Below are 57671 nucleotides of genomic sequence, written 5' to 3'. Positions count from 1 at the left end.
TGATTGCCGATACGAGAAAAGACCGTCCGGCGATGCTTGAAGGATTCGGAAAAATCTTCTTTGAACAAGACCATTCAGAACCGCTGACACAATGGTTCCACAACTTAAGTGTCGCAGCCTCTTCTCACGGCACGATTTTATCGGCAATCGCCTTGCGCGACGAAGACTTACGGGATGAATTGCAGCAGATTGACGTCGAGACGTTAATCATTCACGGTAAAAAAGACAAAGTCTGTCCGTTTGAATTTGCGGAAGAGATGCAAAAAGGAATCCCGAACTCACGGATCGAACCATTTGAAGAGAGCGGGCACGGGACAGTACTCGATGAACGCGAAAAATTCAACGATACATTACTTGCTTTCTTAAAATAATCAAAGACACGAAAAAGCCATCGCAAGTATGCGATGGCTGTTAAAGCTGTAGCTAAACGGTTATGAAGCCTGAAAATTCTATATCGAGATGCGCTTCCTTGTCTCACCTCGTATTCAAAGCGGCAATCGTTCGCGGTTCTAAGCGATTCAAGACAGATTACGCTCTAAACCGTCTGCATATTTGGATTTATCTCACGGTATTCCCTAAAAAGCGTCACGTTTCGTTGACTCCTACGGGAAAAAGTGCGTTTTTAACGCACTTTCAGAGGCAGGCAAGACCCTGCTCGTTGTCCGTTAGGATCAAGGAGCAACGGCTTGCGCCTCGCCCGAGGAAAGCAACGAAAAAAGACGCTTGATTTCCTGATAGCACGTTGTCTACAGTCTGAAACAGCCATCGCAAGTATGTGATGGCTGTTTTTGTGTCTAGATTGAGGAATGAATACCTCTCTGTTTTAGGAGGTTCCACATGCAGACACCTTAGTGCACGTTCCGCCTTGAACCGAACACCCAGTTCATTCGAAATTCGAGTTCTTATGTCGTATAACTTTTGATGAACCGGCGATCGATCCATTGTTTCAAACGCCAGCTCAAATGATTCGTCTGATAGTGTCGTCCGTAAAGCAAGGTCCCTTGCTGATGTCCCATCGAAAGAATCGTCAAGTAACGCGTTTGCGGCCGGAACGTCCGCAAACGTTCCTGATTGATGAAACGAAGAAGGTTCTCAAGCAAGACAGGTGCTTGCCGGACGGCGGTTACACCGTTCTTCGGTGTGTTCGGATATGCGGCGAGCGTCGCACAGTCGCCGACGGCAAACAGAGAAGGGTCCTCTAGCGACTGGAACGTCTCGTGGACGAGCAAAAATCCGCGGTCGTCACAATAGAGGCCGGATGCCTTGAACAGATCCAGTGCTGACGCGCCACCTAAAAACAGGACGGCATCCGCTTTGAATGATTGACCCGACTGGAGCTGGACGGTTTGCTCATCAAGAGAGAGGAACCGGTCGACGATGCGTGTCACGCCCAGCGTATCCAACCGGTCAAGGATGCTCGCCTCTGCCGGGTGTCCTGCGAGGAGCGGTTCATCATGGACGAGTGTGACCGGACAACCGTCCGATTGGAATGAGGCGGCCATCTCGATTGCAGCAGCACCGCTCCCGACGATGACGGGCGACGATGCCTCTTTAAACTGACGGAGCGCCTGATCGATTTGATAATTCGGCTTGATCGTGACGCGTGACGTCGCATCTGAGACATTCCAGTCATTCGAACCGATGTTACACGATACGACGTCGTAAGAAATGATTTCGCCTGACTGACAGAAAACTTGTTTCGTTTGCGGATCGATCCGCGTGACACGGTCCTCCATCAATGTCTTTCCGTGAAGAGAACAGAGTGCTTTGACATCGACCCGGGTCTCCTCGAGTCGATACGTGCCGTCCGCAAGACCGGAGAACATTCCTGAATAATACTGATAACGGGACGGGTTGATGACGATCCATTCAACATCCGGATGCGTTCCTTCCTTGATACATTCTAAATGGGCATGACCTGCCCCGACTAATACGATTCGTTTCAAACCTTCACCTACTTCTTTAAATTAACTGCTTCCGAGACTATGATTCCCTGAATCCGTCTGCGTTAATCTAATGAATGTCATAGGACAATCCGAAGCAAGCTCGTCACGAGACAAACGAGAGCAAAAAACACTTGATCGTGACGCGTCACGACCGGACGGACATAATACGTCCGCTCGGCCTGAAACCGACGCGCTTCCATCGCAATCGCGATTTGTTCCGAACGGATGATACTGTTCGTAAAAAGCGGTAAACTGATGGCGAAAAACGTCTGCCATGGCCAAATCGAGTGCTGTTGCCGGACACGCCGTGCTTGACGGATTGTTCTTATTTCCTGCTGGAAGATCGGAATAAAACGAATCCCTGCTAAAAAGCCGTATGCGAGACGGTCCGGAAGGCGGCACTGATGAATCAGGCTCATGACGAACCGGGTTTGGTCGGTCGTCGCGATGAACGTCAAACTGAGGAAGACGAAGGCGAGCATCCGCAGTGCAATCAACCAGGCATGACCGATACTTTCTTCCGTGACGCGAAACCAACCGAATGACCAAACTTCCGTACTGCCTTTTCCGAAGGCTGCCATCATCCAAAATGTCAGCAAGAACAAGACGAGGTAGGGGGAGACCCGTTTGGCGAGCGTCAACAGTGACCAACCGGAGCAGCCCAATCCGACCGCAGCGAGTAAAAGTAAGGCTATCGTTTCGCGTAACGTCGGTGCCGCAATCAAGAGCACCATCACGTACAGGAGGGCACCGAGCTTGAGTGCCGGATTAATACGTGCGAGCGGGGAGTCGTTTTCCTGCACGACGTTTCACCTCCTCGAGTTGCTGATACAAATACGATAACGGACGAGAGAGTTGGTTATGCTCGAGTAACGTCTCGTCTTTAAACAAAGTGTCCGGTGTGCCGTCGAACTGAAGTCGCCCGTCACCAAGGACGAGGACCCGGTCGGCATACTGGTGGACCAGCTCCATGTCATGCGTCACCATGATCAGCGTCGTCCCGTTTAATCGCGCCTGCTCGAACATCTCGATGAGTTGACTTGTCGTCTCGGCATCTTGACCGAACGTCGGTTCATCGAGTAACAGGACGTCTTTTGGTTCTAACAACATCGTTGCGACGCTGAGCCGTCGCTTTTGACCCATGCTCAGGGCGAGGGGCGACTGACGGGCGACATGGGTTAACCGGTAGGATTGCAACGCCGTTTCAATCCGCTCCGGCGTCGGTGCATCCATGCTGATTACGAGCTCGTCTTCGACCGTCTGCTTGAGAAATTGGAGCTCTGGCTGTTGAAAGACGAATCCGACGTGTCGGTAATAGCTCCGACTTTTCCATGTCCGCAGTTCTTTTTCGAACAAGCGGACCGTACCGCCTTGCGCCGGAATCAATTTCGCCAGTGTTTCGAGCAACGTGCTTTTCCCGGCACCGTTCGATCCGACGACCATGATCCATTCTCCGGCGTGTGTTGCAAGCGACAGGTTATCGACAATCACTTGCTTACGGCGTCCTAACGCGGTGCGCGTCAGCGCGAACGTCGTGTCGTGCCGAACCGGAGGACGGTTGTTAGTCACTTTTCGTAACCGCCCCGCCTGGGAAGAAGCGGGGGGCACGGTTTCCAGTTCATACGGGTAGAGGAGCGGCGTCGCAATGCCGCGTCGTTCAAGTTCATCGCGATACTGACCGAAGACATCAAGCGGCGGACCATCGCGTAAAATCGTTCCGCCGTGATCGAAGACGAGCACCCGGTCACTGAACGTCACACAGCGGTCAAGCTGATGTTCAATCAGAACGAGCGTCAACGTCCGGTCGTGATGGAGTTCCTCAATCAGCTGCATCAAAACCCGATGTCCTGCCGGATCGAGTTGCGCCGTCGGTTCGTCAAGCAATAGAATATCCGGCTCAAGCGCTAGGACGCAGGCGAGGGCGAGTCGTTGTTTCATCCCTCCTGACAGTTGCATAATCGGTGTCGTCAGCGGCACGTCCAGACCGACACGTGCCAGTACGGCGTCAATCCGGTCATCCATCTGACTGCGGTCGACTGAGCGATTTTCAAGACTAAAGGCAACTTCCGCTCCGACGGTCTGCATGCAGAACTGGTCGTCCGGATTTTGAAAAAGGATTCCGACCGTCCCATTCGTTTTGCAGTGGCCGCTGACATCGGCTTCGATCGCGTCAGGTAATAAGCCGGCGAGAACATGTAAAAACGTCGTTTTCCCACTGCCGCTCGGTCCGACGAGCAACGTCGTTTCCCCTTCGTGTAGCGTCACCGTCACCTTGTGCAGGACGTTGTCATGTTGCCCCGGATAGCGGACAGACAAGTCGTTACAATGAATCATGCTGCATCCGGCTTCCGCCGCTTACGCCCGATCGCATAACCGTTCAACGTCCCTGTCTTGACGAGCGCATCGACGATGACTTTCGCAAGTAATCCACCGAGCAATGCACCGCTGACGAGTTGAAGGGAAAACGTCAACAGAAGTGTCGTCGTCGTATAGTAGGCGAAACCATTGACGACAAGACTATAGACCATACTACCAATTGCGGCGAACATTCCGGATAGAACTAACGTCATCGTGTTGAACTTCCGGTATCCGAAGAGGGCAAAAGCGATTTCGGCACCGATTCCTTGAGCGAAACCAATCAATAAGGCCGATAATCCGAAGTGACTCCCCGTGAATAATTCGACAGCCGCGGCGACGACTTCTGCAATCAGTGCTGCCCCGGGCTTTTGAATGATGTAGGCGACAAGCGGACTCGCGATGACCCAAATCCCGAACATCCAGTTCGATCCGACCGGTCCGAAGATCGCGGAAATCGGTAACCACAATGTCGACCACCCTAAGTAGAGTACCCCGCAAGCAACCGACAACATCATCATGACAATGATTTCTTTCATTTTCCAACTGTTCATGTTCCTATCTCCCTTTGGCACAACCACCAGACAAACAAAAAGACCGCCCTCTATGAAAGAGAGCGGTCGCTGAATCTGCAAACATGCAGAAAAATTGAACGAATTACCGCTCCACTTTCCTACGCTAGTATGAACTAGATCAGGTTCAAAGGGTCCGAAGTGAATCGTCTCAGCCAATGGGCTCCCCTAGTGGATGTGCATATAGTGTGTACGCTATTTACTGTACCGACTCTACCGACAGTTGTCAATACAGATAAAAACCCTCCGCGAGGGGAGGGTAAGAAAAATTATTCTTTTTCTTTCGTTTGTTCTTCAGTAGAAACTTCTTCTGTCGCTTCAGCTGGTTCTTCAGCATCTGCTTCTTCGAGATCCGCTTCAAGTGTCGATTCGACGACGGCAACGACTTGAATGTCACCTTCCGTAACGATACGGTATTCTTTTTCTTCCGGTAAATCCGAAACCGATAGAGAATCACCGAGGTTAAGATTTGTCACATCGACTTCGACGCGTTCCGGTAATTTATCTGGTGTAGCTGCAACTGTTACTTTAAAGAGTGTTTGTGAAAGATATCCACCAAGTTTTGCACCAGCCGCTTCGCCGACGAGGACGATATCTGTTTCGACTTCTGTTTCTTCATCCATTTTAACAGCGATGAATTCAACGTGCTTGATTGTTGGTGTGAAGATATCCATATCGAGTTTGTTGATCAGTGTGTTGACTTTTTTACCACCGATTTGAAGTGCAACAAGTGCATTCTCACCATGTTCGCGAACGACTTTGATCAATGCTTTTTCGTCAAAGGCAATCGGTGTACTTTCCACTTTGTAACCATACACGACACCAAGAGCTTTTCCTTCATGACGTAATTGCTTTCTAAGTGAGCGTGGGCGTACTTCGCGTTCTTCTACTTTTAATGTTACTGACATGTTCATTTCCCCCTTGAATTTGGTATAGCCCTCAAAAGGTAATGAAGAAAGGAGTGGAACGAATCGTTCCGGATCAAGACGGTGCATCGAATGCTATTTCAAATTGATTTCATAAAAATGAAGATCGAAGTGAGTGGTTAGCATTTCTCTCCCAGGTCATTACGCTGATATTGAGAAACATGTGGTTGTAAAAGCAACTCGCTGATGCGGTGCTATGATAGTTATACCCCCGTAACATTAAAAGCTAAACATCAACCGGCGAAAAAACGATAGCCAGAAACCTGTTCTCCCTAGAGCAGCAACGGTTTACATCATGTAAAGAAATCATTGGACGAAGCAGCTCCCTTAAAAATATAGGCGGTGAACTTCCTCTTATTCAAGCAATTGAACCATCTCATCGACCGATAACGCAAGTGACGCCGGTTGTTCAAGTATGTCCGTCACGAGTGTCGCCTTCCGCTCCTGCAGCTCGATGATTTTTTCTTCGATCGTGCCTTTCGTGATTAATTTAATGACTTCGACCGTCTGTGTTTGTCCCATCCGGTGTGCCCGGTCAGCCGCTTGCTGTTCGACAGCCGGATTCCACCAACTGTCATATAAGATGACGGTATCCGCCGTCGCCAGGTTCAGTCCGGTGCCGCCCGCCTTCAGTGAAATCAAAAACAGATCGACTTCGCCTGCATTAAAACGGTCGCAGCGTTCGAGACGCTCCGCAATCGGTGTATCCCCGCGCAGTTCGAAATGAGGGAGGTGCAACTCATGCAGGTCGTCCCGAATCAAATCGAGCATTTTTGTAAACTGTGAAAAAATTAAGATCCGTTTGCCTGCTGCCCGTTTTTCTTGAATCAAGGCGAGCAACCGGTCCCGTTTCGCCGACCGGCCACGGTAGTTTTCGACGAACAACCGGGGGTCGCAACAGATTTGCCGGAGCCGGGTCAATCCGGCGAGTAACTTCATCCGTTCTTCCGGTTTTGACTGATCGAGATGCTGTAACGTCTCGAGCTGTAACTTTGCCAAGTGGGCGGCATAGAGTTTTTTCTGACCCGCCGTCAGTTCCGTGTACTGATGGACGACTTGTTTCGCCGGCAACTGTTGCAAAACATCTTTTTTCGTCCGGCGCAGCAAAAACGGTTCGACGAATTGTTGGACGTCCCGTGCTGACCAGTCGAGAAACCGTTGCCGGTCCGGCAAGAGTGTCGGGAAGACGACGTCAAAGATTGACCAGAGATCAAGCGTCTTGTTTTCGAGCGGCGTCCCCGTCAAGGCAAACCGCCGCGTCGCCCACAGTTGTTTTAAGCTGACCGTCGTCTGCGACCGTGGATTCTTCAGATGTTGTGCTTCATCAAAAAAGATACAATCGTAATGGATCGTTTGATGATTTTTGATGTCGAGCCGGAGCGACGGGTAGGAGATGATGAGAATGACGTCGTCCGGCAAGTCTTCGAGCTGTCGTAAGCGCGACGCACGACTTCCACTGAGCACATGGACGGTGCGTGTCGGAGCAAAGCGGCGCAGCTCTGCTGCCCAGTTGTAGAGGAGTGACGCCGGGGCGACGATCAAGACACGTGCACTCGGGAGCGTTTCGATATAACCGATGGCTTGAATCGTTTTGCCGAGTCCCATCTCGTCCGCTAAGATGCCATGACAGTCGTGTGCCGCAAGACTCTTGAAGAAGCGGACGCCGTCTTGCTGATACGGCAAAAGTTGTGTCGCGAGCGGTTCCGGTAACGCCAGTCGTTCTGTTTTTCCGGCTTTCATCTCGAGCAATCGTTCCTTCAGTTGACTGTGGACCGTCAAGAAGGCAGCCGGGGTCAACAGGGCCAAGTTCGGCACGGCAGGAACGGTCAATTCCGCTTCAAGTAACGTCTGTTCCGTCGCTTCGACTTCCTGTAACAGTCGTTTGATTTGCGTGAAGGCACGGTCTTCAAGCGACAGCAATTGTCCTGAACGTAAACGGTGGTACGTCTTTTGCGTCACGAGTGACGCAAGGACCGCCGACAGTTCTTGTTCTGAAATCCCGTCCATCGAAAACTTGAATGTCAACCAATCGAGTCGCTTCGTCACATTGACTTCAATTTTCGGATGGAATGGACCGGGGAGCAATGCCGTTTTGATACTCGCCGTCGCGTATAACTCGAGTTGACCGAGGGCAACCATCGGGTCAAGTAAACCTTTTAAGACAACGTAGTGATTACTTTCTCCTTCTACTACATAACGGGCTTGATCCGCGCGGAGTCCTGTCGCTTTCAAGTAACGCGTCACCGCCCGCTCCGTCGATAAGTCACGCCCGATCCAGCGTGTCGGAGTCAACGGGTTGACGGTTTTGCCGTCGTAATCAAACGTGACGACGACTTCCAGCCGGGTATTGATCCGGTCGAGAGCCAGTTTGACGCGAGGGGACCCGCTGACGAGTCGGCCCCGGACAGCGGCACTCATCCAGATGTCCGCCCGTTCCCGTAACCAGTCGCGGTCGTTCAGTAAACGGTCGAAGTAGGGCAGGGACAAGAGATAACTGCGTTGTGTCGTCAGGCTTTCGAGTGCAACCCCGCCGTCGCGGACGTCAAACCGGAGCTGCGCTTTATTTTCGCGCGTCAATGCCGCAAGATAGGTTGCAGCTGAGGCATCTTCAATTGTCGGTTGCGCTGAAAACGGTGTGATGGCCGGACGATTCGGTCCGGGCGTCCCGTAGGCTTGAATTTGTTGTAAGGCTAACAGCACCGCGACGATATGCCCGCAAAACGAGGCATCCATGGCGAGTGAGGGACAGTTGCATCCGGCGTCAACACCCGTTTCCCGGAGGTGGACGTGGACATGAAAACGTGTTTCACCGGCAACTTCCGCCTCGACGAATACATCACCCGGTGTGTAGTTGCGTAAGGTCACTTTTTTTGCCGTCACATACCGTTTTCCGCGGCGAAAGGCATAGGTATCTGACATTTGTTTGATTTTTCGTTCACTTAATCCAAAATTCATCTGTGGTCTCCTTTACTATAAGGTGACATAATACTATTATCGTTCACCATCAAATAATTCAATCGCCCGTTTTTTCTCCTGATCGCCGATATGGGCATAGACTTGAGTCGTCGCGACGGACTCGTGCCCAAGGAGTTGCTGAATCGTCAAGACATCGACGCCGCCTGTCGCGAGACGCGTCGCAAACGTATGCCGTAACTTGTGCGGTGTGATTTGTTTTCGTTCCAAAAACGGTAAGACCGATCGTAACCGATCGGTATGCCGCTTTAATATATGTTGGACCGCCCGCGGGCTGAGCGGTTTCCCTTGTTTTTCGAATACAGCATCTTTCCCACGCATCGACAACTGATAGTGCGCGGCATACTTTCTGAGGGCGACGCGTGCCGGTTGCGCAAGTGGGATGACCCGCTCCTTGTTGCCTTTACCAATCACCCGAATCGTCCCTTCATGAAAATCGAGATCGTTCCACGTCAATTGTGTCATCTCGCTGAGACGCATCCCGCTATAGCCGAGTAGCTGGAACAACGTCACGTCACGGACGCGGTCACGCTCATAATGGGCCGCCTCCCGCGGATTCATCTCAATGTTCGACGGCAGCAATTGAATCAATTCATCCCATTCACGTTTCGTTAAGTAGACCGGATCACGTTTTGCCTGTTTCGGACGGTTGATTTTTGCGACCGGGTTTTCCGACAGGACGCCGATGTCGATCAAATGGCGAAATAACGATTGTAACGCCGACAACTTCCGGTTGATGACACTCGGGGCATTGCCCTTCGTCAAGGCTAAGTATTCGGCGTAAGCCGCAATTCCCGCGCCGTCAATCTCAAGAAATGCCTCTTGCGTGATATCAATCGCCCGGACATCTTGACCTGACGCTGCAGCGACAAAACTAAAAAACGAATCAAAGTCATACACATACCGACGCATCGTTGCTTTTGAGAAATTTTTTGAAGCTAAGTGGTCGATGTAATCGCGAATAAATTCCGGCATTCGGTGATAGCCTGGTAGATCAACAGTATGGGCTGGAATTTGGACGGTTTTAACGGTTTTTCCTAGATTTTTAAATAAACTCATCAGTCTATTCCCCCTCTGACCTTACTATACCAAACGTTGGTAGACGGCACACTAGTTTGCGTGAAATAGTTATTTCACGCAATGTTAAATTGTCAGACAGGGAGCCCTCAGTTGCATCGACTTTCCGACTAACGGGTGACTGGTCAACTCGATGCAAATCAACGAAAGGTGTATTTTCTTATGTCAAACAGAACAATAATTGTATTATGTCACCTTGATAGAATGAATTCAGAAAAATATTCTTGATAACCAATTTCGCTCTCAGTTGCATCGAACATGACTTCGACAGGTGGTTGGTCGTCTCATTTTCGTACAGATCGTTTTTCGTTTTTTCTCGGAATTGTTGCAAACTTTTAGAAACACGGCTTAACCGAAAGTGATTCGGGTATAGACAAGAAGATTGACTCAATTACGTATAGGGGGAGAAATGAATGATTTCTGATCAACAAGCACGCCAATTACTAAAAGAAGCGAAACGGATTGCCGTCGTCGGGATTTCAAGTGATTCCGGGAAAACTGCGAACTGGATCGCCGATTATCTTGTGCAGCACGGGTACGAGGTCGTTCCCGTCAATCCGACGCTTGACGAATGGAACGGATTAAAAGTTTATCCGACGGTCGATAGCATCCCGGGTCATATCGATATCGTCGACGTGTTCCGTCGCTCCGAGTTTTTAGCGGACGCTGCAAAAGAAGCGGTTGCCCATGGCGACGTCGGGATGATTTGGAACCAGCTCGGTCTGTCGAGCGTCGAAGCGGAAAGTTTAGCGCTCGGGGCAGGAATCCCGTATATCGAAAATCGATGCATCAAAATCGAACACCAATACTTATGATTTCGAGTCAAATCAAGACACTTACTCAAACGCGAGTGAGTGTCTTTTTTACGTTCCCCCTTGTCAGATAGCAAGAAGATGCCTACAATTAGATACAGACTACTAGAAAAACGAACGAATGTTTGGAAAATCGGCGTTTTTCTATATGAGGTGAAAACTATGGCGACAGATTTAAACAATTATAATGACGATGCCATCCAGGTGCTCGAAGGACTCGAAGCTGTCCGGAAGCGCCCAGGTATGTATATCGGATCGACCGATCATCGTGGACTCCACCACTTGGTGTATGAGATCGTCGATAACGCAATCGATGAAGCCCTTGCCGGGTTCGGGGAACAGATCGATGTCACGATCCATAAAGATAACGCCATCACGGTCCGTGACCACGGGCGCGGGATGCCGACGGGAATGCACGCGTCGGGGAAACCGACGGCAGAAGTCATCTTCACCGTTCTCCACGCCGGCGGAAAATTCGGTCAAGGCGGTTATAAGACATCTGGTGGATTGCATGGTGTCGGTGCCTCCGTCGTCAATGCCTTATCCACAGACTTGAAGGTGACGATTTATCGTGACGGAAAACAGTTCGAGCAAACGTTTGAAAATGGCGGAATGCCTAAAACGACGTTACTTGAGACGGGAGCGACGCGTCAAAAAGGAACGGCTGTCTATTTTAAGCCGGATGCGAAAATTTTCAGTACCTTGACATACAACTACGAAACGCTCGCTGAACGTCTTCGTGAATCCGCTTTCCTCTTAAAAGGCTTGAAAATCACGTTGACGGACGAACGGTCCGACAAAGCAGATGTCTTCCAATACGAAGAAGGGGTCAGCGAGTTCGTCGGTTATTTGAACGACGACAAGGATGTCCTGCATCCGACGGTCGCGTTTGAAGGCGTCGAAAACGAAATCGAAGTCGATATCGCGTTCCAGTTCACGGACGCCTACTCGGAAAACGTCCTGTCGTTCGTCAATAACGTCCGGACGCGTGACGGCGGAACCCATGAAGTCGGTTCGAAAACGGCAATGACCCGCGTTATGAACGAATATGCCCGTAAAAATAGTTTATTAAAAGAAAAAGATAAAAATCTCGACGGCAATGATATCCGGGAAGGCTTGACGATGATCGTCTCGATTCGGATTCCGGAAGAATTCCTCCAGTTCGAAGGACAAACGAAGTCAAAACTCGGTTCTCCTGAAGCACGGACGAGTTGTGACGCCGTCATCAGCCGCCGTCTGTCGACGTACCTCGAAGAAAACCCGCAAACGGCGACTTTGCTCATTAAAAAAGCCATTCGTGCGGCACAAGCTCGCGAAGCAGCCCGCAAAGCCCGGGAAGAAGCGCGCAACGGCAAGAAAAAGAAACGTTCCAGCATCTTAAACGGGAAATTGACACCGGCCGCTTCAAAAAACGCCGACAAAAATGAATTGTTCCTCGTCGAGGGAGATTCTGCCGGCGGTTCGGCAAAACAAGGACGGAATCGGACGTTCCAAGCGATTTTGCCACTGCGCGGGAAAGTCCTGAATACGGAAAAAGCGAAACTTGCGGACATCATGAAGAATGAAGAAATTAACATGATCATCCATGCCATCGGAGCCGGGGTCGGGGCAGATTTCGACTTGTCCGACTGTAATTTCGATAAGGTCATCATCATGACCGATGCCGATACCGATGGGGCCCACATTCAAGTCCTCCTGCTGACGTTTTTCTTCCGTTACATGCGTCCGTTGATTGACGCCGGAAAAGTCTTCGTCGCTTTACCTCCGCTGTATCGTGTCTCGAAAGGTAAGGGGAAAACGGAGAAGTTCGAGTATGTCTGGGATGAAGACACACTTGCGAAAACAACGAAAAAGTATGGTAAAGGCTATATGATCCAACGCTACAAAGGACTTGGTGAGATGAATGCTCCTCAACTCTGGGAAACGACGATGGATCCCGAGACCCGGACTTTGATTCGCGTCACGATCGACGACGCCGCCGTTGCTGAAAAACGTGTTTCCGTCTTGATGGGCGATAACGTCGGCCACCGCCGGTCATGGATTGAAGATAACGTCGCGTTCGGACTCGCGGAAGACATCTCAATCATTGAAAATGAACACGTGACGAAAGCGAGTGTGACAAAGCATGTCTAATCTACAAAATATCTTAAATTTATCGCTCGAACAGGTCGTCGGTGACCGGTTCGGACGTTATTCGAAATACATCATTCAAGACCGGGCTTTACCGGATGCGCGCGACGGGCTCAAACCCGTCCAGCGGCGTATTCTCTATGCGATGCATACGGAAGGGAACCTGTATGACCGCGCGTACCGGAAGTCTGCCAAGACGGTCGGGGTCGTCATCGGCAATTACCACCCTCACGGCGACTCGTCTGTCTATGAGGCGATGGTCCGCTTGAGTCAGGAGTGGAAGTTACGGTACCCGCTCGTCGACATGCAAGGGAACAATGGATCGATTGACGGCGATAGCGCGGCCGCAATGCGGTATACGGAAGCACGTCTCTCGAAAGTCTCAAGCTTGATTCTAGACGGCATCAATAAACAGACGGTCGATTATACCCTCAATTTTGATGATACGACGGAAGAACCACTCGTTTTACCTTCGTTATTACCGAACTTGTTGATGAACGGCTCGACCGGGATTTCTGCCGGATACGCAACAGAGATTCCTCCGCACCACGCGGGCGAAGTCCTCGACGCGGCAATCGGTCGCATCTCAGGCACGGTCAATGACGTCAACGACCTGCTGACACACATGCAAGGACCTGATTTCCCGACTGGTGGCGTCGTGCAAGGGCTCGACGGGATCAAAAAAGCGTTCGAAACAGGACGCGGGAAAGTCATCATCCGGTCGCGGGCGACAATCGAGACACTCCGCGGGGGACGTCAGCAAATCGTCATCACGGAACTGCCATACGAAGTCAACAAAGCAAATCTCGTCAAACGGATGGAAGAATTACGCCTCGACCGTAAAGTCGAAGGAGTGGCTGAAGTCCGCGATGAAACGGACCGCGACGGACTGCGTGTCGTCATCGAACTGAAAAAAGAGGCTGATGCAGAGGGGATTTTACATTTTTACCTCAAACAAACCGACCTCCAAGTCGCCTATAACTACAATATGGTCGCCATCCATGAGCGGACACCGCGTCAAATGGGTGTGCTCGCCTTACTGGATGCTTATTTAAGCCACGTCAAGGAAGTCGTCATCCGCCGGACAACGTTTGATCTCGATCAAGCGAAACGCCGCCAGGAAGTCGTTTCTGCCTTGATGACAGCGATTTCCGTCCTCGATGAGACACTTCGTCTGATTCGGGCTGCGACGAACAAAGCGGAAGCAAAAGAGAACCTGATCGAACGCTTCGCCTTCTCGGACCGACAAGCGGAAGCTGTCGTCATGCTCCAACTGTATCGCCTGACAAATACGGACATCGTCGAATTGCAGGAAGAGGCTGAAAAACTCGAGAAGGAAGTCACGCGTCTCGAGAAAATCTTGAACGATGAGAAGACGCGGAACCGCCTCATCATTAAAGAATTGAGCATCTTAAAGGATCAAGTCGCGGATGAACGCCGTTCGACCGTCGAAGCCGAGGTCGAAGAACTGAAGCTGAAGACGGAAGTCATGATCGCCGTCGAAGAAACGATGGTCTTCATGTCGAAAAACGGCTATATCAAACGCTCGTCGCTCCGGTCATTCGGTGCCTCGAACGACCTCCCGGAGATGAAGGAACAGGATCGTCTGCTCTATCAAGGGCAAGCGATGACGACCGATCATGTCATCGTCTGGACGATACGCGGTAATTACTTATTGATTCCGGTCCATCAGCTCCCAGATACGAAATGGAAGGATGGCGGACAACACGTCGCGAATCTCGTACCACTCGAACCGGGTGACCGTGTCCTCTCGATCGATCTCGTCCGGACGTTCGACGAAACGTCACATTGTCTGTTCGTCACTCGCCAAGGAATGGTCAAACGATCGAAACTGAGCGATTACAATGCCCAGCGGAAGTCGAAACCATTGCAAGGCGTCCGCTTAAAAGCAGATGACGAGGTCCTCTATGCTGCGGTCTCGACTGGCGAGAAACAATTGTTCCTCGCAACGCAAAACGGCTTTGGTCTTTGGTTCACGGAAGACGATGTACCGGTCGTCGGCGTTCGGGCAGCAGGTGTCAAAGCCATCAACCTGAAGGATGATGATGTCGTCGCAGGGGCGATTGCCTTTATGCAAGCACCGAATATCGTCTTACTGACACAGCGGGGTGCCTTGAAGAAGATGCGCCTTTCGGATCAGTTCCAAATCACGAATCGTGCCTTACGTGGTCAGCAATTGTTGCGTGATTTAAAATCAAAACCACACCAGGTGGCAGCATTACTTGATGTAACGAATCAAAAAGAACTCCTTTTAATCGGAAAAGAACAGGAAAAATCGATTCAAATCGGTTCCTTGTCTTATCTCGATCGCTTATCGAATGGTTCGTTTGCGTATGATGAAGAAAAATTCGGTCCACTCGTTGACTGGTATACCGTTTGACGGTCAGACGTCCCTCACGATGAAGCGTGGGGGACGTCTTTTTTTCTGTCTTTTTGTAGGAAATGTCGTCTTTTTAATCATTTTTTTAGATTATTTCCACAAATTATCGGTGAATCTTTAGTTTACAAATTGAAAGAGTGACCAATAACCGCTACAATAAAAGAAAATGGTCAGGTCAAGCATGTCACATCAGACGCGAAGCGGTTCGAAGCGTAGCTTATATGTATTTCTCAAGCAGCTACGGATCCGTCCTTAGCTGCTTTTGTGCCATCTGCCTAACTGGAGAGGTGATGAAGATGAAATTCAGACGACGCGAAAAAGTAGCAATCTATATCACACGGGAACAACCAGAGGGATGGGAACTACTTGTTTTTCATCCACAATCAGCTCCAGATAGTGACTGGCAGATTCCTGCCGGGACGATTGAAGACGCAGAAATCGCCAAGGAAGCAGCCGTCCGCGAGACGTTGGAAGAAAGTGGTCTATCACTTGCGACCGTTCAATACGTTGGCGAAGAAGAGATGCGTTACCCGGAGCGGATGCGGGTCCATTACACATATTTCTATCATGCCCATATCGAATGCCAAGAAAACAGATGGACGCATTGTGTTGCGGGTGACGGTCAAGATTGCGGTGATTTTTTCCATTTCGCCTGGTTGCCGCTTGATCGCATCACACAGCTCGAACGCCGGCATCATATTTTTCTTGATCGGCTCATTCATCGGTTGGAACGTAATCAACCATATGATTGTCGCAAACACGGCTAATGTCGTGTTTTTTGTTTTGTCTCACTATATTGAGTTTACCTTACTTATGAGACATAATTATTTAACTATTGATAATATATGTTATGTTAACTAGCAAAGAAAAATAATTTTTTTGCATGTCCCCCATAAAAAATAGTCAGTTTGCCCCTTTGTTTTTTACATCCAGCCCTGTTACTCTAAATACAGTAACAAATCACTTGTTACCTTTATGTCGGTAACATTACGGTTGTAACCGGATTATCAGTAACAAAGGAGGAATTTGATGCAAGCCGTCGCCATTTCATTTGACGTCAAAAACTCACGCACTTTTCCGCACAAAGAAGAATTATTGCAGACACTCCGGACGTTAGCGGAGCAATTAAATGATCAGTTTAAAGACGCACTCGTCCCATTTCAAATCAAGTCTGGAGACAGCTTACTCGGTGTTTTCCAAAGCTACCCAATCTGTTATCCTGTTTTACTCGAACTCGTTAATAGTCCGCTCGACGGTTATGTCGGAGTCGGATTTGGTCAATATGAAACGCTTTCGACGACAGAAGCCGACGAAGCGAACGGTAGCGCCATCATTTTTGCCTTCGAAGCGCAAGAGGCGGCCAAAAAATCAGACAATCAAATCGTTTTCGCCGGCCCCCCTTATTTCCCGGCTGCTTTACTAACAGGCTATGTCGATATGCTGTATCCCGCTTATTTTGGGAAAACAGATCGTCAAGTCGAGCTCCATACACTGATGGACCGATTCCCGGACGCAACGTATGAAGAAATCGGACTAAAAATGGGTTTTCAAGAAAAAGATGCCCGAATTAACGTCGCGAAACTTGTTGCCCGCTCGCAACGTAAACAACGGAAGCAACTCGAAACGGCTTTTATACAAGCGCTCGAGCAACTCCAAGTCTGGGAGGCGATTGGATGAATTTACTGTTGAGCCTTCTGATTGCCCATCTCATTGCCGATTTCTCGCTGCAAGGTAAACGGATCGCGGAGCACAAGCACCGGAAGCTTCGCCCCCTGCTCGTCCATCTCGGGATACATAGCCTCTGTACAGCGGCTGTCTTAAGTTATTTTTACCTGACCGGACAATTCGAGCTCGTAAGTGCCCTGTATCTCTTCAGTGCGATTATTGGATCACACGCCGTCATTGACCGCTCGCAACTCAAGCGGATCATCAAACCGGCACCGGCTTTTTGGATTGATCAACTGTTACATATCGGCATCATTATTGGTCTGATTGCGGTGATGTTCCCGATCAGTTGGCCAAGTGCCATCACCCTCTCCTTCCAAGTGCTTTGGATCATCATGTGGAGCCTGGTTGCGACGGAACTGGTCGGACGGGGCATCGCCCCCTTGCTGCTACCGTTCGCTCCCCGATTGATTGAATCCCATTTCGAGCGGAAAGTGACTCGTAAGGAACAATTGAACGGGATCAGCCGTTCCGTCACCCACGAGGTTGAGGATTCGGCCCGCAGTTACACGACAGAGATTAATGGCGTTGGTCGCTATATCGGTCTCGTCGAGCGGGCAATCATCGTTATTCTCGTCGCCGTCAATGCGGTTGGTGCAATCGGCTTCATCATCGCTCTCAAAGCATTGGCGCGGTTCAAGCAGTTTGAAGACCGCCGTTTTGCGGAATATTATATCATCGGCAGTTTACTTAGTATTTTGAGCGCACTCCTCTGCGGAATCGCCATTCGCTTCGTATTATAGAACGAGAAAGAAAGTGAGGTGAGACGGCTTCCTGGCTTTACCAGAAAGACCGTCGAACAAAAATGAAAACAATTGGATTAGTCAGACACCACCGGGTCACAGAAGGATATCCGACGAAAGGTTGGATTAGCGCTTCCGATATCGAAGCTTGGATTGAACGGTACGATAGCTCGGCGATCGATGTCAAACCGGTCGAACTCGGACAGACGGACTGGACGATCTGTTATGCGAGCAGTATGCCGCGGGCGATCCAGACAGCGGAGAGTGTCTATGAGGATGAGATCATCGTGACCGACCTTTTACGGGAAGTGCCGTTCCCGACAATCAATTCCCGGATTCGCCTCCCCTTCCTCGCCTGGGCGATCATCGGTCGGCTTGTCGCTCCGTTCAGCAAACGGATTCAGGCGCAGATTAAAGATGCCAACCAACGCATTGAAGTGTTGTTGAATCAATTGGCGTTCGAGAATAATGAACGCGTTCTCCTCGTCGGTCACGGCGGAATGATGTTATTGATGCGGACGGCACTGAAAAAACGTGGTTACACCGGCCCCCGCTTCCGTCACCCGCGCAACGGGATGCTCTATCAATTTGAAAAGAGTGAGGTTAGACGATGAAATGGGCTTCGACGATTCTGCTCGCCCTCGGTCTCATCATCATTTTCTATATGACGCGGGAGGACGAAGCGCTACGCACCGACCGCGCCGAAACGACGGTCTCGGTATACGGATTTGATGTCGGACAAGGTGACAGCACCTTCATCCGGACGAAGACGGACGCGATTTTGATTGATGGCGGCAACAATGGGAAAGGAGATGACGTTGTCCGCTACTTAAAAGCGCTTGGGGTGAGACGCATAACAGCCGTCATCGCGACCCACCCTGACGCCGATCACATCGGCGGACTCGACACCGTCCTTGAAGCATTTGATGTCGACCAAGTCTACGCCCCGCGTGTCAATCACACGACCGATACCTATCGTGACTTTTTGCTTGCTGTTAAAAATGAAGGGGTGACAATCAAAACGGCGAAAGCCGGCGTCGTCATTCCGAGTGAATCAGCCGATTTTGAGATCATCGCTCCTTTGACGGACGGGACCCGTGATTTAAACAGTTGGAGTGCCGTCCTGAAGATGACGCACGAGGAGAATACGTTCCTCTTCATGGGGGACGCGCCGACTCGGACGGAGCAACAATTACTAACAGCCGGAATTGACGTCAAGGCAGATGTCTTAAAGATTGGTCATCACGGTGCCGATACATCGTCGTCGATTCCATTTCTGCAAGCGGTCCACCCTGAACGTGCCTTAATTTCAGCGGGAGAAGGAAATGCCTACAACCATCCCCGACCGATAGTCATGAATGCCTTAGCAGCAGAGAGCATCACAATCGACCGGACGGACCGGATGGGGACGATTGAATACACATCGGATGGGACGGCGATTACCGTCACAAGTCGCAAAGACTTCCGTCCGAACTAAGGAGGCATGACGATGAAGATGACGGTCACAGCTTTCGAGGAGGCATTCGCCTTGTGTGAGACGGAAGCACGGGAAACGATTCAACTCCCGCGAGAACGACTGCCGGTCGCAGCAGAAGTCGGCGATCGGCTGGAATGGCAAGGGCGCTCGATCCGGATTTTACGTACCGAGACGGTGGCGCGTCGCCAGGAAATCGACCAGTTGATGGATGAACTGTTTGAGGATTGACGCAGGAAGCAGACACAGCGTGTCTGCTTTTTTACGGATTAATGGAATTATTTAGAAGGAATATCGAGAATTACTGGCGGTTTTATCTGAATTTTCGTACACTTTAGTGAGAAGAAGAAAACAAGGGGGAATTATTTTATGTTTCAACAACTACGTACATCCTTAAAACAATCCGTCCTCGGGCAGGACCATGTCATCGATCATCTGTTGATCGGCATGCTCGCCGAAGGACATGTCTTACTGGAAGATCGACCGGGTACCGGCAAGACGACACTCGCTAAGGCATTGGCGCAGTCGCTCGATGCGAAGTTTTCACGTGTCCAGTGTACAGCTGATACGCTACCGACCGATTTACTCGGAATGGAGTTGTTCAATCCGTTGACCGGCTCATTCGAACAACGATTCGGTCCTCTGTTCGCCAACATCGTCCTCGTCGATGAAATCAACCGGACGACCCCGCGCACCCAATCAGCGCTCCTTGAAGCGATGGCGGAAGCACAAGTCACAATCGGTGACACGTCCTATACGTTACCGCAACACTTTTTTGTCATCGCGACACAAAACCCGTTCGATGGACAAGGAACGTTCCCGTTGCCTCAAGCTCAGCTCGATCGTTTTCTATTCAAACTTTCGTTCACGCCGCTCGACCGGACTGCTGAAAAAGCACTTTTGCGGGGCGCGCATCTCGAGGCGATGGATCTTCATCTCCCACTCGAGCAATTGAACGCCTGGAAACAGGAAGTCGCAGCCGTAACCATCGAAGATACGGTCGAGGACTACCTCCTTGATGTATGTGACGCCCTACGAGCGCACCGTGACATCGAAATCGGTCCAAGTCCGCGGGCGACGCTCGCCTTGCTGAAAGCGGCAAAAGCACGCGCCTGGATGCATGAGCGGAATTACGTGACGCCGGAAGATATCAAGAGCTTGGCCACCCCCTTGCTCGCCCACCGTCTCGTCTTGACCCTTGAAGCGACGTTAAAGATGACGAATGAACGACTCGTCAAACAAACCCTTGAATCTTTGACTGTACCGACTGAGGTGTAACCATGCAATTGATTACACCTAAAGCATTCCATCCCATCTTCTTATTTCTCGTCGGGGTAAGTGGTGTCTTTTGCGCCCTATATGGTTCACTCGTCCTCGCCAGTCTATTCGTCGCCTATGTCCTCTACGGCTGGTATATGCCGAAGTGTCTCGAATACTTAGCTAATCAGATCGACGTCCGACTGGTCGAAACGACACGTGCCTTTCGTGACGATGAACTCGCCATCCCGTTTGCTTTAGAAAACCGGGCAAGGTTTCCGCTCGGTAAAGTCACTGTATCCGGCTTGCTCGGGGATCAGGTCCGAATCGATGGTGCAGGCAGTCAATTTTGGCGGCATCATCTGTTCGTCGGTAAAAATCAAATCGTTCCGTTCGAAATTGACGTCATCGCCGCACATCGCGGAACGATTCGGATTCAGTCGTTCGATGTGATGATTTCAGATCCGTTCCATACGATGACGGTCTACTTGACATTACCGATTCAACAACTCGGGCATGTCTTCCCGGACTTCGCCCCTGCTTCCGTCGAATGGAACGAACGGCAAATCCCCGGTGAGACGGTTGATCGGTCGAGCCCGTTCACGGACCGATCGAGCTTTCATTCCGTCCTCCCTTATGCGGGAGACGCCAAGACAATTTACTGGTCAGCATATGCGAAGACGAGCGAACTCTATTCCTATCAATACGACCGTGTCCGGAATCATGATTATGCCGTCATCATCGACGGTCTGTCCGGTGACGGATTGTCCTTACGGAGTGACTTTGAAAAACTGCTGTCCCGTGGTGCAACAATCATCCGGGAACTTGAAAAACAAGGTGCCTCTTACAGTCTTTGGATTTCGATGGTCAATCGGGATGGTCAGTGGTATCATGTTCCGTCCGGAAAAGGAAAGGAACAGTTTTTACGGACGATGGAGTGTTTGGCGCGCCTGTCAGAGTACGACTTACCGCTTGAGCGCCGCTACTTCATGAAACGTCTCCAACGGGCCGTCCCGTCGACGACTGCCGCGATCCACCTCGGTCATCGGCAAAAGGAGGTGAGCGCATGATGTTGCTCTGGTGGTTACTCATCATCAGTCTCTTACAGACGATGGCACTCCCGTTGCTTGCCTTTGCGCTGCTTGCCGTCCTACCCGTTCGGAAAGTCCGGATTCTTCTGCAAGTGATTGCTGCGCTCGCCCTGTTTTATGTATCACCATTGATCAGCATCTTCTTATTGTTAGCGACTGCGATCGGTGCCTTCCTCGAGACGATCGAACTCGAGTACCGCTTTGCTTTGACGGGTGCTGTCTTCGTCGGGATTTGTTTCTTGTACCCCGGACTGACACCACCGCTCCTCGCCTATGTCTTGCTTGGTCTACTCGTCCTGACGCCATTCTTAAAGCGACATTTCGTCGAGTGGCGCCGGATTTTGACGAGCGTCACGCTCGCCTTCGGACTTAGCTTTTTGCTCGTTTTCCTTCTTCGCCTGATGAAGGAAGCATTGTTCGGATCCGTCGCAAATTTAATGCGCCCCGCCTTCGAGATATTCGGTTCACTCTTTACGTGGACGATTCCGCTTTCGGAAAAGGTCGATGAAAAAATGCAGACTGGTGCAAACCTCGGCAACATGGAAGCGGTCGAACCCATCAAACAAGGGGCAATGAACGCCGCGACGGTCCAGGTGTTTAATTATGCCGCCCTCGGACTGGCTCTCCTCGTCGTCGGACTGATGTTCTATTTCCTCCGTAAACGACGCGTCGTCACGGTGGAGCAGGACGAGATCGTCCGACCAACCGCCAAAAAGCGGACGAAGGTCGCGAAAAAGCACAGTCAGCATCCGTTGCTCCAACTCGCCTCGCAATTGGAGCAAGCCTTTCCACGCAAACGCGATGAGACGACATACGAATGGCTTGAGCGAATCACCTTCCCGGAAGTCGAGCGCAATGCCCGCTTGATCGACGGAATCGAGTTTAGTCAAAGTGAACCCGCCTATGATTTACAAGTTTTCCGTCGTCAGGTTCGGGAACGTATTGAACAATAAAAAAAATCTCCATCTCTGTAACAGAGAATGGAGATTTTTCATTTAGTTGAATCAATTTTCGATGCTTTACGTGCGATGACGACGATAAAGACGATTGCACCGACAGGAAGCACTAACGGCATCCAGTCGAGGATATACTGTGTGTTCATGGTATCCCCCCTTATTGGCATGAGCTATAAGCGTAGCATATTCCAAATAACGGGATGATGCAAGTCTCGTTACAGCCGTGGTAAGACCGAATAAGCGATTGAATAATACAGTAAAATACTCGTTGCAAGCGAATAGACGACAAGAATTACCGGGATATGTTTGAGTTGACCACGACGTTTAAAGAGACGAATCGAAAAGACTGTAATGGCTAGTGCAAAGAGTGGACTAAAACCAAAAATGACGATATCCATCGTTTCTAATAGTTCTTCCGCAAAAAGTAAGTTAAAAGCGAAAATAAACAATAAGTACCAGGAAGTATAGGATAGACAGACGAAGAATAGATACAATAGTCCATCCATCCAGCCCCGTGTACGGCGATTTTCCATCTGTTGCATGACGTTCCTCCTACATAAGTATCAGATACCCTTAATAGTAGACGGAAAAGATACGCGAAAATATTCAAATATGAATATACGACAAAAAACGACAAAAAGTGTCCTTTCACTTGCAAGGACACTTTTCGCAGCATTAGTTTACAACAGAACTTTTCTGATAGATTCGCGCCAACTGAAGGACCTTCTCTTTAAAGGTTTCACGACGGATGCTCGGTTCGATGATTTCAGCTTGGTTAGCAAATTGAATCAACCATATCATGAAGCCTTCCGAGAAGAGGGCACTGACTTTAACCTCGAACCATTCCTCGTCGATTCGTCGACAGCGGATATCCGTCCCGAATCGATCGACGACCGTCGGCATGACGCTTTCGTGAAATTTTAACGTCAGTTGCTCATCTTCCCCTCCGTACATGTTGAACATGTTACTCAAGTAGGAAGGATCCACCTCGACCGGAGTCTCTGCAGGTTCGAATACACTGCACTGGACGATCCGGTCGACACGATATGTCCGAATCTGCTGGACACGTTCATCACGACCGATTAAGTAATAGTTCCCGTTATCGACAATTAGGTGCGCTGGTGTGACGAGATAAAAATCACCATCTCGGCGGAGCTCGAACTTCCGCGTCCGTTCATTAAACTTCCCTTGGTACTGAAAGCTGATGATTTCTTGTTCCGTAATCGCCTTTTGAATCGTATCGATCGAGAACGGAATCATTCCTTTTGGTTTTTTTACCGTATGGATGACGGGGTTCAACGTCTTCGCCAACCGCTCGCTCGTCAATGATTGAATCGTTCGAACAAGCGCCTTCGTCTCACTTTCCGAAATGAATTTCGCACTTGCAATCGCGTCGACGAGTAAACGCAACTGGTGATGCTCAAACCGCCGGCTGACGAGATGATATGGCGTCGCCAGTCCATTTTTCGTCTCTTCTTTGACGACATCAAACCCTGCTTTCGCGAGGGCCTCAATATCGTCCTTCAGCGATTTTCTTGATAATTTTTCAATCAATCCTCGTTTTGATAAAGCGATACTCAAGTCTTCTAACGTCAAGGTCTCCTCTTCGTCCGAGTATTTTTCAAAAATATCCCGAACAGCCAGTAAGCGATCACGGTTTGATAATTTTTCAGTAGGCACGGTACATCCTCATTTCCTATCGTTACGGTATTTGATTATACTTCGAGTATACCGTAAATAAATAATAATATTAACAATAAATTGGTAAAATTTATATCGTTAGGAGAATTTGGATGCATTTGATTGGTGAATGGAAGGAACAACAATTTGATTACCGGGATAGCGGAACAGGTCCCATCATTCTGTTAATCCACGGTACACAGTCCGATTACCGGGAAATCTATCATGTCGAAAAATTAATTCAAGCCGGGTACCGCGTGATTGTCCCGTCACGTCCCGGATACGGAAAAACCCCGCTGCGGTTAGCGGAGTCTCCTGTCGAGCTAGCTGCGTTTTATAAAGGTTGGATGCAAGCACGTGGTTTTACGCGCTATACCATCTACGGTATCTCAGCAGGCGGTCCGACAGCAATCGCCCTAGCGAGCCAAAACGATGCTGCTTGCTCACTCGTTTTAGCGTGTGCGATGTCTCATCAAATTTCACTTCCATACCAGAACGTATTGATTCAACCGCTCTTGCAACGTCCACTCCACTTCATTCAGTGGGTATTATGGACATATGTTAAAGATAAGTTAAAAAAATTTCCTGAAGAGGCGTCCGTCCGGATGGTCGAAATGACGAGCCTATTGCAACGTAGTGACATTCGGTCACTCTTGACGCATGAGGATGAACGCTTATTGTATGCCGTCGGACTACAGAACGGTCCCGGGCGCGGCGTCTTGTTCGACATCACTCAGCAGCTTGAGCGACAGACACTCGAAACGGTCAGCTGCCCAGTCCTAATCGTCCATTCACAAGCCGATCGCGCTGTCCCGTTCGAGCATGCCCGCTATACGCAGCGTCTGATCCCCCATGCCCAGTTCATCGAATCGAAAAGTCCGGGTCATTTGATTTGGATTGGTCCTTCAGCACGACGAGATGAACGAATGATTGAACGCTTCATCACATTAAATCACCTGTAAACGAACATGTAGCTTCATTTTTTCATTTTCCTCGACAATCGAGATGATTCCCCGGGCCGTCAATTCGTCGATCGCCTGCTCCGTCCGTTCTTCGTTCAAGCGGGCACAGCGGGCGATTTCTGCGATGCCCATTCGACAGGACAGTTGATTCGCTTTGATTTTCGACGAAGGTTTGGCAACGGACCGTTGCAACAAACGCCAAAAGACATGACGGGCGTCGTCCGATAATGCATAGGCGTTCTTTTCAATGACAGGGGGTACATACCGAATGTCTTCACGGATTCGACGAATTAAGTACAGGCTGAGCCATTCCTCGAGTTCAGCTTGAATCCGGAAAAATTCAAACCACCAAAGTTGATCAAGTGCTAGTTCCTCATCACGGCTGAGCATCCAGCTCGGTGGGATTTGATCAAACTCCTCTTCAAGCCAGTCCTCATAATCAAGTGCCGTCTCATAGAGGACTTGCGGCGAAATTTGAGCCAACGATTCCCGTGATTTATAGATATCAAAGCTCATCCGACGAAAATGTTCGACGGACGCTGCGACTTGACTGAGATGAACGAACTTTTTCGTGATGAGACGAGCGAGACCGTCTAAATCATGGTGCATCACATAAAGGTGTTTTTCTAAAGCAATCAAAATACTTCTTTCCATCAGACGTATCCTCCTCTTTTCCTGGTGTGCTGATAGTCTTTTTCCGCAATCCCGGTTTTCAAAACCATTCTTAGAAGCAAATCAGTTTATTTCAACGTTTCCTTTGTCTTACAATGGACAAATAGCGATTAATAAAGGAGATGAAACGAAGATGTATACGATTTACGGCAGTTCTAGAAAAGGGAACAGTGAATGGCTCGGTGTCCGCGCATTCGAGGGCATTCCTCATGTGTCGGTCGATTTAGCAAACACGATGATTCAACCTGTGGAAGACCGGCGGCATCATGGTGGGTTCTTACCGATTGGCGATGATTACCGGCGGATCGTGGAAGAAATGCTCGAGCATGACGACATCGTGTTCATTACGCCGATCTACTGGTATTCGATGTCCACGAAGATGAAGCTCTTCATCGACCGCTTCAGTGAATCGTTGCGTGATGAAGACTTACGTTTCCGTGAGCGGATGCAAGGCAAGCGATTCCACCTGATTGCTGTCGGCGGCGATGATCCGAAAGAAAAAGGACGCGCCCTTGTGACACAGTTCGAGCATATCGCGACCTTTTTAGGAGCCCATCTTGAAACGGCGATCCTCGCGGAAGGGAATGCACCGGGGGACGTCGAACGCGATACGGTCGCCCTTGCAGAGATTGATGCGTTCCGAGAAAAAATGTCAAAAGCGTACGTTTAAGGAAAGTTATGTAAGGGAATCTTTTGATTAGTTCCATTCTGTAGTCAGACTAATCGGAGGTGGTGCTAGATGTTACAGTCGAAAAAACGCAATGAACGCAAGTGGAAACGACTTAAGACACGCAATCATATCGTTTTACTAGAACAGCTATTTCAAACGGATGAAGAAATACGGGTCGTGCGACCACGACTTGATTCTCACTCCACTCCCTTAAATCCGATCGAGCCTTCTCGTTAAGTCGTATAGGACAAAAAAAGACGCATTTGCAATCGCAAATGCGTCTTTTGACTGTTTAGTCGTTTTTGAGCTTCACATTTTGGTCGGCAGGCAAGGTTGTCGTCGTTTCCTCTTCTTCAAGCTTCGGTACACCCGCTCCATAATCTTTCGATTCATCTGCGACGTAAGATGCGGCATAGGCCGGGTTGATTAAGTCTGACTTTGATCCGACAATGACGATATGGCCATGGCGGACTTCATCTTCCAAACTTTCTGCAACATCTTTCGTCATGCCAAGTTCAGATAGTTGGGCGATACGATCTTTTCGATTACTACGGACGGTCGCCATCAATGTTTCAAAAAAAGATTTTTTCGTAACGCGGTAAGCAAGCGTCTGTGTATCGTTCGCAATCCGTTCTGCCAGTTCCTCGTCTTTTGCAAAAATATAAATTTGTTTATTTGAATACCCGCCTGACTTTAAACTCGTTATTTCTGCATCGACGCCAGTCATGTCACGGACAATACGTGTTTCAATCATGTTCGTTCATCTCCTTCATACTAAGCCTCAGTTGGCTGTCTCAATATAAAGTTATTCCCGAAACATAATGAATAAAACATGGATTTCAAAAACTGCTTATGAAACTTTCTTTAGTGACGTGCCGCGTCGTTGTTTACGAAGTACGGTCAGGATGATGATGAGACCTACCAGCACTTGCGGCACCACGGTTTCAATCGTCGGATAAAATCCGATCCAGGCGACGGGCGGCAGCGCAAGTGGATGGACAGGCAATACACCTGTCAGTTGGAGCGCATGTAGACTTACACCGAGTATCTTAAAGGCCATCATATAGATTAAGATGGTCGCGCCTAAGAATAGACGGCGAATCGGCAAACGGACACCGAAATAGATGACTGCAATTGACACGAGTCCGATGAAGAGAACGGCTGCCAAAATGCCTCCACCTAAGGCGAGTGGCGTCATCGCCGGTGCCATCCCGACGTAAAAGAGTAATGTCTCCGCACCTTCCCGGAAAATCGTCAAGAAACTGACGATGAAGAGCGAAGTCCGCGATAGGTCGGACACGAGTTGCGTCTGACGGGAAGTAATGGCCGTTTTCGAATGTAACCAATTTCCGACCAGTAACATCACGAGAACGGCGAACAAGCCGGTCCATCCTTCAATTTGCTCTCGTCCGACACTTGCGAGCGCGGTCGAGAAGAAAAATTGAATGATTAGCGCAAGCAGACCACTCGCTAAAAGCCCGAGGACGGCTCCGAACCAGATGTGCCGTTCCCCCCGTAAATTCGCTTTACGTGTCAAGGCGACGAGCGCACTGATAATCAGCAACGCTTCAAGTCCTTCCCGGACCATGACGAGCATCGCGTCGACGAACGTATAGCTCGTCTGGTCGGTCAGTTGTCCGAGCGATGCGCTTAATTCCTGTAACGAAGTGATTGTCGCGTTCCGCGTCTCCCCGTTTAAGCGGGCGAGCAATAAGGGGACGTCCGTCTCGACTTGCGTATATAAAGCACTGTCTCGTGTCCGGACCGCCCCTTCTCCGCTCGGCCACTGGGCGATGAACGTCGTCAAAGTCGACCGCGCCCCGTCAAGGTCTTTTGCAACGAGCGCATCCGACGCCTGATCGAGTAAACGGATCAAATCGGTCAATTCGACTGATGCCGTCTTGACGATGTCCCCTTCGACGAATGAGTCGATGCTTGTATCAAACTGGTTGAGGGCCTCGTTCCATTCCGTCTGGTCGAATGTCTGGCGTGCTTGTGCGATGCGAATCGCAGATAACGCCATCTCGACTTTTCCGTAGTGACCGATGCTTTCTTCCCGGACGACGCTCTCACGGGCCGTCCATTCCTTTAACAAGGTCTGTTCGAGTGTCTTTCGCTCACTCGCATCCGCTTGCCGCATTTGCTTGGTCACTTCATGTAAATCAAGCAGACGGGTCCGGGCCGTCGCATCCTGCGCGGGACGCATTGTGTCTTCGAGCGTCCGGACGGCCGTCGACAGTGCCGTCAAGTCCGCACTGATCGTCGCGAACGACGCATCCTGATGTTGTTTCAGCGTCGATAAACGCTTTAAGATGACGGCTTTTTCATCTGAGTCAGCCAGTTCCTTTGATTGTTTAGCTAACGTCGCGATTCGTTTTGAAAGTGCATCGCGATCTTCCGCCTTCACGGCTGAGATGGCTTGACCAATCGACACGTAAAGGGCATCGGTTTTCGCCTCTGCACCCGCATGGGGGATGAGCGTGCTACATATAAGGAACACGAGTAAGGCAGCTTTAAGCAAAGAGCGCATCACCGATGTAACCTCCTTTTTGAATGCCGCCGAAACACGCGAACAGCGCGCTTCCACGATGAGTAATGTATTCATTCATCCGGTCAGAAGTTGCGAGCCGTTCTTGAATCGTGATGAACTGCTCCGGCGATCGCTGATACGAGAGGAACAACAGACCGGCGTCTAATGCGCCTGTCGTCTCATCAACGCCATCCTGGTAGGAGTAGGAGCGTCGGAGCAGTTGCACCTTTCCTTCACCATGCGCGACCGCTGTATGCGAGTCTGCCGGTAGTTCTGCTTCCCCCCGTGCGATCCGTTTCGTCGGTGTAACGGACGCGAACTCATCTTTTGAACCGAGTGGTGCCCCGGACGCCCGTTCACGCCCGAATGTCCGCTCCTGCTCCTTCAAAATCGTCCGGTCCCAGACTTCAAGGTGCATCTGAATCCGGCGAACGACGAGAAACGTCCCGTTCGTCAGCCAAGGTGAACCATCACGCCATTGATAAAACAGCGTATTCTCCCGCGTCGCCGCTTTCGTCACGTCAGGATTGCCTGTCCCATCTTTGAATCCGAACAAGTTCCGCGGTGTCCCGCCTGTCGCATCTGCCACTTTCGACCGCTGGAAACCGGCTTGCGTCCAGCGAATCTTGACGACCCCCCGTCCGATTCGGGTCAAGTTGCGTAACGCGTGGAAGACGACTTGCTGGTCGTCCGCACAAATTTGGACAATCAAGTCCCCGCCGGACCATTTCTCATCGAGCTGGTCCAAATCAAATGTCGGTAAATCTCGTAAGAGTGCCGGGCGTTTATGGCCGATGCCGAAACGATCCCCTTCAAATAAACTAATTCCGCAACCGAACGTGAACGTCAAGTGACTTGCAGATAACCCCTCTGCTTCACCGGTGTCGTCCGGTGGGATGTAGGCGCTATCTGTTTCGCCGAGCGATAGTCCTGCTGATAAGCGCGCGCAAGCCCGCGTCCAGCGCTTCAATAAATCAATCAGCTCGTCGCGGCGATCCGTCTTGACGTCAAAAGCGACGAGTTGGACATGATTTTGGGCCGGCGTCATGATGCCCGCTTGATAGGTGCCGTAAAACGGGACTTGATCGGACGCCTTAGCCGTCAAGGCGCGCGGTAAGAAGCGTTCGACACCACTTGCATAAAAAGCTGCACCGAGACCGGTCAGGCCGGCGACTTTTAAGACATCACGTCGCGTCATGCCAGCCTCTAATGTTGGTCGTGTCATGATTATCCCTCCAGTACGATGCCCATCTTCGACAGCGGTTCTGCCAGTTCGTTAATGGCTTGACTCAACTGTTTAACGTCGGTTTTTGATAAGTCCGTATAGAGGACGTACCCCTTTTCCGTTTTCTTCGCTTCTAATAAGGCATTGACGTCCTCAAAGCGCGCTGCGATCTCTTTTGACAACGCGTCGTCTTGTTTCATCAGGCTCGGGTTCAATAACTGATAAATTTTTTCCGCCCCTTGGACGTTCGCTGCAAAATCATAAAGATCGGTATGTGAATAGCGGTCTTCTTCTCCTGTCACTTTCGAAGTCGAGACTTCATTCAATAAATCCGTTGCCCCCGTCACGAGAAGCTCCGGTGTCACATCGACTGTTTCGACTTTTGCACGCAAGAGGTGGACGTCCTGCATCAATTGCTCCGCGTATTGCTCATACCCTTTTGTTGTTCCCTTTTCGAACAAGCCTTGTTCGATCCGGTGATAACCGCCCCACTCGGATTCCTTGACGTCACCTGCACGGGCATCGATTTTCGGATCGAGGTCACCGAAAACTTCCGCGATCGGTTCCGCCCGTTCATAGTGCATCCGCGCCGGTGCATAGAGCGCTTTCGCTTTTTCAAGGTCCCCTTCCTTGACGGCCGTCGTGAAGGCTTCTGTTTTATTCGTGAAGGCATCGAGTTCATTGATCGCATAATCGCGGTAATCGGCGACGACCTGATCGAATTGGCCGTCCGCTGTTTTCGGTGTCGCTTTTGTCGTTGTTTCTTGTTCCCCGCAAGCAGCTAACAAGGTCGCGAGTGACAAGACGCTCGCCGTAAGGATTTTCTTATGTGACATGATTCATTTCCCCCAAATCGTTAAGTAAGTTCAGTTGTTAGTATAGACGATAATGATAATCGTTATCAATATAAATTTAGAGCTAACATGAAAAACCCGTCCTGACGAGCGTCATCAGGACGGGTTTTTGCTCATTTAGTTGTTTTTTCGCTTTTTAAAATACGTCCGTGAAATGATGAACGCTACGATTGCAAACCCGATAAAGACAAACGCTTTTTGGACGAGCGTCAAGAACGATAAATCAAACACTAACAGCTTAATCGCACTGACGCTAAGTAGCAGCAGACCGGATAATCGCCAGACGGACAAATTACGGATCCGACCAATCGTGACGAGAAGCAAGGCAAGTAAAATGTAGGCAACCGATAAAGTCGTACTGCGATTCGTTTCGTCGAGTCCGTCATAAAACGGCAGTTCCATGACGAGTAACGTATACGTCGTCAGGACGCCGACGGCTGCGACAACTAGACTGATCTGGAACGTCCCGTCCTCGACCATCGCGCGGTGTTGTTGCACGAGTAAATAAATTAAACCACTCGTCGCAAGTACTAAGGCGACGACCGAAAGACGAAACGAGTCGTTCATTGCCGCATACATACCCGACTGCGTAATCTGGTCGAAGATGAAGTAGACATACAAAGCGAGAGCGATCATCCGTTGGTACGGCATGTGCTGGCGTTTGACGAACCAAAGGCCGATCAGGATGCAGGCGAACAACAGGGTTTCGAACTGCTCGCTCAGTCGAAGTATGTCATAGGGAATTTGCGTGATCGCATAGAACACCGTCGCGTGACCGACTGCATTGTGCCAGGCATCTTTTGAGTAGTTAGCGATGCTATAGGCAAGCCCTGCCAGCGCGAGGGCAATCAGTGTCCCCCACTGCCAATCGATGACGGCTAGACTCGCAATCACAATAAGACCGGCCCCGTAACTCGGATAATTCCACTTCATCCGGAGACGTTGCCCAGTGAAGGCGGTCCCGATGTAGCTGACGAGCGACGCAGCAAGCAGTGAGATTTCGTCAGACGTGGACGGTGGTGAAAAGCCGACCATGCTCATCGCTGTAACAAGAGCGATCGTCAGGAATCCCCAGCTGACGACGAAACCGAGAATCGTTTTTAAGCGAACCGCGGCATAGAACAAGGCGGCGAACAATATCACTTCATACAGTAAAAACAACGAAACGTTCGCTTCGTCCGCCAGTTGCAGAAACGGGAGTAAAAATCCGGTGATTGAGACGAGAATCAGGAGGACACGTGACGCCATCCATAACATTAATCCGAACGTAATGAATAAAATGACGAGTTCGAGCGAGAAGGCAAGACCCGGCGAATAGAATTGATACAACGCCATGCCAGCGAACAAGGCGGCTAAAGAAACGATGGTCCCCGTCGCGACGAGCCCGACGCCGAGTTCTCGTCGCTTTTTCTCATACTGATACTCGCCTACTCCGATTAAGAGCAATCCGATGAGCACTCCGCTGCCGACTCGGACCGCTGGATTGACCCAGCCGGAGATCGAGGCGTAAGAAAATAAGAAAATTGCCCCAATCGCGGCAAAAATTGCGGCGATGCGCGGTAACCAGATGGTCGCAATCATGTGTTCCCACTCATCGCGCGTCCGGATTTGTTTGATTTTTGGTGAAAACGTGTCGTCTTTTTTGACGAAGGCGGGTCTTTTTTTCGGTGTCGCGACCGTACTTTGCTCCGGAGTCGACGTTGGATGCGGAACAGGATGCAGCTGTTCGAGTTGCGCGACACGTAACTTCAACGCCTCGAGTTCCTGTTCCAGTTGGGTGATTCGTTGTTCTTCCATCATTCCACCCTTTCTTTATTTTAGATGGTACTAGTGTACCTGTTTCTTCTGCCTTTTTCTTATTTTTTCAAAAATAAGGAAACGTTAGGTGACGATTCAACGAAAAAAAACGACTTCCGCCCTTTTGGAAAAGGTGAAAGTCGTTTGTCAGGAGACCGGTTAACGAACGGATAACGCATATTGTCCCGTCGTGTTATAAACAGATGTGAACTGTGCGCGACTGACGGCGTATTTCCCACGGTACGGATCAGACACGTAGAACGAACTGCTTGAAACACCCGTCACGAGCATGACGTGATAGTTCCGGTACCCGGTGAACGTTTTGCCGTCCGGCTTGATCCAAGAGAAGTAGCCATATGGATTTTTGAAATCAACGGTCGCCCAGACGATGACGGGATTCCCGCTCCGGATTTCACGTTCAATCTTACTGACACCTTGTTTGGAGATATCGACGGCGCCACTCCGGTATTTTTTAGCGAGCGGGAGAATGCCTTTTGGATAGACGCCCCAGTTTTTGTAGTAAGAGAGCGTCCCGGCCGGATCACCCGTAAACATTTTTTCTGGATCGGCCCAGTAGTATTTCCCATTTTTGTAGGTCGCATTGCTGATGCTTTTCGGTAGTTGTTTATAGAGCGACGCAGCCGAAACAGACTTTTTCTTGTAGGCGAGCGCCATCTTCAACGAGACGAACTCGCAACCTGACGGGTAGCCTAACGTGTATTGATTGTAGTACGGGACATTTAATTTTTTAGTCGTACTGCTCGTTGGCTTCGTTTTCGTTAAGTACTGTGTCGAGACATAGCAGTAGCTCCCGCTATACAAAATACGTGTAAAGCTCCCTGACGTGCCATACGTTGCGACTTTGACCCCTTTACCGAGCTGGGTGACGGATTTGTATTTTGTGCTCGGGCCCGTTCTGACGTTTAACGTCCCGACCGTCGTATACTTCGTGCCGGTCGATGTGTATTTCGAGGACGTCGTCGATGTCTTCACATAATCTTTGTGTATGTACCCCGTCCGTGATTTATAGGTGATTTTGTACCAACTTCCCGATGTTCCTTTTAACGTATAGACGTTTCCTTTGACGACATTCCCGAGAATCTTGCTTGAGGTCGTCGGCTTTTCACGGACACGTAAGACTGCGGTCGTGATGGTCAGCTTCGTGGCGGCATGTGCGACGAGCGACGGACTGAATACGCCAAACAGAACACCAGCGACGATGACACTTGAAAAAAACTTCTTCATGATAGACCCCCTTAACAGAATGACAATACGATGATATACACCATTTTTCCCAAGTTATTGAAATAATAATCATGATTTCAAAAGAAAATTCTGAAAAAATAGAAATATCTTCATTCTTTGTAACAAAAAAAATCCTCCTGTTGTATATGCACAACAAGAAGATTCAGACTGTAGACAAAGTTCTATCGGGAGATCAAGCGTCTTTGTTCGTTGCGTTCCTCGGGCGAGGCGCAAGCCGTTGCTCCTTGGATCCTAGCGGCCAACGCGCAGGGTCTTGCCTGCCTCTGAACGTGCGTTAAAAACGCACTTTTTCCCGTAGGAGTCAACGAAACATGACGCTTTTTAGCTAATACCGTGACCAAAAAGCCGGGCATGGAGACGTTTTAAAGCGCAATCCGTCTTGAATCGCTTTTAAAGCACGAAAAGTAATCGGTCGCGACCCTGTAGCTTTTTAAATGAAATTCAATTTTTAATATTGACGATAAACGGTGACGGTTGAGTGAACGCCTGCTCGAGCACATGGGCGACGAACGTCGTCTCTTCTTCCGTCACTGGAAGAGGGGCATCTTCAACGATACTCCGGTAAAATGCCCGATATAATTTACCGTAGTCACCAATCGGACTCGGAATCCGGACATTTTGAAGATGATTGTGGTTATCATGATAGAGTAACCGACCGAAATCATCTTCCGAATCTTCCCCGAATCCTTCTTCCCCTGGGAAGTAGTCTGCTTTTAAGTCAAGCTCTTGCCGATCGACATGCTGTTTGATGAACGTCCCGTTCGTCCCATGAATCATCCAGCGCGGAGCGGGTGCCAGTGCGACATGACTCGTTCGGACACTCGCCTTGAAATCGTCATAATAAAAATCAAGCGCAAACGTATCGTCCGGAATCGCAGTACCCCGGACGGTTCGGATGTCATAAGCGACTTGGTTCGGTCTTCCGAACAAGGCAATGATTTGATCAATCGTATGGACGCCGAGACTATAGAGCGCACCGTTCTCATTCGCCGTATTCGCCGGCTTCGCATCCGGGCGATACAAGTCGAAATGCGAGACGACTTCGACGATGCGACCGAGCTTTCCGGACGCAATGACTTGGGCGACGGCTTGAAAGTCGCTATCGAAACGCCGATTTTGATAGGCGAGTAGCTTGACGCCTTGCTTACGTGCTTCCTCAAACAGTTGCACCGCTTCTTGTTCTGTGACGGTAAAAGGTTTTTCGACGAGGACGTGCTTCTGCTGTTGCAACGCCTTCAAGGCATAGGCAAAATGCGTCGCAGGCGGTGTGTTGATGACGACGACTTGAAGCTTCTCGTCCGACAACATCTTGTCGAGGTCCGTCGTGAACTGGACTGCGGGAAGCTTGTCCATATATTTTTCCTCTAACTCCGGTTTTGCCGTCCGATTATAAATCCACGTCACCTCGAAATGGGGATCAATCATGACATAAGGCAGATGATAACGGGTCGTGCTCTTACCGAAGCCGATGAAGCCAATCTGAAGTCGCATCCTATCACTCCTCGCAATTACTTTTCTTTTACCTTAACAAAGCGGCTACGACTTGTCTTGAACAAATGACCGATTATGCCGTCGCTTCGATTCGTTCGTACTCATATGTCGAAAATCCGTCATATGTTCCTTGGTACGTAAAACCGACCGACGTATAATAGTCGTTTAAAAATGCATTTGACGCCACGCAGTCGAGGCGAAGTGTTTCCCCTTCGTAATCCGTCAACTCGATTACATAATCAAGAAGTTGTTTTCCGACGCGGCGTCCTTTCGCCAAATCACTGACGACAATCCGGTGGATATAAAGACCTTCTGTATCTGCCCATAACGAGCGATCCCATTCCATCGAAGGAAGCAGGGCAACGGAACCGAGCAACTGGTCGTTTTCTTCAAAAACAAACAGTCTTCCGGCATCAAGATCCTCTTGGACGAGTGTTTCGATGTCTTGTTCAAGGTAAGCAGACCACTGTGTGCTGCCCGTCGCTTGGAGTGCGAGCGCCTTGTGCTCGAGTAGTGTTGCGATGTTTCGAACGTCTTGTGATGTAGCTAGTCGTATCATGTTGTACCTCCTGTAAGCAAAAATTCTTCTTTATCCTAACGAAAACTGCACCAGAAGAAAACCGTTTTGCTCGCATCGCTAAAAAAAAATCATAAAAACGCATCATTTTGTGATTTTTTTCATATTCTACAATTTTATTTTTAAATATCGTATTCTAAAAGTGTGATCAGACCCCCAGTCTTCACAACGTGGATCTACCGGCTTCCCACGAGCCGGTAGGCCTTTTTTTGTCTTCAGTCGAGTCCGACCCATTTTTTCGATAGACGGCGCGCATCTTCACGGTAGCGCGTATCCTCGACGACCGGGTTACTGAGACGTGGTGCGGAATCGGCGTAATAGCCGCCATTGTCGAGCCGGTCATTCGTCGTCGCGAGGTACAGTGCGGTTTTCGCCCCGTACTCCGGCGTATACAGTTTCCCGGTCCAGTAACCGATTTGAGCGATCGGCTTTAAAAGCACCTTCATCGCTTTGCCGTACTTGCCACGATAGAACAAGTCGGTATTGACGATGCCGGGATGGACGCTGACGAATGTCACATCGTCCCCATACTTGTCCGCGAGTTCACGCATGTGGACCATCTGTAGCAATTTCGATTCGCGGTACGACCGCATCGGGTTGTATTGTTCTTTTTTAACATGGGCAATCGATTCCAGTTCGATATCTGTTCGGACGAGTCCACCTTCCCCGGCGAGCGATGAAATCGAGATGACCCGTGGATCGTTTCCGTGTTGAAGGAGCGGCAGCAAGCGTTCAATCAAATAGAAGTGACTCAGGTAGTTGACTTGGAACTGGGATTCGAAGCCGTCTTTCGTCAAATGATACGGCGGGACCATGACCCCGGCATTTAAAATCAGGCGATCGATGCGACCAATCTGCTCAAACAAGTGGTCTGCAAACCGGCGGACGGATTCCAGTTGGTCAAGTTGAACGATTTCGATTTCAAGATTCGTATGCGACACCCCATGTTCACGTAACATTTGGACGAGCAGTGTTGCTTTCTTCTCTGAGCGGACGGTCGCAATGACGCGGTCCCCCCGTTCAAGCAACGCTTGGATTGTCACCATTCCCATCCCCGAGTTTGCGCCTGTCACGATACATATGTTCATTTCCATTTTCCTCCTCTAATTACGCTTTCTTCGTTTACATGCATATATATTGAGTGTTTTCCTTTTTCCGTCGATTTATACACATCATTTCAAAAAAAGACTTCTCCGCCTGCAAAAGAGGTGAATAGCGTATACTAAACGTAACAGAAGAGAACCCTGCCCCGATTCGAGGAGGTATGCATGTGCATGAAGGAACCGTCTTACTACTTGCCGGTATTTTGTTACTACTCGCAATCATCACGACCAAGTTCTCCTTTCGTCTCAACGTCCCGACCTTGATTTTATTCGTGTTCGTCGGCATTCTTGCAGGAACGGATGTCGCAGGATGGATTGCTTTTTCTGACTTTGAACAAGCGCGTCTATTCGGAACAATCGCCCTCGTCATCATTTTGTTCGATGGCGGTCTCAACACGAAATGGGGCGATTTCAGGCAAGTCCTCCCTGCTGCCCTTTCGCTTGCGACGGTCGGCGTCGTCATCACGACTGGCTTGATTGCACTCGTCGCCCACTTCATTCTTGATTTCAGCTGGCCGATGGCGTTACTCGTCGGCGCCCTCGTCGGCTCGACCGATGCAGCGGCTGTCTTTTCCTTACTGAGCGGACGTCCTGTCGATGAGAAGGTCAAACATACACTGGAAGCGGAGTCCGGAACAAATGATCCGATGGCTGTCTTTTTGACGATTCTCTTTACAGAACTTGCGCTCGATCCGGAAAGTTTCTCGATTATCAGTGGCGTCCTGTCTTTATTCTACGAAATGGGAATCGGTTTACTCGTCGGTCTCTGTATCGGCTGGTTCTTGACACAATTGATGAACCGGATTCAGCTTCAAGCATCGGCCCTGTATCCGACACTCTTGATCAGCGGCGCCTTACTGTCTTACGGGATCGCGACGAGTATCCATGCGAGTGGCTTCCTCGCCGTCTACGTGACAGGCATTTGGATCAGTAACCACGACATGATTTACCGCGACATCTTGATTCGTTTCAGCGGCAGCTTGTCGCATCTGGCAGAAGTCGGGATGTTCATCATGCTCGGACTGCTCGTCTTCCCGCGCCAACTGCTCGATCCGCAGATGCTGCTCATTTCAGGCATCATCGTCGTGACGCTGATTCTCGTCGCACGACCACTCGCTGTTTTCATCTCACTTCTTCCCTTTCACTACAATTACCGGGAGCAAAGTGTCATCACGGCTGCCGGACTACGCGGCGCCGTACCAATCATCCTTGCGACCTATCCGCTTTCGAGCGGACTTGCGAACTCCTATCTCTTGTTCAACATCGTCTTCTTCACTGTCATGACATCGGCTTTACTGCAGGGAACGGCCTTACCGTGGATTGTCCGTGTCATGAAGCTCGAAGTGAAACCAACGATCGGGATTGAGCCGTTGATTCAATTCATGACAGTCGCAAATCCGAATGCTGAAATCGTCGAGGTCAGTGTCCCGTCGTTCTGTCGGATTGACGGGAAAACATTGCAAGAGATTGAGATGCCGCAGGATCTGCTCGTCGTCGCCGTCATTCGTGACGATGCCATCATTACCCCCCGCGGTCAGACACGATTGATTGGTGGCGATCAACTCCTGATTCTGACGCCGAAACAATCGGAAGAACGGATTCGAAAGCTGATTGCCTCGCTTGGTCTTTAAAGTTAAAAAGGACCGATGATTCCGTGAAAAAAGCGGGATCATCGGTCCTGTGATGGATGTTGGACGGGATGTCCGGTACTTTGTTCAGACGTAAGAGTCCTATCCCAGATGGATGTTGTTGCGACGTTTAAGTCAGCCAGCCTTTCAGCGTCTCCATCCGGTCCGTGTGGCGTTTTAAGTCGAGAATCGTCTGTTTCACCTGTTCTGTACCGATTCGTCGCTCCGTTTTATCCGCACTGAATGTCCGGCTGATATTATAAGCGAGCCAATCAAGTTTGCTCGAATAGCTACAGGCGATTACAGCCGACCATTTCGCATCCCCTAGGTTATTTTTCGTTGTGTAACCACTAAAAAATGCTTGAAACTTCTGCTTGTTCAGATGCCCCGTCTCATCCTCTGACCAGTAAAGCGCCGTCTCAAGGACATCAAGGACAGGATGAATCGGACCCGCCGATTCCCAGTCAATGACGACCAGGTCGTTTTTCGTCCATAAGACATTTTTAGGATCCAAGTCGCGGTGACTCATGACGCAAGCGTTGGATAGGAACGCTTCTGCTCGCACTGCTCGCTCGTTCCACACTTTTAACGCCTCGGTGATTTCGCTTAGGGCAACACTCCACTCGGCGTCGATTGCTTGGCCTCTTTTGAGATGAGTTGTCCAGTCGTGGCTAATCGTTCCAACCACTGCGGGGACCACGCCAGCATCAAGTTGGTGTAAGCCTGCGAGATAGGTCCCGATGGTATTACAATGGGATGGCTGGATCTCCTTCAAGGAAAGCAGGTTGCCGTCGACCCAGTCAAAAATAAGAAAGTACTCGTCAGCTATCTGTTGCACCGCTTCCCCCCGTATCCGTTTTGCCGGAAGAGCGGAAAGGTGCCGACCTGCAAGCAATGCAAAATCTTCCGCGTTTTTGAAGTTCGCAAACGCGTCAGGTCGTCTCATAATCTGCGGATTCAAGCATTTTACAGCATAATGTCCTTTTGTCGTCCTCAGTCCATACATGTCATGGATGAAACCGCCGGAAAGGGGGCGTGGGCCTTCTGTCCGTTCGCCTAAATCAAACAATACACAAATCTGATCAAATCGGTATGATTCCATATGTTTCTCCTGTTATCTCCGTTATTTTTTACGAACTTTTTCGCCTTGAGAGGCGCCAAAATCGATTGAACCGTTAACTTATGCGAAAAAACCCCCGACGTTTTTTCGCAGGGCGAAGACATCGGGGGTTCGATCCTCATTCAATAGAATTTACTTGTTTTCTACCAGCGTTTGTTCCTGCTGACGAATGTACCGGACATCGAAGTGGTCCGTCAACTGTCTGATGCGTGAAGTCGTATCAGACAGATTCGCGAGTGTAGCTGACGTTCATCGTTGTTCCTCTTCTCGTCTAATCTCGATCGTTCCCGGTGGGCGGTGCGGTAATGTAATGGATAGTCCTGCGAACTGGAACTGGTCACGTCCGTTTTGTGCACGTTCAATCCAATTGACTGCCTCTTGGCGCGCTAAGCCATGCCGGATCCGGTTCTCCGCCTGTGTCCGTGAAATTCCGGTACAGACGACCTCTGTCAAGTAGGTCCGTTCATCGGACTCAAACTGTTGCCAAATCCCGAGGATGAGTTGTCCGACAGCACTGACGGGTGTCCCGTCCGGTTCACCGGCGCTGACGGCCTCGTCAAGCGCATGAATCGCTTCGGTACACGTGTCGCCGAGTGCTAAAATCCGTTGGGATGCTTTTTGCATGATCCGGAACCGTTTTTGTCCGTCTTCCAGCCATAACCGCTGTGCAAAAGGGTCGACGGGAATGCCATGAAAGAATGTGACCGTCCCGCGCCAAGCGAAGCCGAACGACGGATCGTAGTCACGAATCGTCTCCATCGCTTGTGTGTGGAATCGTTTGATTTCTGACCGTTCCTCACGCAATTGGTCGCGCAATCCTGCCGTATCATCAATCGCAACCGCAAGCGGCGTCATCGTGAACAGTTCATTATCGGCAATCCGGTGCGGCATCAGGACTGCTCCATCGAACCGGTAATCGTTCGCCGGGCGTCCCGTCCGCCCGACGAATATGTGCCATTTGCCTTCCGCTGCAGCGAATGCGTACGCTTGGTGTGCGAACGGTGGTGCCACGAACAGTCCGGGAAATTCCTCGAACGTTTCAATCCGGATCGTTTCTCCGTCATACCACTCCCGTTCGATTGCCGCGAGCAACTGCCCCGTCGGAGATTGACGGTCCGTCAAATAACGACCGGTATTGCTATAGAAGCCGAGTAAAAACTCACGCTCTTCTTCTTCGAATGTCACCATCGTCAGTTGGAACAACGATTCGATTTGTGCTTCGGCGAACGCATCCTCGACCGTATCCGGATGGTGCGATTCAATCGCAATCATTTTCCAGCCCATCCGTTCATATAAGTTGATCGTCACGGGGAAGAACAAAAAGGCTCCGTGGGTCGCCTCGAGCTTAATGATGTCTTGCATGGCAAGGCGTTCAATCCGTAAGTTAAAGCCCATTCGTTCGAAGTGATCCTGTAAGCGTCTTTTCCAGTGCGTAAATTCCATGATCCGTCCACTCCTCTCTCGATTCGTTTAGGCGCGTTTTCGTAGCGGGTTCTTCGACCAGTAGAGGTATAACGCAATCAGACCACCGACTCCGATGATGTAAGAGGGTGTCCCGCTGACTTGGAAGATGACATCGGGATTCGGGACGAATGTAATCAAGACCGCTTTATACGTTGCAAATAAAACGAAACTGATGATGAACTGTCCCCAGATACGTCCTTTGACGTCACGTATTTTCGGTGACGTGATTAAGATCGACATCGCGTCAATCAAGAACAAGGCGATGATTGAGAACAACAAATAGTCGGCGAGTGCGAACTGAAAGACGCCATCGATTCCCTCGATGAAAATATACATCAAGATGCTTGAGACATAGTTCCGTGTCCAGCGTTTTTGTGTCTCAGCACGACGCTGTTCCGGAATCGCTGCGATCATCGTGTCGAGTCGCGCTTCCGGTGTTTGCCCATGGACTTCTTCGAACGGTCGTTGTTGCCGCTGCGCTTCATACAAATCAGCCTGCAGTTGACGTTCGATGTCCGTTCGCTCCGGTTCTTCCGCGTTAACGTTCAAACGGGGTAACAATGATTCAAAAATGCGTGTGTTAGCTTTCGTTAATTTCAAGCGACATCCCTCTTTTCCATGTTTAAGTATAACGGTTTATCGGGAAAAATACTTAGGTGAAGATGACGATTACTTGACGAATCCCACTTAAATGTTCAGAATAATCAAAAAGTGTAACTTTTCTTTTTTCAATTTCGTAGGATAACAAAAGAAGGAGTGAGCAACGATGCGCCAAACACTAACGAATGCCGCACTCATCACGCTATTGACCAGTGCCGGGATCGCGTTTCCTTTGACGAACGAAGCAGATGAACTGGATCCACCTGTCGAAACGGAACAAATCGAACCGCTTGATGAGCAAACCCCCTAAGCGGTGTTGACTCAAACGGGAGCACGTCTCTCGATTAACAAAAAACAAGGAAGACGGTTCTCCGGTGTTCGCCCCGGAAATCCATCTCCCTTTTTTTAATGCGGTCTTGCGAGATACACGGCAAAGATGACCAGGAGGATCCCCGGGACGAGAAACAATATGTAGGAACGCTTCCGTTTCCTGCGCGAAATGCTGAAAATTGTCAAGTAGATTCCTAGTATGAATGACAGCAACATGATGTAAAAACCCATTTGTATTCATTCCTTTCGAACGTAATTGTTCATGCCTAAGCATTACTCGGTTGTGTCACGTCACCTGTAACATCGATCGACCACGTCAAGATCGTCGTACTGTCCCGGACAGCATGGTGCTTGATCGTCGTCAACAAGGTCAAAACGGCATCCTGCGCCTCCGTATCGCGAAACGCGCGACCGATGTCCGTCGCATCGCTGAACGGTTCACCGGGACATTCGACGAGTCCGTCCGTCGTCAAAAAGATCCGGTTGTGTCCCTGACGCAGTTCACGGATGCCGCGGGTATAACACGGGACAGGTAACGCAAACGTATTGACTTGTCCGATCCATTCAAAGAATTGCCGTTGATTGAGACTGTGTTGACCTAACCCGGCAAGCTCCGGATGAAACAGATGCGCGATGCAATCTCCAACCGACAACCAAAAAACATAGTTTCCTTTCCGGACGACGACTAAACAAGCCGTCTCCCCCCGACACGTCTCGCATCGTGCGCGAAATGTGTCTTCCGTCAACAGTTCGAGGATGATGTGTTCGAACGTCGGAAGGACTGACTCGGCTGCTTGTTCGAGTTGCTGATGCAACCGCTCTTGATACATCAAAAATTGCTCCGCCACGAGTTCGGCACTTTCTGCCGAATTATGGGCATCGAGTAAGACGGTCAACTCCCAGTCCGTCCCCGTCATGACGAGACAACCATCTTCGTTTTTTGTTTGACCCGCCGTCGAGCAGCCACCGAACCGTCCGAGAACGACCGGACCCACCTGCCGTATGTCGATTTGATCGACATACGCTTCTTCACTTCCGACCCAGCTAAACATGCCTGACTCCCCCTATTCTGTCTGTTCTATCGAGAATACCACACCTGCTGTCATTTGGAACATTTTCCCTTTCATTAATCAAAAAAAAGTCCCCCACTTCGACTACGGCTGTAGTGACGTGAGGGATGCGGCTTAATTCGTTGTCATGAATGGCTGGATGAATAATTTTAAGCGTTTTTGATAGTTGACTTGATCTTCGAGATACGTTTGACCATGACCCGCTCCTCGGACCGGATATAACTGCTTCAATCCAGGTTTTGCTTGATACAGTTCATAAACCATCCGCGATGGCATGAGTTGATCGTCCGTCCCATGGATGAACAGTGTCGGAATCATGATTTTGCTCGTTTGTCGTGTCACTGACACGTCACCGTAAAAGAAGTCCTGTTCGAATTTATTGAACGTGCTCGCCATCGCGAGTGACGGTCCTGCGGGATAACTGATCTGTCGATCCGCTAAATGATTGAGCCAGTCATCAAATCGGGCGTAGGCACCTTCAGAGATGACGACTTTGACTTGTGTCGGTAACATTTCTTCTCCAGCTGCGAGTAATGCGGTCGACCCGCCGACACCAAGCCCGTGATAGGCGATGTGACTCTCGTCCCCTGTTTCTTCGAGAAGTCGTTTCGTCCATTCAATCAAATCAAGCCGATCGAGCCAGCCGTAATTCTTTTTCCCACCGTTTTCAGGCTGCCCCCGTCGTTCGACGACTAAGACATTGTAGCCGAATTGTTCATGATACAGCTGCACGAGTGGTGCAACTCCGTCCGGCGTCGCTTGTTCCTCGTCCGGGACGAGAATGACCGATTTGTTTGTTGACTCTGTTGCAGGTAGATAGTCTGCGTGATGAACGCGTCCATCCGTTTCGAACGTCTTCTGTTCGAACGGTTTGGCAGCAGACCATTCAGTTGCCTCGGTCACGGCGTCACTTGATTCATCAGCCGGTTTACCCGCAAGAATCGGTGACGCTTCCGACTCGCCGACTAATGTTTTTTGAATGCGGTATCCATCAAAACTGATTAATCCGATGAATACGAGTAGTATCGCGAGTACGATTGCTAGTCCTTTTCGCACAACATGAACTCCTCTCTTTTCCTATATAACGCGTTATTCGTTATCATACCGTATGTCCCCTGCTTCTGCACGGTCTGTTTTCAGAAAAGAGCGTTGGTACCAGTTCCGGACGTCCTCAAATTGCTTATGTGTAAAATAACCCGCGTTCAAATGTCCTTTACCACGCAGATTGATTTCAAACTTCAGCAAGTCCTTTTGTTCGAGAAAACGGGAGACGTGTCCCGACAAAGCCTCGATTTTTAAACGCGGTGCATAAATCGTTTCCCGGTTGACGAGTTGGCGACGTAAGACGAACAACTCCTGTTCGAACCCGTAACACGTATTGCGGTACCCCGTCCGGGCAACAACGTAATAGAGCGGTAAAACCAGGTACAACAGCATGCCGATCCATTTAAGCGGGCTCGTCAAAAAATAGACGAGTCCGGCATTGACTGCTGAAAACAAGATGATATACCGGACGAGCCGCCAACGGATGACATAGAAGAAGCCGCGGTCGGTCGCATGATGCATCGGTTTTACACGTTTGAAGCGCGGCAGAAACCGGTCGAGGAAGGCGTCGATTTCCGATTCCCGGATGAAGGGGTGGAACAACATCTGCTCTTCCTTCCCGTTCGCCGATATGACGTTGAGTGACAGGTGGGCACGCTTGAACCGTCGTTTAATCCAGTTTTCCTCGATGAATAAGGCTTGGACCTTATCCTGGTGAAAGATGACTTCCGTCCGGTTCAGTAATCCGTAACGGATGGTCAGCCGTTCATCTTTAAGTGTCGCTTCGAACGAACCGTAACGAACGACGTAGACGACAATCGATCCGATATAGGCGAGGAGTAAGACAAGCAATCCGATTCCAATCAGGAGGACGAGTGACAAATGCGCCAATTCATTAAAGACACGATCGACATACTTTTCGATATATTGATCAATCAGTTGATACCCTGCAAAGAAACCGACTAGCGCCAGTCCGAGACGACCGGACAAGGCGCCGGCAAAAAACAGGTCGGACAAGCTGACACGAAACGAGTCCGTCGTTTCTATTTGTTCTATCTGTTCGTCCTCTTCTTTAATCGTCGACTTCAAGGAAGTAGCGAACGCGAGCCGGACACCTTTTAATTCGACTTCCGGTTCACCGCCTTCAGAAGACGTTTCGACGGACAGCGTCGCTAAACCGAGCAGACGCTCGAGCAGGTTTTGGTTGATGCCGACGGATTCAATCCGCCGCCGTTGTGTCGTCCGTTCACTTTTACGGAAGACGCCTTTGTTGACACGAATCGCTTGGTCATCAATCGTAAACGTATAAAAATACCAAGAAGTGATTCCAGAAATGAGAAGAACGAGACAAAAAACACTAAAGCCGATGATTGTATACCAACCGAATCCATCGTTCTTTAAATCATTGAACAATAAAAAAGCGAGCGGGATGACCGTCGACCGGAGATGCGTCAGCGTCGACATCAAGATGAATAACGGGTGGACGCGACGTGTCATAGGGATTCCTCCTCTTGCTCCTCGAGTTTCGCGAAGCGTTCGATATGGCGTCTTAATTCGAGTGTGCGTCGTTCTTCGAGACGCTGGATTTCCGCAAATCCGGATGCCGTATTGACTTTGATGTTCATCAAGCCGGCGCGACGTAACAAGGGACCGGTCGATGTATCAATGAACTGAACTTTGACGAGTGGTATGATTTCAATTTTACGGAAGATGACGCCTGATTTGACGCCTAAAAATTCTTCATCGACCTGATAACGGAAATAGTCGTAACGCAGACGCGGTATGTAATAAAACTTTAAGATGAATAACGCGGCCACGAGTCCTGTCACGATCCACATCCACCACGGAGATAAGTCGAGCCACACAATTTGGACGGTTGTCATGACGGCAATCAAAAGCGCATACAAACTAAACCGTATCGCCACATATTGCCGTTCGACTTTGACGGAGTCGAGTGATAACCGTTGCCAGCCACTTTCTAAGGTTGAAGATTGCATCTGTTCCCACTTCCTTTCTCTTAAAACTACGGAGTCCATCGTCAATAAGTTTCACTCGGCTTAAATCGAACATTGACATTTGACCCGAAATCATCGCATATATAGAAGAGTAGAAATGTAATTCTAGGAGGTACCATGCTAACATTTGAAGAAAAATTAAACATCATTGAGTCGTTTCCACAACTCGTCCGAAAAGATGTTTCACTGAACCGTGTCAATTTCCACTTTCCTGAAAGTCAGTTTGAGAAAAAAATCGTCGTCTATCACCTTCATCCGAACGGAAACGGATTCGTCTATGCCGCCGGATTACCGGGCTACGAAGTCGATAACAAAGGACTCGTCAACATCCGTGAGTTTTCTGCTCCTGCCTTGATTCTTTTGCTTGAAGATGCAATCAAATCGTTATCGACGGTCGAGACGGTCGAAACGCTCGAAGAAACGTGGGTCAACGATAACCAGTTCGAACTCACACTTTTGAATGAAGACCTCGATACATGGCTCGTCTATGCAGGCGACTTGCTCGATGGTGCCTTCAATTCATACAAAGAAGCGGCAAACTATCTTGAAGAAGAAGGTTTCCGCCGTAAATAACGAACATGAACGGAACTGAATCATTCAGTTCCGTTCATTTTTATAACCAATTGATTTAACGTTTGTTTGACACGTTCTAAATCCTCCTCCGACACGCCGAGTGTCTCTTTTAAGGCGAGCGGAACTTGTTCCGCTTGCTCGCGCAACATATGCCCTTTGTCTGTCAACGTGATTTGGATATGTCGTTCATCTTTCTTATTGCGGACGCGTCGAATTAACTCTGATGCTTCGAGCTTTTTCAATAACGGGGTTAGCGTCCCCGAATCCAAATGCAACCGTTCACCGACGGCTTTCAAGGATTGTTGATCTTCTTCCCATAAAACGAGCATGACTAAATATTGCGGATACGTCAGTCCAAGTGGTTCGAGCAACGGACGATAACGTTTCGTGATTTCCCGCGAAATCGAATAAAAGGGAAAACAAAGTTGTTCATCTAACGATAATGGGTTTGACATGATAGTCCTCCTCGGAAGCAAAGTACTTGCTTTCTTTTTTAAATTGTATACAATCTAATTGTAAGCTACTTAATAATAAGGAATCAACGAAAGGGAGTTATTGATTATGAAACCAATGTTCACATCATCAGCTACAGCAGTCGGAGGACGCGACGGACGCGTCGTTTCAGAAGATGGCGTTTTAGACGTCGCTCTCGCCATGCCAGTCCCAGGATCTAAAAAATCAGCGACAAATCCGGAGCAATTGTTTGCTGCTGGATACTCTGCTTGCTTTGATTCTGCATTAAATCTTGTTGCACGTAAACAAGGCATCAAACATGATGGAAGCGAAGTAACGGCACACGTTACGTTGAACGAAGCAGCAGACGGATTCGCTTTATCTGTTGAACTTGATGTTCTCGTCCGTGGTGTATCGGAAGAACAAGCTGCCGAACTTGCAAAAATCGCACACACAGTTTGCCCTTACTCACGCGCGACAGCTGGAAACATCCAAGTCGATGTTTTCACACGTACGACTGACGCAGCATAAGCATAACATTGTCTGCCCTTTTCTAGTGATATCTACTAGAAAGGGGTATTTTTTTATTGTCAATGCGATGTATTTTGAGGTATCGTGTGTCTTTTGCGTTAAAAATTTAATAATTAATTACGGTAAATGAAATAAATAGTCCGTTATTTTAGAAAACACACTTCTATTAACAGTGTGTTTTCTTCGTTTGTTCGCTTTACAGTTGGTTGACGGATAAAATGACCAACTCGCCGGAGACGATCATGTAATAGGCATCATCGAACCGGTGCCGGACATACCGCTCGGCGTCAAAAATCGTCACCATCGGCTCGGCATCTTCTCCAATCGTTTCATGTACATAAAAGCGATCACGCAAGACGCGTTCGAACGGATCCCGGTCTAAAAAACGGGCTCCCGTTCGTAAATTAATCACTTCATGGTGTTGCTCCGACCGGTCGTTGACGATAAAGATCGTCGATTCGACGTCATCATACGTAAAATCAAATGCTTCGTAATCACTCCAGCGGATCCGTCCAAGTTCCGTCACGTCCGTTTCGTCACGGATTTGATAAAACACTTCTTCGTTCAAACGGTCCGTATAGGCACTGAAAATCAAAAACCCGGCTTGTTCCCCGAGGTACTGCACCGTATCCCCTTCCCCGTCAAGGCGTAAGAGTGTCTTGAAGGACAGGACTTCTGTCCCTAGTTCGATTTCCGAAACGATCGTCTCAAGTGAAGCGATTAATAACCCTTCCGAGTGATCAATTGGATCTTCCGGAGAAATCAAGCCGCTTTCGAGGGCATCATAAAAGGAAAATTCGTCGAGGCGCGTGTTGCAGACGATATAATCGACGTCTTGGAGTGTGACGAGGAAAAAGTACAGTTCCCGGTAATTTTCCGTCATCCCGTACAGCCGCTTGTCATGGATCAAGTGTTGCTGCTTCGCCTTCGTGTCATATAAAAAGGCAGACGTCACACGGTCGACGTGGAGCAGTACCATGTAGCGTTCATTGAGGACCCAGTACAGTGACAAATCACCCGGGACGTTGAACGTCGCGACCTGTTCCGTCTTCCCGGATAAGAGATCAATCGTCAATAACTCCGTCGCTCCCCCGTTCGCCCGGTCGTGTTCGTTCAAGCAATAGACTTTCTGGTGTTTGACGAACGGACGGGTCGGTCCGTGATCCGTCAAAACGTCTTGCGACAAATCAACTCGTTCTTGATCCTCGAGGTCGAACCGGCTGATATGGTACTGTTCGGCATTGACTTTTCGTCTGAAGTAAATCGAAGATGGCGTGACATGAAGTATGTCCGAGTGATCCGCTGGTAACGCACGCGCGTCTAGTATTTCCATCTTGTGCACCCCTCCTAAGCATGTTCTACTGTTCTTTTCCCACGATTGGTCCCGCTTGAAACAAGGTCATTTCGTGCGTCTACGGAATACGAATGATACAATACAGCTAGATAATACCACGATGAGGAAGGTGATTCGCTTGCACGCACAAGACTTGAATACGATGATGCTCGAATACGTCAATGATAAGGAAGATTATGACGCGTTCGCAGATAAACTAAAAATTTTATTATCCGAGCTGCTCGATGCGGCCGGAATCAAATACCATTCGATCGTCTCACGGACGAAGGATTCGGAAAGCCTCTACCAAAAAGTCTTACGGCAACCGAACAAATACCGATCGCTCAAGGACGTCCACGATTTGACGGGAATCCGGATCGTCACCTATTTCCACGACGACGTCCGGGAAGCTGCCCGTATCATTGAAAATGAATTTTCGATCGACCGCGATCAATCCGTCGATAAATCGACGTTGCTCGATACGACGGAGTTCGGCTACTTGTCTGTCCACTTTGTTGCCGCCCTGAGTGAACAACGCCTGGCCTTAAGTGAATACGGTCGCTTCAAGTCACATACGGCAGAAATTCAAATCCGTTCGATTTTGCAACACGCCTGGGCAGAGATTGAACATGACTTAGGGTATAAAAATCCGAACAGCGTCCCGGCAGAAGTCCGGCGCAGTTTCAGCCGCGTCGCCGGACTGCTTGAGATCGCCGATCAAGAATTCGTCAACATCAAAAAGCAACTCAAACAATTCGAGGATGAGACCGTCCAACAGATCTTATCGGACCCGTATAAAGTCCGGATCACGTCCGATAACTTAAACTATTTCATTGACCACTCCCCTGTCATCAGCGAGCTCGACAAGCGACTCGTCACGTCACAAATGATGCTCGATTCCGACCAGCAACTGATTAATGAGTTGATCCGGATGTTCCATTACGTCGACATCCGCAATTACGGTGAACTAATCGATGCCGTCTCGAGTCATAGCACACTCGCCTTAAAATGCGCTCAAGTCATGCCGAATCCTTTTTTGCCGCGCCAAGGCATCGGTATCGCCTACATCTGTATGGCCGTGACGATCGCCGGGAACGACACGCACCGGATCGATTACTTTTTCCGTCGTTTCTATCCGGAACTTCGGAACGTCACGGAAATCATTACAAAAGTTCAGCCGTCGCATGATGAGATGATTCAAGAGAAAAATATTGATTAAACTAAAATTTTTCACTATACTAAATGGCGGGTAACGAAACTATCGTATGGAAAGAGTGAAGCTAAACATGGCAACGACAATCGAAGTAGCACAACGCGATCAATTGATCGTCGATACAGAAAAAGGACTCCGCATGAACTACCGCGCCATCAAAAAAGATGTTCGCAGCATGTTCACGACCTATTTGACACGGAATGAATTCTTCATTTTGAAGTCGCTTTGCGGGCAAAGTCCACAAATCGCATCCGCTCTGTCGAATGAATTCCAGTTCTCTGCAAGTATGATTACTGCACTTGCTGACGAATTGACAAAAAAAGGCTTGATTTCACGCGAACGCAGTGAACTCGACCGCCGTGTCGTCGAGCTCCGGGCAACACCGGACGGAATTGAACTGTACGGGAAACTTGAAGCAATGAAGATGGAGTACCTGTCGGACGTTTTCTCCGCGTTTTCAGATGCAGAACTTGATACGTTCCGGACACTCTTGACGAAACTCGAGCAACAGGATTAACATTTCCCCCTCTAGCTGACCGAGCTGGAGGGGTTTTTGTACTAGCAACCGAATTGGAGGATGATGAGATGACGCATGCTACTTTAGAGCAGGTGACGACGCTCCGTCAGTCGAAACAGTACGAGCAAGCAAAACAGATGATGCGCGAGCTGTTAGAGACCGATCGTACGAACCCTTACTACCATTTCCAGATGGCCTGGTGCTTCGATAACCTCGGCGAGGAGCAGGCTGCCGTTCCGCATTATGAGTTTGCGATCGCAAACGGCCTCGACACACGGTTTTTGACGGACGCCTTCATCGGGCTCGGCAGTACATACCGGGCGCTCGGACAATACGCTGCTGCGCATGACACCTTTACGGAAGGCTTAGCTCGTTTCCCCGACAGCACGGGACTGAAAACGTTTTTAGCCTTGACGCTGTTTAATCTCAAGCAGCATGAGGAAGCGATGCAACAGTTACTTGACGTCATCACGACGATGACGCCGGACTCCGACGTCCATACTTACAGACAAGCCCTCCGTTATTACCGCGACCATTTACATGACGTCTCAAAGACGTAACCGACTGCCCGCTTAACCGTTCAATGATTCCTTCTCTTCCTCTATTAGCGCGAAAGGAGCTTGTTCATGAAACGACCAGCAGAGGCACAACCGTCAGTCCTGACGATCATTGCCTATAAGTATCCCGACCGCCCCCATTACGAGTGGACTGGCAACATGCTGATAAAAACAGACGACTACGTGCTCGTCCATGGACAAGCAGGCAGAAGACTGGTCCATCACACACGGGGACAGACCTTTACCTACGCGACACAGTCGCTTGAGTTTTATCCCCTGAATGCGCCGTTTACGGTCAATATCGACTTCGATGCACACGGTGCCTCCTATCACTGCAACGTCTGCCTGCCCCCACGGCTCGACGGGGATACCCTTTCCTTTCGACCTCGACCTCGATTATGTCCGCAATCAAGCAGGTACCTGGCAGGTCGTCGACCGAGACGAGTTCCTCGTCAATCAACGGACGTTCGCCTATCCTGCCCGACTGATTGAACAAGCGGAAGCTGCCTTGACGGACTTGATTAAACACGTGACCGAGGGACGGTTTCCGTTCGACGGGTTTCTTCAACAGCATCTGTTCCGGCTAGCGCATCGCGTCAACTGATTCAAGCGCTTCTCGATTCATCTTACGTGCTCCCCTTCGCTTTTCACGGGAATCACTAATTTCCACCAACTGTAAAATAATGACACAAAAAAGACGATCGATGTAGATGGTTAATCCAATCCATCGCTCGTCTATTAATTTTGGTGTTGACACTTTTATCTTTACCTCAAAACAAAAGCAGGGAAGAATGTGTCTTCCCTGCTTTTTTTACGATGATGGCTGTCCTGGGATATACTCCGAGATGATCCCAAATAACTCCGCGTAGGCCTGTTCAAAATCAATGTTTTCAATCATATAATCATAGTGGTCCCGGTCTTTCCAAGCTTCCGAGTAATCGATGAGCCGTGCTTCGAACTCCGGTGTATCCCCGCGCATCAACAGACGTTCTTTCATCAGATCAGGTGGAACGGACACGAAAATCGTGATGACACGGTCTTCGAACAATTCCTTGAATGCTGCCGCACCTTTCGGATCGATGTCTTTGATGACGATGCCGTTCGTCGTCAGGACGTCCTCATACGCTTGTCGGGGTGTTCCGTACCACGCCCGGTGGACATGGGCGTACTCGATGAACCCCGTCTCTTGAATCAATTGCTGGAACGTTTTTACGTCGACGAAATGATAACTTTCCCCATCTTGTTCGGTCGGGCGTTTCGGTCGTGTCGTCACGGAGGGAATGAACCGGACATGTTCATACTCGTGTCGTAATCGTTTGATTAAGGACGACTTCCCGCTGCCCGATCCACCAATCAATAGAATGATTTTACCTGACATCGTCATCCTCCTTTTGTTGTTGCCTAGTCATGAAATACCCCGAAACACGCAGCGCGAATTGTTCGAGTTCGCTATCGTCGACGACCCCGTAAATCGAACGGATGACGACGAGATACCGATCGTATTCAATGATGCGCGCGACATCATTTCGGGTCATCTGGACACGTTGTTCCGGATAGCTTGCGACGTAGTACCAGTCGACGGCAATACGTTCCGGTGTCGGTGTCGCATAAATCCACGTCTCGCTTTTCAGGTCATGTTCAATCGTACTTTTTAAAGAAAAACGTTGTACGGTCTCTAATTCGGTTTTTGCGTCTTGAAGTCCTGCTTGGAAGTCATCCGGTCGTGTCGCTGACTGTGCAACTTGTTTCGGTTGCGGTTGTGGTATTTTTTGAAAACCAATCTCGAGACCGATGCCAAGCGCAATCAGTGAAGCTATGATAGTCAACACATACCCCTTCCGCATGACGCTTCCTCCTTAGTCGATCGACAGGCGCGCTTTGAATCCTTTTGGATCATTGACGATGACGGCATCAATGCCGATTGCCTCCATCTGTTCGACATCCTCTGCCGATTTCGGAGTATAGACGCGGACGGAGATTCCTGCTGCGTGAGCCAGTGCGACGTCTTCTGCCGTCACGCGACGATAATCCGGATGAATGCCCTTCGCCCCGAGCTGCTTCGCTTGTTGCTCCGGGTGAAACAAGGGATATGGATAGAGCAGTGCTGTCTCGAGCGACGGATCAAGCTGACGAATCGTATCAATCGAGTAATGATTGAAGGAACTGAAGATTAATCGATCTGGTGCAAGCTGATGGGCACGGCACCGTTCGACGACGTAGGCCTCGAGACCTTCATAACGGATTGTATCCGTCTTCAGTTCGATGTTGAGGACGATTTGCGTTGGCGCCACGAGCTCTAAGACTTCGTCAAGTGTCGGAATCATCGCACGCTGCGGTCCCGTACCTTTAAAGCGCGCTCCCGCATTCAATTGTTTGAGTTCTGCAAGCGTAAGATCAACGACACGCCCTGTTCCGTCCGTCGTCCGGTCGACCGTTTCGTCATGAATGACGATTCCGACGCCGTCTTTTGAGAAATGGACATCGAATTCGATGCCATCGACGTCCGGTAAGGCTGCTTTGAACGCCTCGAGCGTATTTTCCGGAAACGCGTCACTTGCGCCGCGGTGGGCAAACCATTGCATCACAGCGTTTCGACGACGCGTGTATATTTCTTCGTCAAGTAATCAATCAACGGTTGGACCGTAATCGATTGTCCGGTCGCTGCTTCAATCAATTCGGCCGGCGTCTTCGCTTTTCCGTGTTGGTGGATATTTTCCTTTAACCAATTTTTGATCGGTGTAAACGAACCGCTTGCAATCAGTTCGTCGATGTCTTTAACATCCCGACGCATCGCTTCGTTCAACTGGGCACTGTAGACGAGTCCGAGCGCATAGCTCGGGAAGTAACCGAACGAACCACCTGACCAGTGAACGTCTTGTAAGACACCTTGTGCGTTCGATGGGACATCGACTCCAAGGTATTCTTTATAAAGGCGGTTCCATTCCTTTGGCAGTGCCTTGACTTCGAGTTCACCCGTGATGAGACGTTTTTCAAGTTCGTAGCGGATAATGATATGCATCGCGTATGTCAGTTCATCCGCCTCAATCCGGATCAACGATGGTTTGACTTCGTTAACGGCAGCATAAAATGTTTCGAATGGAACGTCCGGCAATGAAGGAATCGCAGCTTGCAACCCTGTATAACGTGCTTCGAGGAAACCACGGTTGCGTCCGATGAAGTTCTCAAAAAACAATGATTGTGATTCATGAATCCCCATCGATGCCCCTTCACCGAGACCAAGGGAGTCGAGTTCCGGATCGATGCCTTGTTCGTACGTCGCGTGACCGGCTTCGTGCATCGTCCCGAAAACAGAGTTCCGGTAATCCGCTTCATCATATTTCGTCGTGACACGGGCATCTTTGCGATTGATTGTCGTTTGGAACGGATGAACCGTCTCGTCCAAGCGACCGGCTGTAAAATCATAACCGATATCGTTCAACCACTCGTGATTGAGCTTAATTTGTGTCTCCCGGTCTGCTGACCAATCGAGTTTCGGGAATGTTTTCCCATCAAGATCGGTGAGCAACGTGATGATTGCTTGACGGAGCTCCGCGAACAATGGATCGAGCTGAGCGACCGTCATTCCTGGCTCATAGTCATGGAGCAATGCGTCGTATGGGTGATTTTCGTATCCCCAGTACTCGACGAATTTACGTTCTGTCGCGACGATTTTTTCTAAGAATGGTTCGAACATCGCCCAGTCATTCGCATCCTTCGCTTTTTCCCAAACACTTTCCGCTTCCGAAATCAATGTCACAAAGGCTTGATATTCCGCTTCCGGAATTTTTGAGTCCCGATCAAATGCCTGTTTCGCTTTCTCGTACGAGATCGCATCGAGTCCCGTCAACGATTCTTGCCCCATCGCTTCTAACAGCGACTGATACTGTGTGCCTGTCCGGCGACGGAAACTTTCCGTCGATAAGAAACCAAGTGATTTCGAGCGGTTCGGCGCTGATTGTTCCGGCATGTATGTCCGCATGTCCCAGTAGAGTAAAGCGACTGCTTCCTCATAGGCACCAAGTGCGTCGAAATGGTCGCGCCACTGTTGTAACGTATTCATTCTAAAATCCCCCTTAAAATATGTAATGGTCTACGTTTTTTAGCATATCACAAAATGTTCAAAACATTCATACAGGAACATCTCCTGAAACCTTTGTGGTCATTTGAACGTATAAATTATATAATCAATGTAACGGAGAAAGGATGGACCACACGTGAAAACAGATCAAGAACTGGCGACAGCCATCACCATCGAGTCAAACGGACAAACGCAACTGATTACCGGTCAACCACCTGAGTTAGACTGGATTGGTACGGGACGAAGTGCCTTCGTGTTTCGGATTCAAGGAACGGACCGCGTCATCAAAAAATTTTTCCCTAGCCATCGTCATCTTGCCGTCCTTGAAGGAGCGATTTATGAGCAATTGTCGTCGTTTTCGACGTACGCCAAACAATACGCCTACGGGGCGGATTATCTCGTCATCGAATACATCGAGGGACAGACGTTGTTCGACTGTCTCGTCAACGGGACGTTGATTCCCCGGGACGTCATCCGCTCTGTCGATCAAGCTTTAGCGGACGCACGCTCCGTCGGCTTAAACCCGTCCGACATCCACTTGCGCAACATCATGCTGACGAAAGACGGGACACGGATCATCGACGTCGCACGGTTCCGTCAGACAGAACCGTGCTCACAGTGGGACGACTTAAAGCGCGGGTATGATTACTTTTATTGCAAATCGTATTTTTCGAAAAAACTGCCGGAGGCTTTTCTGAACACAGTCGCCGATATTTATAAACGCCGGATGTTCGAGTCACACCGTAATACCGGGTGACGCAGATAGATGAAGCGGTAACGTATCTTATGAACGATGAGATAAGGTAACGTTTTTCCTGATTCACTTCATAACTCGACTACTGAAACATGAGAATTCATCCGTTTTCGTCATACATTTTTTGGTATAATCAGGATAGATGAAAAGCAATTCATACCCTGTTTGAAAGTAGGTCGACAGATGAAAGAAATGATTCAAACGCACGATGATTTACTTGACATGCTTGACGATTTACTGCGTGAACCGACCGCATTTTGGAATGATTTTTACGCCGACCGTGACAAACGGATTCCTTTTTTCGTCAACAAGCCGGACGAAAATCTCGTCCGTTATTTTGAACGCGGTATCATCGCACCGGGTCACGTTTTGGAGCTCGGTTGCGGCCCGGGGCGTAACGCGCTGTATTTTGCAAGACAGGGATGTACCGTGACCGCTGTCGATTTATCATGTCAGTCGCTTGCCTGGGCGCGCGAACGGGCGCAGGAGGAGCAGCTCGACGTCGACTTCATCGAACGGAACATCTTTGATTTCCCCCTTGCTAAAGAGGCGTATGACATCGTTTACGATTCCGGTTGCTTCCACCATATCGCTCCGCACCGCCGACGCGATTATCTTACGCTCGTCACCGATTCCTTAAAGCATGGCGGACATTTCGCCCTGACTTGTTTTATCGAAGGCGGTGAGCTCGGCGGATCCGACATCTCCGACTGGGAAGTGTACCGGACACGCAGCTTAAACGGTGGATTAGGATTCACGGAAGAGAAGTTACGGTTGATTTTTGCTGACTTCGACGTGATTGAAATCAGACCGATGCCGATGATGCCGGCGTCCGCGACGACTTTCGGTCGTACTGGACTGTGGACGGCAGTGTTTCAAAAAAAGCACGATAATGGACCTCTGCTATATAAAAAGAACGTAGCAACGTGAGCCCTGATGTGCACCTGACAAAAAACCATGGAGGACGACCTCCATGGTTCAGACTGTAGACAAACCCTCATTTCCGCTTGGAAATGAGGGTTTGTCTTATGTATGCCTAAAAAATATGACACTCCATTAGGATTCCGACTGGAATCCCATGACCAATTGGCCAATTTTTTGAGGTTCAGGGCAGCAAAAGTGAGCA

Annotated in this window: 57 protein-coding genes and 1 riboswitch (1 of these 58 running past the window's edge); of the genes, 25 read left to right on the top strand and 32 right to left on the bottom strand. The window is 49.5% G+C overall.

Going from position 1 to position 57671, the window contains the following annotated elements; genetic code table 11:
• Positions 1-371, top strand: the final stretch of a protein-coding gene (locus tag KNQ02_RS14570; protein ID WP_214808994.1) for an alpha/beta fold hydrolase. It extends 433 nt beyond the left edge of the window; 371 of the gene's 804 nt are visible here — the last part of the coding sequence; its start codon lies off the left edge, out of view; its stop codon occupies positions 369-371.
• Positions 372-902: 531 nt separating this feature from the next.
• On the opposite strand, the gene KNQ02_RS14565 is transcribed toward KNQ02_RS14570, so the two are convergent.
• From KNQ02_RS14565 to KNQ02_RS14535, 7 genes are all read right to left on the bottom strand, one after another.
• Positions 903-1946 (bottom strand): NAD(P)/FAD-dependent oxidoreductase, encoded by a 1044-nt coding sequence (locus KNQ02_RS14565; RefSeq protein ID WP_214808992.1) that lies wholly within the window; start codon positions 1944-1946, stop codon positions 903-905.
• 77 nt (positions 1947-2023) lie between these two features.
• Positions 2024-2749, bottom strand: coding sequence for an energy-coupling factor transporter transmembrane component T family protein (locus tag KNQ02_RS14560; protein WP_214808989.1), 726 nt, complete (start codon positions 2747-2749; stop codon positions 2024-2026).
• A complete protein-coding gene (locus tag KNQ02_RS14555) occupies positions 2715-4280 on the bottom strand; it encodes an ABC transporter ATP-binding protein (protein WP_251133037.1) in 1566 nt (521 codons plus the stop codon). The genes KNQ02_RS14560 and KNQ02_RS14555 overlap by 35 nt, the downstream gene beginning before the upstream one ends.
• Positions 4277-4855 carry an ECF transporter S component gene (locus KNQ02_RS14550; RefSeq protein ID WP_088837162.1) on the bottom strand — a complete coding sequence of 193 codons (579 nt, stop codon included), beginning with the start codon at positions 4853-4855 and terminating at the stop codon, positions 4277-4279. The genes KNQ02_RS14555 and KNQ02_RS14550 overlap by 4 nt, the downstream gene beginning before the upstream one ends.
• Before the next feature lie 99 nt (positions 4856-4954).
• A riboswitch (TPP riboswitch) is annotated at positions 4955-5053 on the bottom strand.
• A gap of 89 nt (positions 5054-5142) precedes the next feature.
• Positions 5143-5781: a 50S ribosomal protein L25/general stress protein Ctc gene (locus KNQ02_RS14545; protein ID WP_214801721.1), complete on the bottom strand. Its 639-nt coding sequence runs from the start codon at positions 5779-5781 to the stop codon at positions 5143-5145.
• A gap of 372 nt (positions 5782-6153) precedes the next feature.
• On the bottom strand, positions 6154-8754 hold the full coding sequence (locus tag KNQ02_RS14540) for a DEAD/DEAH box helicase (RefSeq protein ID WP_214808986.1): 2601 nt from the start codon (positions 8752-8754) through the stop codon (positions 6154-6156).
• A 36-nt stretch (positions 8755-8790) separates the two neighbouring features.
• Complete coding sequence (locus KNQ02_RS14535; protein ID WP_251132166.1) at positions 8791-9831, bottom strand: tyrosine-type recombinase/integrase; 1041 nt, start codon at positions 9829-9831, stop codon at positions 8791-8793.
• 431 nt (positions 9832-10262) lie between these two features.
• On the opposite strand from KNQ02_RS14535, the gene KNQ02_RS14530 reads away from it, so the two are divergent.
• The 12 genes from KNQ02_RS14530 to KNQ02_RS14475 all read left to right on the top strand — a co-directional run bounded on the left by KNQ02_RS14530 (position 10263) and on the right by KNQ02_RS14475 (position 22435).
• A complete protein-coding gene (locus KNQ02_RS14530; protein ID WP_088837166.1) occupies positions 10263-10664 on the top strand; it encodes a CoA-binding protein in 402 nt (133 codons plus the stop codon).
• Positions 10665-10823: 159 nt separating this feature from the next.
• Positions 10824-12794: a DNA topoisomerase IV subunit B gene (parE, locus tag KNQ02_RS14525; protein WP_088837167.1), complete on the top strand. Its 1971-nt coding sequence runs from the start codon at positions 10824-10826 to the stop codon at positions 12792-12794.
• A complete protein-coding gene (gene parC, locus KNQ02_RS14520; RefSeq protein WP_214808983.1) occupies positions 12787-15192 on the top strand; it encodes a DNA topoisomerase IV subunit A in 2406 nt (801 codons plus the stop codon). The genes parE and parC overlap by 8 nt, the downstream gene beginning before the upstream one ends.
• 296 nt (positions 15193-15488) lie before the next feature.
• Positions 15489-15959 (top strand): NUDIX domain-containing protein, encoded by a 471-nt coding sequence (locus tag KNQ02_RS14515; protein WP_235195152.1) that lies wholly within the window; start codon positions 15489-15491, stop codon positions 15957-15959.
• A gap of 262 nt (positions 15960-16221) precedes the next feature.
• The gene (locus KNQ02_RS14510) at positions 16222-16869 is read left to right on the top strand and encodes a hypothetical protein (RefSeq protein WP_088837169.1); all 648 of its coding nucleotides are present in this window, start codon (positions 16222-16224) and stop codon (positions 16867-16869) included.
• On the top strand, positions 16866-17660 hold the full coding sequence (locus tag KNQ02_RS14505) for a DUF3307 domain-containing protein (RefSeq protein ID WP_214808980.1): 795 nt from the start codon (positions 16866-16868) through the stop codon (positions 17658-17660). Before KNQ02_RS14510 ends, KNQ02_RS14505 begins: the two co-directional genes overlap by 4 nt.
• A 62-nt stretch (positions 17661-17722) precedes the next feature.
• On the top strand, positions 17723-18274 hold the full coding sequence (locus tag KNQ02_RS14500) for a histidine phosphatase family protein (RefSeq protein ID WP_029330219.1): 552 nt from the start codon (positions 17723-17725) through the stop codon (positions 18272-18274).
• On the top strand, positions 18271-19137 hold the full coding sequence (locus KNQ02_RS14495; RefSeq protein WP_088837171.1) for a ComEC/Rec2 family competence protein: 867 nt from the start codon (positions 18271-18273) through the stop codon (positions 19135-19137). The genes KNQ02_RS14500 and KNQ02_RS14495 overlap by 4 nt, the downstream gene beginning before the upstream one ends.
• 12 nt (positions 19138-19149) lie before the next feature.
• Entirely contained in the window at positions 19150-19365 is a 216-nt protein-coding gene (locus KNQ02_RS14490; RefSeq protein WP_157898482.1) for a DUF3006 domain-containing protein, read from the top strand.
• 138 nt (positions 19366-19503) lie between these two features.
• Positions 19504-20412, top strand: a complete 909-nt coding sequence (locus tag KNQ02_RS14485) for an AAA family ATPase (protein WP_029330224.1) — start codon at positions 19504-19506, stop codon at positions 20410-20412.
• A gap of 2 nt (positions 20413-20414) precedes the next feature.
• Positions 20415-21461, top strand: a complete 1047-nt coding sequence (locus tag KNQ02_RS14480; RefSeq protein ID WP_214808978.1) for a DUF58 domain-containing protein — start codon at positions 20415-20417, stop codon at positions 21459-21461.
• Positions 21458-22435: a hypothetical protein gene (locus KNQ02_RS14475; RefSeq protein ID WP_251132167.1), complete on the top strand. Its 978-nt coding sequence runs from the start codon at positions 21458-21460 to the stop codon at positions 22433-22435. Before KNQ02_RS14480 ends, KNQ02_RS14475 begins: the two co-directional genes overlap by 4 nt.
• A 218-nt stretch (positions 22436-22653) precedes the next feature.
• On the opposite strand, the gene KNQ02_RS14470 is transcribed toward KNQ02_RS14475, so the two are convergent.
• Together KNQ02_RS14470 and KNQ02_RS14465 are read right to left on the bottom strand one after the other, a co-directional pair.
• Positions 22654-22980 (bottom strand): hypothetical protein, encoded by a 327-nt coding sequence (locus KNQ02_RS14470; RefSeq protein ID WP_088837175.1) that lies wholly within the window; start codon positions 22978-22980, stop codon positions 22654-22656.
• Positions 22981-23113: 133 nt separating this feature from the next.
• Positions 23114-24118: a helix-turn-helix transcriptional regulator gene (locus KNQ02_RS14465; RefSeq protein ID WP_214808975.1), complete on the bottom strand. Its 1005-nt coding sequence runs from the start codon at positions 24116-24118 to the stop codon at positions 23114-23116.
• 113 nt (positions 24119-24231) lie between these two features.
• Between KNQ02_RS14465 and KNQ02_RS14460 the strand changes: the two genes are divergently transcribed.
• Complete coding sequence (locus KNQ02_RS14460) at positions 24232-25080, top strand: alpha/beta fold hydrolase (RefSeq protein ID WP_088837177.1); 849 nt, start codon at positions 24232-24234, stop codon at positions 25078-25080.
• Here KNQ02_RS14460 and KNQ02_RS14455 read toward each other — a convergent pair.
• Positions 25066-25734, bottom strand: a complete 669-nt coding sequence (locus KNQ02_RS14455; RefSeq protein WP_088837178.1) for a hypothetical protein — start codon at positions 25732-25734, stop codon at positions 25066-25068. The genes KNQ02_RS14460 and KNQ02_RS14455 overlap by 15 nt on opposite strands.
• Positions 25735-25885: 151 nt before the next feature.
• Here KNQ02_RS14455 and KNQ02_RS14450 point away from each other — a divergent pair, with 151 nt between their 5' ends.
• Positions 25886-26422, top strand: a complete 537-nt coding sequence (locus KNQ02_RS14450; RefSeq protein ID WP_214771071.1) for a flavodoxin family protein — start codon at positions 25886-25888, stop codon at positions 26420-26422.
• 292 nt (positions 26423-26714) lie between these two features.
• On the opposite strand, the gene KNQ02_RS14445 is transcribed toward KNQ02_RS14450, so the two are convergent.
• The 9 genes from KNQ02_RS14445 to KNQ02_RS14405 form a co-directional block, all read right to left on the bottom strand.
• Positions 26715-27176 carry a YflT domain-containing protein gene (locus tag KNQ02_RS14445; RefSeq protein ID WP_088837180.1) on the bottom strand — a complete coding sequence of 154 codons (462 nt, stop codon included), beginning with the start codon at positions 27174-27176 and terminating at the stop codon, positions 26715-26717.
• Between the two features lie 96 nt (positions 27177-27272).
• On the bottom strand, positions 27273-28952 hold the full coding sequence (locus KNQ02_RS14440) for an FTR1 family iron permease (protein ID WP_214809006.1): 1680 nt from the start codon (positions 28950-28952) through the stop codon (positions 27273-27275).
• A complete protein-coding gene (gene efeB / locus KNQ02_RS14435; RefSeq protein WP_088837182.1) occupies positions 28936-30177 on the bottom strand; it encodes an iron uptake transporter deferrochelatase/peroxidase subunit in 1242 nt (413 codons plus the stop codon). The genes KNQ02_RS14440 and efeB overlap by 17 nt, the downstream gene beginning before the upstream one ends.
• 2 nt (positions 30178-30179) lie before the next feature.
• On the bottom strand, positions 30180-31013 hold the full coding sequence (gene efeO / locus KNQ02_RS14430) for an iron uptake system protein EfeO (protein ID WP_088837183.1): 834 nt from the start codon (positions 31011-31013) through the stop codon (positions 30180-30182).
• 135 nt (positions 31014-31148) lie between these two features.
• Complete coding sequence (locus KNQ02_RS14425; protein WP_088837184.1) at positions 31149-32828, bottom strand: DUF2339 domain-containing protein; 1680 nt, start codon at positions 32826-32828, stop codon at positions 31149-31151.
• A 159-nt stretch (positions 32829-32987) separates the two neighbouring features.
• Positions 32988-34073: a C39 family peptidase gene (locus tag KNQ02_RS14420; RefSeq protein WP_214808972.1), complete on the bottom strand. Its 1086-nt coding sequence runs from the start codon at positions 34071-34073 to the stop codon at positions 32988-32990.
• 462 nt (positions 34074-34535) lie between these two features.
• Positions 34536-35585 (bottom strand): oxidoreductase, encoded by a 1050-nt coding sequence (locus tag KNQ02_RS14415; RefSeq protein WP_088837186.1) that lies wholly within the window; start codon positions 35583-35585, stop codon positions 34536-34538.
• 73 nt (positions 35586-35658) lie between these two features.
• Complete coding sequence (locus tag KNQ02_RS14410) at positions 35659-36144, bottom strand: GNAT family N-acetyltransferase (protein WP_029330260.1); 486 nt, start codon at positions 36142-36144, stop codon at positions 35659-35661.
• 233 nt (positions 36145-36377) lie between these two features.
• Positions 36378-37250, bottom strand: a complete 873-nt coding sequence (locus KNQ02_RS14405) for an SDR family NAD(P)-dependent oxidoreductase (RefSeq protein WP_088837187.1) — start codon at positions 37248-37250, stop codon at positions 36378-36380.
• A 182-nt stretch (positions 37251-37432) separates the two neighbouring features.
• Between KNQ02_RS14405 and KNQ02_RS14400 the strand changes: the two genes are divergently transcribed.
• On the top strand, positions 37433-38896 hold the full coding sequence (locus KNQ02_RS14400) for a potassium/proton antiporter (protein ID WP_088837188.1): 1464 nt from the start codon (positions 37433-37435) through the stop codon (positions 38894-38896).
• Positions 38897-39023: 127 nt separating this feature from the next.
• On the opposite strand, the gene KNQ02_RS14395 is transcribed toward KNQ02_RS14400, so the two are convergent.
• The 3 genes from KNQ02_RS14395 to KNQ02_RS14385 form a co-directional block, all read right to left on the bottom strand.
• Positions 39024-39995, bottom strand: coding sequence for a phosphotransferase (locus KNQ02_RS14395; RefSeq protein ID WP_214808969.1), 972 nt, complete (start codon positions 39993-39995; stop codon positions 39024-39026).
• Positions 39996-40262: 267 nt separating this feature from the next.
• The gene (locus tag KNQ02_RS14390) at positions 40263-41456 is read right to left on the bottom strand and encodes a hypothetical protein (protein WP_214808966.1); all 1194 of its coding nucleotides are present in this window, start codon (positions 41454-41456) and stop codon (positions 40263-40265) included.
• A 27-nt stretch (positions 41457-41483) separates the two neighbouring features.
• Complete coding sequence (locus KNQ02_RS14385) at positions 41484-42077, bottom strand: hypothetical protein (RefSeq protein WP_214804522.1); 594 nt, start codon at positions 42075-42077, stop codon at positions 41484-41486.
• 166 nt (positions 42078-42243) lie between these two features.
• Here KNQ02_RS14385 and KNQ02_RS14380 point away from each other — a divergent pair, with 166 nt between their 5' ends.
• Positions 42244-42387 (top strand): hypothetical protein, encoded by a 144-nt coding sequence (locus KNQ02_RS14380; protein WP_214766150.1) that lies wholly within the window; start codon positions 42244-42246, stop codon positions 42385-42387.
• A 286-nt stretch (positions 42388-42673) separates the two neighbouring features.
• Here KNQ02_RS14380 and KNQ02_RS14375 read toward each other — a convergent pair whose 3' ends face one another.
• From KNQ02_RS14375 to KNQ02_RS14360, 4 genes are all read right to left on the bottom strand, one after another.
• Entirely contained in the window at positions 42674-43459 is a 786-nt protein-coding gene (locus KNQ02_RS14375) for a PP2C family serine/threonine-protein phosphatase (protein WP_214808964.1), read from the bottom strand.
• Positions 43460-43591: 132 nt separating this feature from the next.
• Positions 43592-44533, bottom strand: a complete 942-nt coding sequence (locus tag KNQ02_RS15845; RefSeq protein ID WP_214808962.1) for an alpha/beta hydrolase — start codon at positions 44531-44533, stop codon at positions 43592-43594.
• A gap of 33 nt (positions 44534-44566) precedes the next feature.
• Entirely contained in the window at positions 44567-46018 is a 1452-nt protein-coding gene (locus KNQ02_RS14365; protein WP_214808960.1) for a PH domain-containing protein, read from the bottom strand.
• Positions 46015-46518 (bottom strand): PH domain-containing protein, encoded by a 504-nt coding sequence (locus tag KNQ02_RS14360; RefSeq protein WP_088837195.1) that lies wholly within the window; start codon positions 46516-46518, stop codon positions 46015-46017. The genes KNQ02_RS14365 and KNQ02_RS14360 overlap by 4 nt, the downstream gene beginning before the upstream one ends.
• Before the next feature lie 135 nt (positions 46519-46653).
• On the opposite strand from KNQ02_RS14360, the gene KNQ02_RS14355 reads away from it, so the two are divergent.
• Positions 46654-47109 (top strand): hypothetical protein, encoded by a 456-nt coding sequence (locus tag KNQ02_RS14355; RefSeq protein WP_029330281.1) that lies wholly within the window; start codon positions 46654-46656, stop codon positions 47107-47109.
• Between the two features lie 20 nt (positions 47110-47129).
• Here KNQ02_RS14355 and KNQ02_RS14350 read toward each other — a convergent pair whose 3' ends face one another.
• Complete coding sequence (locus KNQ02_RS14350; protein WP_214766158.1) at positions 47130-47564, bottom strand: MarR family winged helix-turn-helix transcriptional regulator; 435 nt, start codon at positions 47562-47564, stop codon at positions 47130-47132.
• A gap of 106 nt (positions 47565-47670) precedes the next feature.
• Between KNQ02_RS14350 and KNQ02_RS14345 the strand changes: the two genes are divergently transcribed.
• A complete protein-coding gene (locus KNQ02_RS14345) occupies positions 47671-48093 on the top strand; it encodes an organic hydroperoxide resistance protein (RefSeq protein ID WP_029330285.1) in 423 nt (140 codons plus the stop codon).
• Positions 48094-48289: 196 nt separating this feature from the next.
• Here the strand turns inward: KNQ02_RS14345 and KNQ02_RS14340 are convergent, their stop codons facing one another.
• Positions 48290-49426, bottom strand: a complete 1137-nt coding sequence (locus KNQ02_RS14340) for a Six-bladed beta-propeller, TolB-like protein (protein ID WP_214808957.1) — start codon at positions 49424-49426, stop codon at positions 48290-48292.
• A 130-nt stretch (positions 49427-49556) separates the two neighbouring features.
• Between KNQ02_RS14340 and KNQ02_RS14335 the strand changes: the two genes are divergently transcribed.
• The 4 genes from KNQ02_RS14335 (at position 49557) to KNQ02_RS14320 (ending at position 52317) form a co-directional block, all read left to right on the top strand.
• Positions 49557-50645 (top strand): GTP pyrophosphokinase, encoded by a 1089-nt coding sequence (locus KNQ02_RS14335; protein ID WP_235195154.1) that lies wholly within the window; start codon positions 49557-49559, stop codon positions 50643-50645.
• 67 nt (positions 50646-50712) lie between these two features.
• Entirely contained in the window at positions 50713-51156 is a 444-nt protein-coding gene (locus tag KNQ02_RS14330) for a MarR family winged helix-turn-helix transcriptional regulator (protein ID WP_088837198.1), read from the top strand.
• A gap of 68 nt (positions 51157-51224) precedes the next feature.
• Entirely contained in the window at positions 51225-51716 is a 492-nt protein-coding gene (locus KNQ02_RS14325; RefSeq protein ID WP_214771096.1) for a tetratricopeptide repeat protein, read from the top strand.
• A gap of 277 nt (positions 51717-51993) precedes the next feature.
• On the top strand, positions 51994-52317 hold the full coding sequence (locus KNQ02_RS14320) for a DUF402 domain-containing protein (protein ID WP_214808955.1): 324 nt from the start codon (positions 51994-51996) through the stop codon (positions 52315-52317).
• Positions 52318-52524: 207 nt separating this feature from the next.
• Here KNQ02_RS14320 and KNQ02_RS14315 read toward each other — a convergent pair whose 3' ends face one another.
• Genes KNQ02_RS14315 through KNQ02_RS14300 form a run of 4 tightly spaced genes read right to left on the bottom strand, consistent with a single transcriptional unit; the run spans position 52525 to position 55773 of the window.
• On the bottom strand, positions 52525-53091 hold the full coding sequence (locus tag KNQ02_RS14315; protein ID WP_214808952.1) for a guanylate kinase: 567 nt from the start codon (positions 53089-53091) through the stop codon (positions 52525-52527).
• Positions 53081-53557: a hypothetical protein gene (locus KNQ02_RS14310; protein WP_088837203.1), complete on the bottom strand. Its 477-nt coding sequence runs from the start codon at positions 53555-53557 to the stop codon at positions 53081-53083. Before KNQ02_RS14310 ends, KNQ02_RS14315 begins: the two co-directional genes overlap by 11 nt.
• A gap of 12 nt (positions 53558-53569) precedes the next feature.
• Positions 53570-54295 (bottom strand): glycerophosphodiester phosphodiesterase, encoded by a 726-nt coding sequence (locus KNQ02_RS14305; RefSeq protein WP_239456723.1) that lies wholly within the window; start codon positions 54293-54295, stop codon positions 53570-53572.
• Positions 54295-55773 carry a carboxypeptidase M32 gene (locus tag KNQ02_RS14300; protein WP_214808949.1) on the bottom strand — a complete coding sequence of 493 codons (1479 nt, stop codon included), beginning with the start codon at positions 55771-55773 and terminating at the stop codon, positions 54295-54297. The genes KNQ02_RS14305 and KNQ02_RS14300 overlap by 1 nt, the downstream gene beginning before the upstream one ends.
• A 154-nt stretch (positions 55774-55927) precedes the next feature.
• Here KNQ02_RS14300 and KNQ02_RS14295 point away from each other — a divergent pair, with 154 nt between their 5' ends.
• Positions 55928-56548 carry a lipopolysaccharide core heptose(II) kinase RfaY gene (locus tag KNQ02_RS14295; RefSeq protein ID WP_214808946.1) on the top strand — a complete coding sequence of 207 codons (621 nt, stop codon included), beginning with the start codon at positions 55928-55930 and terminating at the stop codon, positions 56546-56548.
• Between the two features lie 180 nt (positions 56549-56728).
• On the top strand, positions 56729-57475 hold the full coding sequence (locus tag KNQ02_RS14290) for a class I SAM-dependent methyltransferase (RefSeq protein WP_214808943.1): 747 nt from the start codon (positions 56729-56731) through the stop codon (positions 57473-57475).
• Positions 57476-57671 lie beyond the last annotated feature (196 nt).

Source organism: Exiguobacterium sp. s102 (genome assembly GCF_018618635.1).
GTDB lineage: Bacteria > Bacillota > Bacilli > Exiguobacteriales > Exiguobacteriaceae > Exiguobacterium_A > Exiguobacterium_A oxidotolerans.
This window is presented reverse-complemented; position numbering and strand designations above follow the sequence as displayed.

What these genes read in the sequence shown, in the direction of transcription:
- KNQ02_RS14495 (WP_088837171.1), top strand. Translation starts at nt 18,271, where the DNA reads ATGAAATGGGCTTCGACGATTCTGCTCGCCCTCGGTCTCATCATCATT.
- KNQ02_RS14475 (WP_251132167.1), top strand. Translation starts at nt 21,458, where the DNA reads ATGATGTTGCTCTGGTGGTTACTCATCATCAGTCTCTTACAGACGATG.
- KNQ02_RS14415 (WP_088837186.1), bottom strand. Translation starts at nt 35,585, where the DNA reads ATGCGACTTCAGATTGGCTTCATCGGCTTCGGTAAGAGCACGACCCGT.
- KNQ02_RS14505 (WP_214808980.1), top strand. Translation starts at nt 16,866, where the DNA reads ATGAATTTACTGTTGAGCCTTCTGATTGCCCATCTCATTGCCGATTTC.
- KNQ02_RS14450 (WP_214771071.1), top strand. Translation starts at nt 25,886, where the DNA reads ATGTATACGATTTACGGCAGTTCTAGAAAAGGGAACAGTGAATGGCTC.
- KNQ02_RS14365 (WP_214808960.1), bottom strand. Translation starts at nt 46,018, where the DNA reads ATGACACGTCGCGTCCACCCGTTATTCATCTTGATGTCGACGCTGACG.
- KNQ02_RS14390 (WP_214808966.1), bottom strand. Translation starts at nt 41,456, where the DNA reads ATGGAATTTACGCACTGGAAAAGACGCTTACAGGATCACTTCGAACGA.
- KNQ02_RS14350 (WP_214766158.1), bottom strand. Translation starts at nt 47,564, where the DNA reads ATGTCAAACCCATTATCGTTAGATGAACAACTTTGTTTTCCCTTTTAT.
- KNQ02_RS14530 (WP_088837166.1), top strand. Translation starts at nt 10,263, where the DNA reads ATGATTTCTGATCAACAAGCACGCCAATTACTAAAAGAAGCGAAACGG.
- KNQ02_RS14405 (WP_088837187.1), bottom strand. Translation starts at nt 37,250, where the DNA reads ATGAACATATGTATCGTGACAGGCGCAAACTCGGGGATGGGAATGGTG.
- efeB (WP_088837182.1), bottom strand. Translation starts at nt 30,177, where the DNA reads ATGACACGACCAACATTAGAGGCTGGCATGACGCGACGTGATGTCTTA.
- KNQ02_RS14380 (WP_214766150.1), top strand. Translation starts at nt 42,244, where the DNA reads ATGCGCCAAACACTAACGAATGCCGCACTCATCACGCTATTGACCAGT.
- KNQ02_RS14395 (WP_214808969.1), bottom strand. Translation starts at nt 39,995, where the DNA reads ATGGAATCATACCGATTTGATCAGATTTGTGTATTGTTTGATTTAGGC.
- KNQ02_RS14305 (WP_239456723.1), bottom strand. Translation starts at nt 54,295, where the DNA reads ATGCAATGGTTTGCCCACCGCGGCGCAAGTGACGCGTTTCCGGAAAAT.
- KNQ02_RS14300 (WP_214808949.1), bottom strand. Translation starts at nt 55,773, where the DNA reads ATGAATACGTTACAACAGTGGCGCGACCATTTCGACGCACTTGGTGCC.
- KNQ02_RS14345 (WP_029330285.1), top strand. Translation starts at nt 47,671, where the DNA reads ATGAAACCAATGTTCACATCATCAGCTACAGCAGTCGGAGGACGCGAC.
- KNQ02_RS14290 (WP_214808943.1), top strand. Translation starts at nt 56,729, where the DNA reads ATGAAAGAAATGATTCAAACGCACGATGATTTACTTGACATGCTTGAC.
- KNQ02_RS14545 (WP_214801721.1), bottom strand. Translation starts at nt 5,781, where the DNA reads ATGTCAGTAACATTAAAAGTAGAAGAACGCGAAGTACGCCCACGCTCA.
- KNQ02_RS14315 (WP_214808952.1), bottom strand. Translation starts at nt 53,091, where the DNA reads ATGTCAGGTAAAATCATTCTATTGATTGGTGGATCGGGCAGCGGGAAG.
- parE (WP_088837167.1), top strand. Translation starts at nt 10,824, where the DNA reads ATGGCGACAGATTTAAACAATTATAATGACGATGCCATCCAGGTGCTC.
- KNQ02_RS14510 (WP_088837169.1), top strand. Translation starts at nt 16,222, where the DNA reads ATGCAAGCCGTCGCCATTTCATTTGACGTCAAAAACTCACGCACTTTT.
- KNQ02_RS14500 (WP_029330219.1), top strand. Translation starts at nt 17,723, where the DNA reads ATGAAAACAATTGGATTAGTCAGACACCACCGGGTCACAGAAGGATAT.
- KNQ02_RS14480 (WP_214808978.1), top strand. Translation starts at nt 20,415, where the DNA reads ATGCAATTGATTACACCTAAAGCATTCCATCCCATCTTCTTATTTCTC.
- KNQ02_RS14360 (WP_088837195.1), bottom strand. Translation starts at nt 46,518, where the DNA reads ATGCAATCTTCAACCTTAGAAAGTGGCTGGCAACGGTTATCACTCGAC.
- KNQ02_RS14540 (WP_214808986.1), bottom strand. Translation starts at nt 8,754, where the DNA reads ATGAATTTTGGATTAAGTGAACGAAAAATCAAACAAATGTCAGATACC.
- KNQ02_RS14310 (WP_088837203.1), bottom strand. Translation starts at nt 53,557, where the DNA reads ATGCGGAAGGGGTATGTGTTGACTATCATAGCTTCACTGATTGCGCTT.
- efeO (WP_088837183.1), bottom strand. Translation starts at nt 31,013, where the DNA reads ATGTCACATAAGAAAATCCTTACGGCGAGCGTCTTGTCACTCGCGACC.
- KNQ02_RS14455 (WP_088837178.1), bottom strand. Translation starts at nt 25,734, where the DNA reads ATGGAAAGAAGTATTTTGATTGCTTTAGAAAAACACCTTTATGTGATG.
- KNQ02_RS14490 (WP_157898482.1), top strand. Translation starts at nt 19,150, where the DNA reads ATGAAGATGACGGTCACAGCTTTCGAGGAGGCATTCGCCTTGTGTGAG.
- KNQ02_RS14485 (WP_029330224.1), top strand. Translation starts at nt 19,504, where the DNA reads ATGTTTCAACAACTACGTACATCCTTAAAACAATCCGTCCTCGGGCAG.
- KNQ02_RS14460 (WP_088837177.1), top strand. Translation starts at nt 24,232, where the DNA reads ATGCATTTGATTGGTGAATGGAAGGAACAACAATTTGATTACCGGGAT.
- KNQ02_RS14325 (WP_214771096.1), top strand. Translation starts at nt 51,225, where the DNA reads ATGACGCATGCTACTTTAGAGCAGGTGACGACGCTCCGTCAGTCGAAA.
- KNQ02_RS14555 (WP_251133037.1), bottom strand. Translation starts at nt 4,280, where the DNA reads ATGATTCATTGTAACGACTTGTCTGTCCGCTATCCGGGGCAACATGAC.
- KNQ02_RS14420 (WP_214808972.1), bottom strand. Translation starts at nt 34,073, where the DNA reads ATGAAGAAGTTTTTTTCAAGTGTCATCGTCGCTGGTGTTCTGTTTGGC.
- KNQ02_RS14410 (WP_029330260.1), bottom strand. Translation starts at nt 36,144, where the DNA reads ATGATACGACTAGCTACATCACAAGACGTTCGAAACATCGCAACACTA.
- KNQ02_RS14340 (WP_214808957.1), bottom strand. Translation starts at nt 49,426, where the DNA reads ATGGAAATACTAGACGCGCGTGCGTTACCAGCGGATCACTCGGACATA.
- KNQ02_RS14355 (WP_029330281.1), top strand. Translation starts at nt 46,654, where the DNA reads ATGCTAACATTTGAAGAAAAATTAAACATCATTGAGTCGTTTCCACAA.
- KNQ02_RS14320 (WP_214808955.1), top strand. Translation starts at nt 51,994, where the DNA reads ATGCGCCGTTTACGGTCAATATCGACTTCGATGCACACGGTGCCTCCT.
- KNQ02_RS14515 (WP_235195152.1), top strand. Translation starts at nt 15,489, where the DNA reads ATGAAATTCAGACGACGCGAAAAAGTAGCAATCTATATCACACGGGAA.
- KNQ02_RS14470 (WP_088837175.1), bottom strand. Translation starts at nt 22,980, where the DNA reads ATGCAACAGATGGAAAATCGCCGTACACGGGGCTGGATGGATGGACTA.
- KNQ02_RS14535 (WP_251132166.1), bottom strand. Translation starts at nt 9,831, where the DNA reads ATGAGTTTATTTAAAAATCTAGGAAAAACCGTTAAAACCGTCCAAATT.
- KNQ02_RS14330 (WP_088837198.1), top strand. Translation starts at nt 50,713, where the DNA reads ATGGCAACGACAATCGAAGTAGCACAACGCGATCAATTGATCGTCGAT.
- KNQ02_RS14375 (WP_214808964.1), bottom strand. Translation starts at nt 43,459, where the DNA reads ATGTTTAGCTGGGTCGGAAGTGAAGAAGCGTATGTCGATCAAATCGAC.
- KNQ02_RS14550 (WP_088837162.1), bottom strand. Translation starts at nt 4,855, where the DNA reads ATGAACAGTTGGAAAATGAAAGAAATCATTGTCATGATGATGTTGTCG.
- KNQ02_RS14425 (WP_088837184.1), bottom strand. Translation starts at nt 32,828, where the DNA reads ATGGAAGAACAACGAATCACCCAACTGGAACAGGAACTCGAGGCGTTG.
- KNQ02_RS14445 (WP_088837180.1), bottom strand. Translation starts at nt 27,176, where the DNA reads ATGATTGAAACACGTATTGTCCGTGACATGACTGGCGTCGATGCAGAA.
- KNQ02_RS14440 (WP_214809006.1), bottom strand. Translation starts at nt 28,952, where the DNA reads ATGCGCTCTTTGCTTAAAGCTGCCTTACTCGTGTTCCTTATATGTAGC.
- parC (WP_214808983.1), top strand. Translation starts at nt 12,787, where the DNA reads ATGTCTAATCTACAAAATATCTTAAATTTATCGCTCGAACAGGTCGTC.